Origin of the sequence: Roseibacterium elongatum DSM 19469 (assembly GCF_000590925.1) — a bacterium.
Classification (GTDB): domain Bacteria; phylum Pseudomonadota; class Alphaproteobacteria; order Rhodobacterales; family Rhodobacteraceae; genus Roseibacterium; species Roseibacterium elongatum.
Genome location: NZ_CP004372.1, coordinates 10,001 through 64,660, shown reverse-complemented (window position 1 = coordinate 64,660; position 54,660 = coordinate 10,001). Strand labels below are relative to the sequence as shown.

General features: G+C 66.5%; 56 protein-coding genes and 1 pseudogene (2 of these 57 only partly in view). 41 read left to right on the top strand and 16 right to left on the bottom strand.

Annotated elements, in window-relative coordinates:
* The 3 genes and pseudogenes from dprA to tldD all read right to left on the bottom strand — a co-directional run.
* Positions 1-532 (bottom strand): annotated as a pseudogene (gene dprA, locus ROSELON_RS18915) (DNA-processing protein DprA) (it extends 669 nt beyond the left edge of the window).
* A gap of 34 nt (positions 533-566) precedes the next feature.
* Positions 567-986 (bottom strand): hypothetical protein, encoded by a 420-nt coding sequence (locus tag ROSELON_RS00315; protein ID WP_217520183.1) that lies wholly within the window; start codon positions 984-986, stop codon positions 567-569.
* Between the two features lie 63 nt (positions 987-1,049).
* Complete coding sequence (gene tldD / locus ROSELON_RS00310) at positions 1,050-2,486, bottom strand: metalloprotease TldD (RefSeq protein WP_025310478.1); 1,437 nt, start codon at positions 2,484-2,486, stop codon at positions 1,050-1,052.
* 193 nt (positions 2,487-2,679) lie between these two features.
* Between tldD and coxB the strand changes: the two genes are divergently transcribed.
* The 10 genes from coxB to ROSELON_RS00260 all read left to right on the top strand — a co-directional run bounded on the left by coxB (position 2,680) and on the right by ROSELON_RS00260 (position 11,662).
* Positions 2,680-3,570, top strand: a complete 891-nt coding sequence (gene coxB / locus ROSELON_RS00305; RefSeq protein ID WP_025310477.1) for a cytochrome c oxidase subunit II — start codon at positions 2,680-2,682, stop codon at positions 3,568-3,570.
* A 68-nt stretch (positions 3,571-3,638) separates the two neighbouring features.
* Complete coding sequence (gene cyoE, locus ROSELON_RS00300) at positions 3,639-4,583, top strand: heme o synthase (RefSeq protein ID WP_025310476.1); 945 nt, start codon at positions 3,639-3,641, stop codon at positions 4,581-4,583.
* Between the two features lie 3 nt (positions 4,584-4,586).
* On the top strand, positions 4,587-4,784 hold the full coding sequence (locus ROSELON_RS00295; protein ID WP_025310475.1) for a hypothetical protein: 198 nt from the start codon (positions 4,587-4,589) through the stop codon (positions 4,782-4,784).
* A complete protein-coding gene (locus ROSELON_RS00290) occupies positions 4,781-5,359 on the top strand; it encodes a cytochrome c oxidase assembly protein (RefSeq protein ID WP_025310474.1) in 579 nt (192 codons plus the stop codon). Before ROSELON_RS00295 ends, ROSELON_RS00290 begins: the two co-directional genes overlap by 4 nt.
* Before the next feature lie 28 nt (positions 5,360-5,387).
* Positions 5,388-6,197, top strand: a complete 810-nt coding sequence (locus tag ROSELON_RS00285; RefSeq protein ID WP_025310473.1) for a cytochrome c oxidase subunit 3 — start codon at positions 5,388-5,390, stop codon at positions 6,195-6,197.
* A gap of 87 nt (positions 6,198-6,284) precedes the next feature.
* A complete protein-coding gene (locus ROSELON_RS00280; protein WP_025310472.1) occupies positions 6,285-6,953 on the top strand; it encodes an SURF1 family protein in 669 nt (222 codons plus the stop codon).
* 10 nt (positions 6,954-6,963) lie between these two features.
* Positions 6,964-8,352, top strand: a complete 1,389-nt coding sequence (gene thrC / locus ROSELON_RS00275; protein ID WP_025310471.1) for a threonine synthase — start codon at positions 6,964-6,966, stop codon at positions 8,350-8,352.
* A complete protein-coding gene (locus ROSELON_RS00270; RefSeq protein WP_025310470.1) occupies positions 8,349-9,611 on the top strand; it encodes a M16 family metallopeptidase in 1,263 nt (420 codons plus the stop codon). Before thrC ends, ROSELON_RS00270 begins: the two co-directional genes overlap by 4 nt.
* Positions 9,611-10,195, top strand: coding sequence for a GNAT family N-acetyltransferase (locus ROSELON_RS00265; protein ID WP_025310469.1), 585 nt, complete (start codon positions 9,611-9,613; stop codon positions 10,193-10,195). The genes ROSELON_RS00270 and ROSELON_RS00265 overlap by 1 nt, the downstream gene beginning before the upstream one ends.
* 69 nt (positions 10,196-10,264) lie before the next feature.
* Positions 10,265-11,662 carry an FAD-binding oxidoreductase gene (locus tag ROSELON_RS00260; protein ID WP_025310468.1) on the top strand — a complete coding sequence of 466 codons (1,398 nt, stop codon included), beginning with the start codon at positions 10,265-10,267 and terminating at the stop codon, positions 11,660-11,662.
* Positions 11,663-12,007: 345 nt separating this feature from the next.
* Here ROSELON_RS00260 and metG read toward each other — a convergent pair whose 3' ends face one another.
* The 3 genes from metG to ROSELON_RS00245 all read right to left on the bottom strand — a co-directional run bounded on the left by metG (position 12,008) and on the right by ROSELON_RS00245 (position 15,353).
* The gene (gene metG, locus ROSELON_RS00255; RefSeq protein WP_025310467.1) at positions 12,008-13,717 is read right to left on the bottom strand and encodes a methionine--tRNA ligase; all 1,710 of its coding nucleotides are present in this window, start codon (positions 13,715-13,717) and stop codon (positions 12,008-12,010) included.
* A gap of 93 nt (positions 13,718-13,810) precedes the next feature.
* The gene (locus tag ROSELON_RS00250; protein ID WP_025310466.1) at positions 13,811-14,557 is read right to left on the bottom strand and encodes an SDR family NAD(P)-dependent oxidoreductase; all 747 of its coding nucleotides are present in this window, start codon (positions 14,555-14,557) and stop codon (positions 13,811-13,813) included.
* A 97-nt stretch (positions 14,558-14,654) separates the two neighbouring features.
* Positions 14,655-15,353 (bottom strand): ImuA family protein, encoded by a 699-nt coding sequence (locus ROSELON_RS00245; protein ID WP_025310465.1) that lies wholly within the window; start codon positions 15,351-15,353, stop codon positions 14,655-14,657.
* A gap of 111 nt (positions 15,354-15,464) precedes the next feature.
* Between ROSELON_RS00245 and ROSELON_RS00240 the strand changes: the two genes are divergently transcribed.
* The 4 genes from ROSELON_RS00240 (at position 15,465) to ROSELON_RS00230 (ending at position 18,605) form a co-directional block, all read left to right on the top strand.
* Positions 15,465-16,511 (top strand): aldo/keto reductase, encoded by a 1,047-nt coding sequence (locus tag ROSELON_RS00240; protein ID WP_025310464.1) that lies wholly within the window; start codon positions 15,465-15,467, stop codon positions 16,509-16,511.
* Positions 16,512-16,645: 134 nt separating this feature from the next.
* Positions 16,646-17,131 (top strand): GDSL-type esterase/lipase family protein, encoded by a 486-nt coding sequence (locus ROSELON_RS00235; protein WP_051508324.1) that lies wholly within the window; start codon positions 16,646-16,648, stop codon positions 17,129-17,131.
* Positions 17,128-17,280 (top strand): hypothetical protein, encoded by a 153-nt coding sequence (locus tag ROSELON_RS18325; protein ID WP_198020779.1) that lies wholly within the window; start codon positions 17,128-17,130, stop codon positions 17,278-17,280. The genes ROSELON_RS00235 and ROSELON_RS18325 overlap by 4 nt, the downstream gene beginning before the upstream one ends.
* Positions 17,277-18,605, top strand: a complete 1,329-nt coding sequence (locus ROSELON_RS00230) for a thioesterase family protein (protein WP_025310463.1) — start codon at positions 17,277-17,279, stop codon at positions 18,603-18,605. Before ROSELON_RS18325 ends, ROSELON_RS00230 begins: the two co-directional genes overlap by 4 nt.
* On the opposite strand, the gene ROSELON_RS00225 is transcribed toward ROSELON_RS00230, so the two are convergent.
* Positions 18,602-19,465 carry a helix-turn-helix domain-containing protein gene (locus tag ROSELON_RS00225; RefSeq protein ID WP_025310462.1) on the bottom strand — a complete coding sequence of 288 codons (864 nt, stop codon included), beginning with the start codon at positions 19,463-19,465 and terminating at the stop codon, positions 18,602-18,604. The genes ROSELON_RS00230 and ROSELON_RS00225 overlap by 4 nt on opposite strands.
* A gap of 127 nt (positions 19,466-19,592) precedes the next feature.
* On the opposite strand from ROSELON_RS00225, the gene ROSELON_RS00220 reads away from it, so the two are divergent.
* The 3 genes from ROSELON_RS00220 to ROSELON_RS00210 are packed head-to-tail and all read left to right on the top strand — an operon-like array spanning position 19,593 to position 22,515.
* Positions 19,593-20,480 carry a fatty acid desaturase gene (locus ROSELON_RS00220; protein ID WP_084613848.1) on the top strand — a complete coding sequence of 296 codons (888 nt, stop codon included), beginning with the start codon at positions 19,593-19,595 and terminating at the stop codon, positions 20,478-20,480.
* A gap of 50 nt (positions 20,481-20,530) precedes the next feature.
* Complete coding sequence (locus ROSELON_RS00215; protein WP_025310460.1) at positions 20,531-21,442, top strand: membrane protein; 912 nt, start codon at positions 20,531-20,533, stop codon at positions 21,440-21,442.
* On the top strand, positions 21,442-22,515 hold the full coding sequence (locus ROSELON_RS00210; protein WP_245605383.1) for an AEC family transporter: 1,074 nt from the start codon (positions 21,442-21,444) through the stop codon (positions 22,513-22,515). Before ROSELON_RS00215 ends, ROSELON_RS00210 begins: the two co-directional genes overlap by 1 nt.
* Here ROSELON_RS00210 and ROSELON_RS00205 read toward each other — a convergent pair.
* Positions 22,493-23,188, bottom strand: coding sequence for an NUDIX hydrolase (locus tag ROSELON_RS00205; RefSeq protein ID WP_038649986.1), 696 nt, complete (start codon positions 23,186-23,188; stop codon positions 22,493-22,495). The genes ROSELON_RS00210 and ROSELON_RS00205 overlap by 23 nt on opposite strands.
* Positions 23,161-23,562: a DUF983 domain-containing protein gene (locus ROSELON_RS00200; RefSeq protein ID WP_025310458.1), complete on the bottom strand. Its 402-nt coding sequence runs from the start codon at positions 23,560-23,562 to the stop codon at positions 23,161-23,163. The genes ROSELON_RS00205 and ROSELON_RS00200 overlap by 28 nt, the downstream gene beginning before the upstream one ends.
* Positions 23,563-23,693: 131 nt before the next feature.
* On the opposite strand from ROSELON_RS00200, the gene ROSELON_RS17185 reads away from it, so the two are divergent.
* From ROSELON_RS17185 to ROSELON_RS00180, 4 genes are all read left to right on the top strand, one after another.
* Positions 23,694-24,293, top strand: a complete 600-nt coding sequence (locus tag ROSELON_RS17185) for an EF-hand domain-containing protein (protein WP_156945636.1) — start codon at positions 23,694-23,696, stop codon at positions 24,291-24,293.
* 87 nt (positions 24,294-24,380) lie between these two features.
* Positions 24,381-24,968, top strand: a complete 588-nt coding sequence (locus ROSELON_RS00190; RefSeq protein WP_025310456.1) for an RNA polymerase sigma factor — start codon at positions 24,381-24,383, stop codon at positions 24,966-24,968.
* Complete coding sequence (locus ROSELON_RS00185) at positions 24,958-25,341, top strand: hypothetical protein (protein WP_025310455.1); 384 nt, start codon at positions 24,958-24,960, stop codon at positions 25,339-25,341. The genes ROSELON_RS00190 and ROSELON_RS00185 overlap by 11 nt, the downstream gene beginning before the upstream one ends.
* Positions 25,334-25,876, top strand: a complete 543-nt coding sequence (locus ROSELON_RS00180; RefSeq protein ID WP_025310454.1) for a periplasmic heavy metal sensor — start codon at positions 25,334-25,336, stop codon at positions 25,874-25,876. Before ROSELON_RS00185 ends, ROSELON_RS00180 begins: the two co-directional genes overlap by 8 nt.
* Before the next feature lie 71 nt (positions 25,877-25,947).
* On the opposite strand, the gene ROSELON_RS00175 is transcribed toward ROSELON_RS00180, so the two are convergent.
* Positions 25,948-27,339 (bottom strand): diguanylate cyclase, encoded by a 1,392-nt coding sequence (locus tag ROSELON_RS00175; protein ID WP_038650576.1) that lies wholly within the window; start codon positions 27,337-27,339, stop codon positions 25,948-25,950.
* A 91-nt stretch (positions 27,340-27,430) separates the two neighbouring features.
* On the opposite strand from ROSELON_RS00175, the gene ROSELON_RS00170 reads away from it, so the two are divergent.
* Positions 27,431-27,709, top strand: a complete 279-nt coding sequence (locus ROSELON_RS00170) for a DUF3572 domain-containing protein (protein WP_198020778.1) — start codon at positions 27,431-27,433, stop codon at positions 27,707-27,709.
* A 41-nt stretch (positions 27,710-27,750) separates the two neighbouring features.
* Here ROSELON_RS00170 and ROSELON_RS00165 read toward each other — a convergent pair whose 3' ends face one another.
* Positions 27,751-28,194 (bottom strand): MarR family winged helix-turn-helix transcriptional regulator, encoded by a 444-nt coding sequence (locus tag ROSELON_RS00165; RefSeq protein ID WP_038650573.1) that lies wholly within the window; start codon positions 28,192-28,194, stop codon positions 27,751-27,753.
* 103 nt (positions 28,195-28,297) lie between these two features.
* Between ROSELON_RS00165 and ROSELON_RS00160 the strand changes: the two genes are divergently transcribed.
* From ROSELON_RS00160 to ROSELON_RS00140, 5 genes are all read left to right on the top strand, one after another.
* Positions 28,298-29,050 carry an HAD family hydrolase gene (locus tag ROSELON_RS00160; protein ID WP_025310453.1) on the top strand — a complete coding sequence of 251 codons (753 nt, stop codon included), beginning with the start codon at positions 28,298-28,300 and terminating at the stop codon, positions 29,048-29,050.
* A gap of 73 nt (positions 29,051-29,123) precedes the next feature.
* Positions 29,124-30,683, top strand: coding sequence for a trimethylamine methyltransferase family protein (locus tag ROSELON_RS00155; RefSeq protein WP_025310452.1), 1,560 nt, complete (start codon positions 29,124-29,126; stop codon positions 30,681-30,683).
* Positions 30,684-30,789: 106 nt separating this feature from the next.
* The gene (locus ROSELON_RS00150) at positions 30,790-31,368 is read left to right on the top strand and encodes a heme NO-binding domain-containing protein (RefSeq protein WP_198020777.1); all 579 of its coding nucleotides are present in this window, start codon (positions 30,790-30,792) and stop codon (positions 31,366-31,368) included.
* Complete coding sequence (locus ROSELON_RS00145; RefSeq protein ID WP_025310450.1) at positions 31,365-32,501, top strand: diguanylate cyclase domain-containing protein; 1,137 nt, start codon at positions 31,365-31,367, stop codon at positions 32,499-32,501. The genes ROSELON_RS00150 and ROSELON_RS00145 overlap by 4 nt, the downstream gene beginning before the upstream one ends.
* Positions 32,502-32,535: 34 nt before the next feature.
* Complete coding sequence (locus tag ROSELON_RS00140; RefSeq protein ID WP_025310449.1) at positions 32,536-33,852, top strand: ABC1 kinase family protein; 1,317 nt, start codon at positions 32,536-32,538, stop codon at positions 33,850-33,852.
* Between the two features lie 66 nt (positions 33,853-33,918).
* Here ROSELON_RS00140 and cydX read toward each other — a convergent pair whose 3' ends face one another.
* The 5 genes from cydX to cydD all read right to left on the bottom strand — a co-directional run bounded on the left by cydX (position 33,919) and on the right by cydD (position 40,308).
* Entirely contained in the window at positions 33,919-34,035 is a 117-nt protein-coding gene (gene cydX / locus ROSELON_RS17180) for a cytochrome bd-I oxidase subunit CydX (protein ID WP_051508322.1), read from the bottom strand.
* Positions 34,036-34,049: 14 nt separating this feature from the next.
* Positions 34,050-35,213 (bottom strand): cytochrome d ubiquinol oxidase subunit II, encoded by a 1,164-nt coding sequence (gene cydB, locus ROSELON_RS00135; RefSeq protein ID WP_025310448.1) that lies wholly within the window; start codon positions 35,211-35,213, stop codon positions 34,050-34,052.
* 6 nt (positions 35,214-35,219) lie between these two features.
* Entirely contained in the window at positions 35,220-36,845 is a 1,626-nt protein-coding gene (locus ROSELON_RS00130) for a cytochrome ubiquinol oxidase subunit I (RefSeq protein ID WP_025310447.1), read from the bottom strand.
* Positions 36,846-36,964: 119 nt separating this feature from the next.
* Positions 36,965-38,617: a thiol reductant ABC exporter subunit CydC gene (gene cydC, locus ROSELON_RS00125; protein WP_025310446.1), complete on the bottom strand. Its 1,653-nt coding sequence runs from the start codon at positions 38,615-38,617 to the stop codon at positions 36,965-36,967.
* Positions 38,614-40,308, bottom strand: coding sequence for a thiol reductant ABC exporter subunit CydD (gene cydD / locus ROSELON_RS00120; protein ID WP_025310445.1), 1,695 nt, complete (start codon positions 40,306-40,308; stop codon positions 38,614-38,616). The genes cydC and cydD overlap by 4 nt, the downstream gene beginning before the upstream one ends.
* A 108-nt stretch (positions 40,309-40,416) precedes the next feature.
* Between cydD and ROSELON_RS00115 the strand changes: the two genes are divergently transcribed.
* The 14 genes from ROSELON_RS00115 to ROSELON_RS00050 all read left to right on the top strand — a co-directional run.
* The gene (locus tag ROSELON_RS00115) at positions 40,417-40,860 is read left to right on the top strand and encodes an RrF2 family transcriptional regulator (protein ID WP_038650565.1); all 444 of its coding nucleotides are present in this window, start codon (positions 40,417-40,419) and stop codon (positions 40,858-40,860) included.
* A gap of 272 nt (positions 40,861-41,132) precedes the next feature.
* Positions 41,133-41,546, top strand: a complete 414-nt coding sequence (ndhC, locus tag ROSELON_RS00110) for an NADH-quinone oxidoreductase subunit A (RefSeq protein WP_025310444.1) — start codon at positions 41,133-41,135, stop codon at positions 41,544-41,546.
* Positions 41,543-42,142, top strand: a complete 600-nt coding sequence (locus ROSELON_RS00105; RefSeq protein WP_025310443.1) for an NADH-quinone oxidoreductase subunit B — start codon at positions 41,543-41,545, stop codon at positions 42,140-42,142. Before ndhC ends, ROSELON_RS00105 begins: the two co-directional genes overlap by 4 nt.
* 11 nt (positions 42,143-42,153) lie before the next feature.
* Positions 42,154-43,911 carry an NADH-quinone oxidoreductase subunit C/D gene (gene nuoC, locus ROSELON_RS00100; protein ID WP_407059675.1) on the top strand — a complete coding sequence of 586 codons (1,758 nt, stop codon included), beginning with the start codon at positions 42,154-42,156 and terminating at the stop codon, positions 43,909-43,911.
* Positions 43,908-44,384: an NADH-quinone oxidoreductase subunit NuoE gene (nuoE, locus tag ROSELON_RS00095; RefSeq protein ID WP_025310441.1), complete on the top strand. Its 477-nt coding sequence runs from the start codon at positions 43,908-43,910 to the stop codon at positions 44,382-44,384. The genes nuoC and nuoE overlap by 4 nt, the downstream gene beginning before the upstream one ends.
* On the top strand, positions 44,381-45,691 hold the full coding sequence (locus tag ROSELON_RS00090) for a complex I 51 kDa subunit family protein (RefSeq protein WP_025310440.1): 1,311 nt from the start codon (positions 44,381-44,383) through the stop codon (positions 45,689-45,691). The genes nuoE and ROSELON_RS00090 overlap by 4 nt, the downstream gene beginning before the upstream one ends.
* Positions 45,688-48,294, top strand: coding sequence for an NADH-quinone oxidoreductase subunit NuoG (gene nuoG, locus ROSELON_RS00085; RefSeq protein ID WP_038649977.1), 2,607 nt, complete (start codon positions 45,688-45,690; stop codon positions 48,292-48,294). Before ROSELON_RS00090 ends, nuoG begins: the two co-directional genes overlap by 4 nt.
* Positions 48,291-49,259, top strand: coding sequence for an NADH-quinone oxidoreductase subunit NuoH (gene nuoH, locus ROSELON_RS00080; protein ID WP_025310438.1), 969 nt, complete (start codon positions 48,291-48,293; stop codon positions 49,257-49,259). The genes nuoG and nuoH overlap by 4 nt, the downstream gene beginning before the upstream one ends.
* On the top strand, positions 49,256-49,771 hold the full coding sequence (gene nuoI, locus ROSELON_RS00075) for an NADH-quinone oxidoreductase subunit NuoI (RefSeq protein ID WP_025310437.1): 516 nt from the start codon (positions 49,256-49,258) through the stop codon (positions 49,769-49,771). Before nuoH ends, nuoI begins: the two co-directional genes overlap by 4 nt.
* Entirely contained in the window at positions 49,768-50,286 is a 519-nt protein-coding gene (locus tag ROSELON_RS00070) for an NADH-quinone oxidoreductase subunit J family protein (protein WP_025310436.1), read from the top strand. The genes nuoI and ROSELON_RS00070 overlap by 4 nt, the downstream gene beginning before the upstream one ends.
* Positions 50,283-50,582 carry an NADH-quinone oxidoreductase subunit NuoK gene (locus ROSELON_RS00065; RefSeq protein ID WP_025310435.1) on the top strand — a complete coding sequence of 100 codons (300 nt, stop codon included), beginning with the start codon at positions 50,283-50,285 and terminating at the stop codon, positions 50,580-50,582. The genes ROSELON_RS00070 and ROSELON_RS00065 overlap by 4 nt, the downstream gene beginning before the upstream one ends.
* Before the next feature lie 3 nt (positions 50,583-50,585).
* Positions 50,586-52,538: an NADH-quinone oxidoreductase subunit 5 family protein gene (locus tag ROSELON_RS00060; protein ID WP_025310434.1), complete on the top strand. Its 1,953-nt coding sequence runs from the start codon at positions 50,586-50,588 to the stop codon at positions 52,536-52,538.
* A complete protein-coding gene (locus ROSELON_RS00055) occupies positions 52,529-53,986 on the top strand; it encodes a complex I subunit 4 family protein (RefSeq protein ID WP_025310433.1) in 1,458 nt (485 codons plus the stop codon). Before ROSELON_RS00060 ends, ROSELON_RS00055 begins: the two co-directional genes overlap by 10 nt.
* Positions 53,983-54,660: the 5' end (the start) of an NADH-quinone oxidoreductase subunit N gene (locus ROSELON_RS00050; RefSeq protein ID WP_025310432.1), read on the top strand. The gene runs 684 nt beyond the window's last position; 678 of the gene's 1,362 nt are visible here — the first part of the coding sequence; its start codon is at positions 53,983-53,985; the stop codon falls past the right edge of the window. Before ROSELON_RS00055 ends, ROSELON_RS00050 begins: the two co-directional genes overlap by 4 nt.

Below are 54,660 nucleotides of genomic sequence, written 5' to 3'. Positions count from 1 at the left end.
GCTGGCGTGATGGGCCAGGGCATCGATGCCGCGGGCAAGGCCGGAGACGATGGTGAAACCGGCCGCCCCCACGATCGGCGGACAGTCGGCGTGCCATGCGCGCCCCGAGGGCCGAGGCATTGCGGGTACCCACCATGGCCAGCATTGGGCGCTGTGCCAGCGACAGGTCGCCAAGGGCCCAGAGGATGGGCGGGGCATCCGCGGCCTCGGCCAGGGCTGCAGGGTAGTCGCGATCGCCGAGGCAGAGCATGCGCGCGCCCTGGCGTTCGGCAGCGCGCATCTCGGCCAGGGCGACGGGTTCGGGGCAGGGCGCGTAATCCTCGACCCCGGCGGCGCGGGCCACCTCGGGCAAGGCCGCAAGGGCGGCTGTCGCCCCGCCATGTTCCGCCATCAGGCGAAGGTAGGTTGCGGGGCCCACCCGGCGCGAACGGATCAGGCGCAGCCGGGCCAGCCGGTCACCGGCGTCGCTGGCCGGAGGCGGGACAAAGGCCAGGGCGGCCTCGTGGAATGCGGAATCAGTCCAGGCTGTCATGCCCTGAGGCTAGGATGGGAGGGTTAACGGAACGTTACCTGCCCGACGGCCCGCTCTGCAGGCGCGCCATCCAGCGCAGCCCGGCCAGGTGAAACAGGGCCAGCAAGGGGCCGCATAGCACCGCGAAGAGGCTTTCGAACGGGCCGAGCAACACGGCGCCGATGGCAAGACCGCCGGCCATGGCCGGCAGCCATCCGCCCCATCCGCGCGCCAAGAGCGCATGCAGAATCAGCGCGCCGGGCAGGTGACCGGCCCAACTGAACATGACCGAAAAAGTCAGAACCATGCCCGCCGCGGCGATCGCGCCGCCGGTCGCCTGCGACACCGCTGAAATCGCCACGCCGACGATCCAGACGGCCAGACCCGCGAGGGCGGTTGCGACAAGCGCGATCAGGATGGCCAGCACATGTGTCCTGAGGCCGAGACCGGCCCTGAGGGCGGGGTCCGATCGCAAGGGGTCGCTCCAGTGCGGGGGCGGTGTGCCGGGCGGCGGCGTCATGGCGTCGGCACACTTGCGCTACGGACGGGCCGTGGCCGATCCGCCAACGGTCAGCCCCCCGATCATCAAGGTGGGTTGGCCCACGCCCACGGGCACCCATTGGCCCGCCTTGCCGCAATTGCCCATGCCGGGATCCAGCGCCATGTCGTTGCCGATGGCGCGTATGTTCTGCAGCGCCGTCGCGCCGTCGCCGATAAGGGTCGCACCCTTAACCGGCGCGCCGATCTTGCCATCGCGCACGCGGTAGGCCTCGGTGCAGGAGAACACGAATTTGCCGTTGGTGATGTCGACCTGGCCGCCGCCGAACCCCACGGCGTAGATGCCGTCCTTGAGGTCGGCCACGATATCGCCGGGATCGGCCTCGCCGCCCAGCATGTAGGTGTTCGTCATCCGCGTCATCGGGGCATGGGCATAGCTTTCGCGGCGCCCGTTGCCGGTGGCCTCGGCCTCCATCAGGCGGGCCGATTGCCGGTCCTGCATGTAGCCGACAAGGATGCCATCCTCGATCAGCGTTGTCTTGTGGGCCGGCGTACCCTCGTCATCCACGGTGATCGAGCCGCGGCGATCCGGGATCGTGCCGTCGTCCAGCACGGTGACGCCGGGCGCGGCGACGCGTTGTCCCATCAAGCCGGCAAAGGCCGATTGCTTCTTGCGGTTGAAGTCGCCCTCCAGCCCGTGGCCCACGGCTTCGTGCAGCAGGATGCCGGGCCAGCCGGGGCCGAGGACCACATCCATGATGCCGGCCGGGGCGGGCTCGGCGCGGAGATTGACGAGCGCGATGCGCAGCGCCTCGCGCGCGACACCTTCCCAACGGTCGCGGCTCAACAGGCCCGTGAGCCCGATTCGCCCGCCCCCGCCGGCACTGCCCGATTCGCGGCGGCCGTTTTCTTCGACGATGATCGAGACATTCAGCCGGACCATCGGGCGCACATCGGCCACCCGCAGCCCCTCGGGGCGCAGGATCTCGACCTCTTGCAACGAGGCGGCAAGGCTGGCCGACACCTGGACGACGCGCGGATCGAGATCGCGGGCGAAGGCGTCGATCCCGCGCAAAGTATCCAGTTTCACCCCGAATTCCGCCCCCGCCATCGGGTCGGCATCGGTATAGAGCCGCGCATTGGTGCCCTGGGGCGCCTCGGCCAAGGTGCCGCCGCCATCGCCCACGGCAAGGCGCGCGGTTTCGGCGGCACGGCGCAACGCGGCCTCGGAAATCTCGGTGGAATGGGCGTAGCCGGCCACCTCGCCCTTGACCGCGCGGAGGCCGAATCCCTCGCCGGCGTCGTAGCTGGCATTTCGGACGCGCCCATCGTCGAACACCAGAACCTCGGACCGCCTGCGTTCCAGAAAAAGTTCACCATCATCGGCCCCATCCGTGACTGCACGGAGGATCGAGAGAGCGACATTTTCGTCGATTTGGGTCTCGAAAGGACGGAAAGACGGGGGATTTTGCGGCATCTGAGGCTCCGGTGGGGTGTCAAAAATGATCTATGTCAAATTCTTGCAGGGTGAGACATTTTTGACCAATGTGTTGATACAACCTAAGGGATATGGTCGTGATAGCTCGGAACGCAATGGTATGCCGAAACGGAGGAGCCTCAAGGGACTGGGGCGGGAGAGGCGGCAACCGGGACAGAACAGGACAAAATGCATGGCACCTCGCAGGATGATTGGCGGCTTGGCCGCTGCAATCGGATCAACGTTCACGGCCGCCGCGGTCAGCGCCCAGACCGCCGGTCTGCGCGACGGGTTGGAGATCATTGGCGCACCGGAGCCGGGGGGCGTCAACATGCAGCCGGGGGTGACCAGTGTCGCGGCCGATATCCGCGCGCTCGACACGCTGTTGCTGGTTGTCGTGACGGCCATCGTGATCTTCGTCACGGCGCTGCTGATCTGGACGATGCTGCGCCATAACGCAAAGGCGAACCCGACCCCGTCGTCCTTTACCCACAACACCAAGATCGAAGTCGCCTGGACGGTGGTGCCGCTGCTTATCCTGATCGGGATCGGGTCCTTCTCGCTTCCGGTGCTGTTCCGCCAGCAGACCATCCCCGACGCGGATGTGGTGGTGAAGGCCGTCGGCTATCAGTGGTACTGGGGCTACGAGTATCCCGAGCATGGCATCAACTACCTGTCCATCATGCTCAACGAGAACGAGTTGGCCGAGCATGGTTACAGCCAGGACGAATTCCGGCTGGCCACGGACACGGCGATGGTGGTGCCCACCGGGCAGACGGTCGTCGTGCAGGTCACGGCCGCCGACGTGATCCACAGCTGGGCCGTGCCCGCCTTTGGCGTCAAGCAGGACGGCGTGCCGGGGCGTCTGGCCGAGCTGTGGTTCGAGGTCGAGCCGGGCCAGGAAGGCGTCTATTTCGGCCAGTGTTCGGAACTGTGCGGTGTCAACCACGCTTATATGCCCATTACGGTCTTTGCCGTGACGCCCGAGGAATACGACGCTTGGCTGACCGGCGACGCGCAGGAGTTCGCGTCGCTTGACGGGGTCCGCGCCCCGCAGGTGATCGAACTGGCTTCGGCCGAGTAACGCATCAGATCGGCGGTCCGTCCCCTCGGGCTGGGCCGCCCCACATTCGACCGGGAGGGTCCGGCGCGATGAGCGACGCAACCGTCAATACCCAAGGACAAACCGGCACGCCGGAGGCGCGATTCGGCGATTACGTGCTGCTGTTGAAGCCGCGCGTGATGTCGCTGGTTGTCTTTACGGCCTTGGCGGGGTTGCTTGTCGCGCCGGGTGGCCTGTCGCCCATGGTCGGCTTTGCCGCCATCCTGTTCATCGCGCTGGGTGGCGGGGCCTCGGGCGCGCTGAACATGTGGTACGATGCCGATATCGATCGCATCATGAAGCGCACCCGCGGCCGCCCCGTGCCCGCCGGCAAGGTGACCGGGGGCGAGGCCCTGACACTCGGCTTGTGGCTGAGCGCGCTGTCGGTGGCGATGCTGGGCCTGGCGACGAACTGGGTCGCCGCCGGGCTGCTGGCCTTCACGATCTTTTTCTACGCCGTCATCTATACGATGTGGCTGAAGCGGGCGACGCCGCAGAACATCGTGATCGGGGGGGCGGCGGGCGCCTTTCCCCCGATGATCGGTTGGGCGGCGGTCACCGGCGGTGTGTCCATCGAAGCGATCCTGATGTTCGGCTTGATCTTCATGTGGACCCCGCCGCATTTCTGGGCGTTGGCGCTGTTCATGAAATCCGACTACCACGAGGCCGAGGTGCCGATGCTGACCGTGACCCACGGGCGCAAGGAAACCCGCCGCCAGATCTGGATCTATTCCCTGCTGCTGGCGCCGGTGGCCATCGGCCTCGGGCTGACCTCGATCGGAGGGCCGATCTACCTGTCGGCGGCGATCGTGCTGAACCTGATCTTCGTGATCCGCGCCTTTGTTGTCTGGCGCCGGGACGAGGCCATGGCCGAGGCCGACAGCTATGCCGCGGAAAAGCGGCTGTTCAAATTCTCGCTGAGTTACCTGTTCCTGCATTTCGGCGCCCTGATGGCCGATGCGGCGCTGCGGGCGGCGGGCCTCTGGGGGGGATGACAGATGCCGATTACCGAAACCCATGAATTGCACAAGCGCCGGCTGGGCCGGAATGTCGGCGTGGCGCTCAGCCTTGTGGGCTTTGCCGCCATCGTCTTTGGTCTGACCATCGCCAAAATCCAGGAGGGTGCCTCGATGGAGGCGTTCGACCACCAGCCGCGCGTGTCGATCACGCCCTTGACGGAGGGGGGCGATCAATGAGCGCGCAGACCTCGCATCGCAAGACCGTGCTTGGCCTGCTGGGCGTGATCTCGGTCATGGCGACGCTGGCCTGGGCGGCGGTGCCGCTTTATGACTGGTTCTGCCGCGTGACGGGGTATGGCGGCACGACCAGTGTCGCGGAAACCGCAAGCGACCAGATCCTGGATCAGACGATCCGTGTGCGTTTCGATGCCAGCCGCGCGCGCGACATGCCGTGGGAGTTCCGGCCCATCGCGCCGCATATGGACGTGCGCATCGGCGAAACGGGACTGGCCTTTTACGAGGCCTACAACCCCACCGACCGCCCCATTGCGGGCACCGCCAGCTACAATGTCGCCCCGTTCGATGCGGGCAGCTATTTCGTCAAGATCGCGTGTTTCTGCTTTGAGATGCAGGTGCTGGAACCCGGCGAACGGGTGCAGATGCCAGTCACCTTTTACGTCGATCCCGAGATTGTGGACGACCCCGAAACCCGCGGCACGCCCGCGATTACCCTGTCCTACACGTTTCATGTGACGGACATCCCCGAGGATTACGCCGCGCTCGATGCCGGGACTGCATCGGCGGGCAACTGAGACGACGACCGGGAGGACGGAGACACCCATGGCCCACGCAAAACACGACTATCATATCCTGCCGCCATCCATCTGGCCGCTCATGGCGGCGGGCGGTGCCTTTGCCATGCTGTTCGGCGCCGTGAACTGGATGCATGCAGGCTCGCCCTGGCTGTTCCTGATGGGCCTCGTGGCGGTCATCTACGTCATGTACGGCTGGTGGGCCGATGTGGTGCACGAAAGCAATGACGGCGATCACACGCCGGTGGTGCGCCTTGGCCTGCGCTATGGCTTCATCATGTTCATCATGTCCGAGGCGATGTTCTTCGTCGCGTGGTTCTGGGCCTTCTTCAAGCACGCGCTCTACCCGATGAGCGGGTACGAGGGCTCGCTTTACACGATGCCCGATATCCACACGGTCGATCCGTTCCACCTGCCGCTGATCAACACGCTGGTGCTGCTGTTGTCGGGCTGTGCCGTGACCTGGGCCCACCACGCGCTGGTTCACAACGAAAGCCGCCGGGATGTGGAATGGGGCCTCTTGATCGGCGTCGTGCTGGGCGTGGCCTTCACCGGTCTGCAGGCGTTCGAGTACTGGGAGTTGATCGTCCATGACGATTGGACCTTCGGTGGAGACAAGTTCTTTTCGACCTTCTTTCTGGCCACGGGGTTTCACGGTCTGCATGTGATCATCGGAACGATCTTTCTGTTCATCTGCTATTTGCGGGTGAAAGCGGGGCAATTCACCGCTGAGAAGCATATCGGGTTCGAGGCGGCGGCGTGGTACTGGCATTTCGTTGATGTGGTCTGGCTGTTCCTGTTCCTGGCCGTCTATGTCTGGGGGCAAGGTCAGATCTGATCGGCAGCGCCCCCGACATCGGGCGCAGTTCAACGGATCGTGCAAAGAGCCTGCCTGTGGCGGGCTCTTTCATTTGCAGGAGGTGACATGCGGCGGGTGATCTGGCCCCTTGTGTTCGGCATTGGCGGGGTGGCGATTCTGGTCAGCCTTGGCATCTGGCAGGTCCAGCGCCTGGCGTGGAAAGAGGCCATGCTGGCCGAGATCGAGGCGCAGATCGCGGACGCCCCCGTACCGCTTCCCGAGACGCCCGACGCACAAGCGGATCGTTTCCTGCCGGTCGAGGTGACCGGACGGTTCGGCGACGGCTATGCCCGCGTGCTGGTCAGCCAGCGGGGGGCGGGCGCGGGCTATCGCGTGATTTCCCCCTTCGACACCGGCGCGCGCGTGATCCTTGTCGATCGCGGCATCATGCCGACCGAGGGGGCGGTGCCCGCCCATGAGGGCATGGTGACCGTCACTGGAAACCTGCATTCGCCCAACGAGGTGGACGGCTTTACGCCCGATCCCGACCTTGCGCGCAACATCTGGTATGCGCGCGATGTGGACGCGCTGGCCGACCACCTGGGGGCGGACCCGGTTTTCGTGATCGCACGCGGCCTGTCGGTGGACGATACGCCCATCGCGCCCCTGCCGGTGACGACCGAGGGCATCCCGAACGATCACCTGAGCTACGCGGTCACGTGGTTTTCGCTGGCGGTGCTCTGGTTGGGGATGACACTTTATCTTCTGTGGCGTATCAGGCGGCGAACGGTCTGAAGGACAAGCGATGCGGTATGTATCCACGCGGGGGACCGCCCCCGAGTTGACTTTCGAAGAGGCGATGCTGACAGGTCTGGCCCGCGACGGGGGCCTGTATGTGCCCGCCGAGGTGCCGGTGATGGCGCAGGCCGAGATCGCGGCGCTGGCTGGCCTGTCTTACGAGGAGGTCGCCTTTCGCGTGATGCGCCCCTTCATCGGCGACACGTTCACCGATGACGAATTCGGCGCGCTGATCGAAGCGGCCTATGCGGGCTTTGGCCATGCCGCCCGCGCGCCGCTCAAGCAGTTGCAGCCGAACCATTACCTGCTGGAGCTGTTCCACGGCCCCACGCTGGCCTTCAAGGATTTCGCCATGCAGCTGATCGGTCAGCTGTTTCAGGCCGCGCTGAAGCGCCGGGGCGACCGGGTGACCATCGTCGGCGCGACCTCGGGCGATACGGGCTCGGCCGCGATGGAGGCGTTTCGCGGCCTCGACAACGTGTCGGTCTTCATCCTGTTTCCCCATGGTCGCGTGTCCGACGTGCAGCGCCGGCAGATGACCACCGTGTCCGAGGCCAATGCCCATGCCCTCGCGCTGACCGGCGATTTCGACGATTGTCAGGCGCGCGTGAAAGACATGTTCAACGATTTCGACTTCCGCGACCGGGTGCGGCTGGCGGGGGTGAACTCGATCAACTGGGCGCGGGTGCTGGCGCAGGTCGTCTATTATTTCACCGCCGCGGTGAGCCTCGGCGCGCCGCATCGCAAGGTCAGCTTCTGCGTCCCAACAGGCAATTTCGGCGACATTTTTGCAGGCCATATCGCCAAGCGCATGGGCCTGCCGATCGAGCAGTTGATCGTGGCGACCAACCAGAACGACATCCTGCACCGGGCGCTGTCCTCGGGCGATTACGTGACCCATGGCGTCACGCCCTCGATCAGCCCGTCGATGGACATCCAGGTCAGCTCGAATTTCGAGCGCGCACTTTTCGACGCCTATGGCCGCGACGGGGCCGCCGTGGCGCAACTGATGGATGAGTTGAAATCGGGTGGCGGGTTCCACATCAGCCAGGGCGCTTTGCAGGGCTTGCGCGAAACCTTCGCCTCGGGCCGCGCATCGGAGGAAGAAACCAGCGCCATGATCCAGCGCGCGCAGGCCGAGATGGGCGAATTGCTCTGCCCGCATTCGGCGGTCGGCGTGCATGTCGCGCAAGACTTTCAGGGCATCACGCCACTGGTGACGCTGGCCACCGCGCATCCGGCGAAATTCCCCGATGCGGTCGAGGCCGCGACGGGCATTCGCCCCGCGCTTCCGCCGCGCATGGCCGACCTGTTCGACCGCGAGGAACGCGTGACACGGGTCGAGAATGACCTCTCGGCCATCGAGGCCTTGATCGAGGAGGGCGTGTTCGCGTGACGGTAGAGCTTCATACCCTGTCCAACGGGCTGCGTGTCGTGACCGAACACATGCCCTCGATGAAGTCGGCCGCGGTCGGGCTGTGGGTCAGCGCCGGCGGGCGGCACGAACGGGCGGATCAGAACGGGATCGCCCATTTCCTGGAACACATGGCGTTCAAGGGCACGGCGCGCCGCTCGCCCCAGCAGATCGCCGAAGAGATCGAGGATGTGGGCGGCTACCTCAACGCCTATACCTCGCGCGAGGTGACGGCCTATTACGCCCGCGTGTTGGCCGATGACGTGCCGCTGGCCATTGACCTGATCGCCGATATCACGCTGAACCCCGCCTTCGACCCGCGCGAGATCGAGGTGGAGCGCGGCGTGATCTTGCAAGAGATCGGGCAGGCCGCCGATACCCCCGACGACATCATCTTCGACTGGTTGCAGGAAGAGGCCTATCCCGGCCAGCCGCTGGGGCGCACGATCCTTGGTCCCGCCGAGCGCGTGCGCGGGTTTGCGCGGGGCGATTTCGACAGCTTCGTGGCCGAGCATTACGGGCCGGGGCAGTTGATCCTTTCGGCGGCGGGCGCTGTCGACCATGACCAGATCGTGCGGCTGGCCGAGGCGGCCTTTGGCCACCTGAAACCGGTCAGGGCCGCCACGCCCGAACCCGGCCGCTTCGCCGGTGGTGAAAAGCGCGTCGTCAAGGAGTTGGAACAGGCCCATTTCACCCTTGCGCTCGAGGCGCCCGGCTACCGCTCGGACGATATCCACACCGCGCAGATCTACGCTACGGCGCTTGGCGGCGGCATGTCCTCGCGCCTGTTCCAGGAGATTCGCGAACGCCGGGGCCTGTGCTACACGATCTACAGCTCGGTCGGCGCCTTCGACGATACCGGCCTGCTGACGATCTATGCCGGCACCTCGGGCGCGCAGTTGGGCGACCTTGTCGGCCTGACGCTGGACGAGATCCGCCGCTCGGCCGAGGACATGACGGATGCCGAGCTTGACCGCGCCCGCGCGCAGATCAAGGCGGGGCTCTTGATGGGGCTGGAAAGCCCCTCGGCCCGGGCTGAACGCATGGCGCGGCTGGTCGCGATCTGGGGGCGTGTCCCGCCGCTGGAAGAAAGCGTCGCAAAGATCGATGCCGTTACGCTGGACGGGCTGCGGGCCCATGCCTGCGGGTTGGCGCAATCGGGCCGCGCGGCGATGGCGCTTTACGGCCCGGTGGGCGATGCGCCCGATCTGGCCCATGTGACGGAGCGCCTGGCCGCCTGATGCTGAGCCGCAAGCGGCAGATCCGGATCGAGACCGATCGCCTGACCCTACGCCTGCCGCGCCACGCGGATTTCCGGGCCTGGGTCGCGCTGCGCAGCCAATCCGAAGCGTTTCTCAAACCGTGGGAGCCGGCCTGGGCCGCCGACCACCTGACGCGCAAGGCGTTCACCAATCGCGTCTACTGGGCGCAGCGGGCGCTGTCGCAGGGCAATGCGGTGCCGCTCTTCATCCATCGCCGCGACGACGAGGTCCTGCTCGGGGCCATCACGCTCGACAATATCCGGCGGGGGCCGGCGCAATCGGGCACGCTGGGTTACTGGATCGGCGAGGTTCACGCCCGCCAGGGCTACATGCGCGAGGCGATCGAGGGCGTGGTGCATTACGCCTTCCGCGCGCTCGACCTCAGCCGGCTCGAGGCCGCGTGCCTGCCCGAAAACCTTGCTTCGCGCGGTGTGCTGGAGCGGTCGGGTTTCAAATACGAAGGCGTCGCGCAAAGCTATTTGCAGATCAACGGCCGATGGCGGAACCATGTGCTCTATGCCAATCTGCGTCCCGACCGCCGGGGCCGGACCGACGTGGGCTGACCGCCACCGGCGCGCCCCTTTGCCCGCCGGGGATGGTTTCGCCGGCCCGATCGCACTAGGTGACTTGGCATGACAGGTATCCTCGACACGCTGGCCGATCGCTTGCCCGCCGCCGCATTGCGCCCCATGGAGCCCCGTTATCTCGAGGAGCCGCGGGGCCGGTGGCACGGGCTAGGCGCAGCACTGGTGGCCCCGGCCACGACCGCCGAGGTCGCCGAGACCATCCGTGCCTGTGCCCAGACCGGCACCCCCGTGATCCCCTATGGCGGGGGAACCGGGCTGGTCGGCGGGCAATTGGCGCAAAGCGGGACGCCCCCCGTGATCCTGTCGATGGAACGCATGCGGACCATACGCGATGTGGACGCCGCAGCCGGCACGATGACGGTCGAGGCCGGCGCGATCCTGGCCGAGCTGCATCAGGCCGCCGAGGCGCAGGGGTGGATCTTTCCGCTGACGCTGGCCAGCCAGGGCTCGGCCCGGATCGGCGGTTTGCTGGCGACCAATGCGGGCGGGGTCAATGTGCTTCGGTACGGCAACGCGCGCGATCTTTGCCTCGGGATCGAGGCGGTCTTGCCGGACGGGACGGTGATGAACACCCTGTCGCCGCTGCGCAAGAACAACACCGGCTACGATCTGCGTCACCTTCTGATCGGGGCCGAGGGGACGCTCGGGGTGATCACGGCGGCCACGCTGCGCCTGTTTCCCAAGCCCGAGCGCGACGGCGCGGCCTTGATGGTCGTGCCCGATGCCGACGCCGCGCTTGCATTGCTGCGCATGGCCCAGGCGCGGATCGGCGAGGGGATCTCGGCCTTCGAATTGATCGGACGGATGGGGCTCGATTTCCTGGCCGAGGTCGGGCCCGAGGTGAAACAGCCCTTCCCGGATCATCCCGCATGGACCTGCCTGATCGACCTCGGGCTGTCGGGAGGGGCCGACCCGTCAGTTGCGTTGGAGGCCCTGTTCGCCGAAGCGTTCGATGCCGGGTTGGTCACCGACGGCGTGATCGCGCAGTCCGAGGGGCAGCGGCAGGCCTTCTGGAGCGTGCGCGAGTCGATCCCCCTGGCCAACCGGCGGATCGGGGCGATATCGTCGCACGATATCTCGGTGCCGGTGGCGCGCATCCCGGCCTTCATTGCCAGGGCGCCTGGCAAGCTGGCCGAGATCGGGGACTACCGGATCAACTGCTTTGGCCACTTGGGCGACGGCAACCTGCATTACAACGTCTTCCCGATGCCCGGGCGGACGCGTGCGGACCACGAGAGCGAGCGCGGCGCGATCAAGCGCTGCGTGCATGATATGGTGCATGAGATGGGTGGATCCGTTTCGGCCGAGCACGGGATCGGACGGTTCAAGGTCGATGACCTCGAACGCTATGGTGACCCGGGCAAGCTGGCTGCGATGCGGGCGATCAAGGCGGCGCTCGACCCAAAGGGGATCATGAACCCCGGCGCGGTGCTTCGACCCTGACAGAGGTTTCGCGGCCTTGCGGCCGCGACCAGGCGAGGCGCGCCCTCGGGCCTCCTGCGGGAGGCCGCTCGGACGCGCCTGGTGCCTCCGGCGGGAGTTTTTTTGCCAAGATGAAGGACGACGTAACCCTTTGTTAAGGTTAACGCGGCACGGTGAGCCTGCGCCGTGAGCTGGAGAGCGAAGCGGCGTCCAAGGTGAAGCCCCGTGCCCGGACAACACCGGTAGCCAATCCGCTAAAGCCGGGTGCGGGGTCGACCACAACGCGCGGTCCGTGCCTTCATCTTGGCCGAAAACCTCCGGGGGAGCTCGAAGGGCGGGGGCAGAGCCCCCATTTCCCGGAAACTGTCAGGTACGGATGCCGGAAAAGCGCGCCTGCCAATCCTCGCGGGCCTCGTCGCTGATCTTGGCGAAAAGGACATCGGGCACCGTGAAGGCATGACCGGCCGGAAGGGTACTGATCGCCTGCGCCACGCTTTCGGGCCAGGACAGCTCGGTGCCCATGGCCTTGGCCATCGCCGCAGCCGCATCGGGGATGAACGGGGCGGAGAGGCCCGCGTAGACCGGGATGAGGTTCAAGGCAAACCGTGTGATCGCCGCGGCGCGGTCCGGGTCTTCCTTAAAGGCGCTCCAGGGGGCGGCGGATTGCAAATACTCGTTGCCCGCAGCCCAGATGGCGCGCAGTTCGGCCGCCGCCTTTCGGATCTCGATCGCGTCCATGTGGTGCTGGTAGCCGGCCAGTCGGGTTTCCAGTTCCGCGATCAGGGCCTGTTCCTGCTCGCCCATCTCGCCACCTTCCGGCACGACCTCGCCAAATTTCGAGCGGCAGAACTTGGTGATCCGGCTGACGAAATTGCCCAGGACGTCGGCCAGGTCCTTGTTCACGCCGGCCTGGAAATTCTCCCATGTGAATTCGCTGTCCGAGGTTTCGGGCGCATGCGACAGAAGCCACCAGCGCCAGTAATCGGCGGGCAGGATCTCGAGCGCCTGGTCCATGAAGACGCCACGCCCCTGGCTGGTCGAGAATTGCCCGCCATCGTAGTTCAAGTAATTGAAGGACTTGATGTAATCGACCAGTTTCCACGGCTCGCCCGAGCCGAGGATCGTGGCCGGGAAGCTGAGGGTGTGGAATGGCACATTGTCCTTGCCCATGAATTGCACATAGCGCACGCCATCCGCGCCCTTGTCGGTGCGCCACCAGCGTTCCCAGTCATCCCCCTTGCCGGCATCGACCCATTCGGCGGCGCAGGCGATGTATTCGATGGGGGCATCGAACCAGACGTAGAAGACCTTGCCCTCCATGCCGGGCCAGTCCGCGTCGCCCTTTTTCACCGGGATGCCCCAATCAAGGTCGCGGGTGATGCCACGATCCTGCAGGCCGTCGCCATCGTTCAGCCATTTCTTGGCGATGGAGGTGGTCAGCACGGGCCAGTCGGATTTCGAGTCGATCCATGCCTCAAGCCGGTCGCGCATGGCTGATTGGCGCAGGTAAAGATGCTTGGTTTCGCGCACCTCCAGATCGGTCGAGCCCGAGATCGCGCTGTGCGGCTCGATCAGGTCAGTCGGGTCGAGCTGTTTGGTGCAGTTCTCGCACTGGTCGCCGCGGGCCTTGTCATAGCCGCAGTTGGGGCAGGTGCCCTCGATATAGCGGTCGGGCAGGAACCGCCCGTCGGCCTTGGAATAGACCTGTTTTTCGGTGACTTCGCGGATCAGCCCGGCCTCGGCCAGTTTGCCCGCGAAATGCTGGGTCAGCTTGTGGTTCTGCGGGCTGGAGGAGCGCCCGAAATGGTCGAAGGACAGGCGGAAACCGTCCGCGAGTTTCGCCTGCACCTCCCACATTTCGGCGCAATACTCGGCCACGGGCTTGCCGGCCTTGGCCGCGGCCAGTTCGGCAGGGGTGCCATGCTCGTCCGTGGCGCAGAGAAACAGCACCTCGTTGCCGCGCGCACGCATGTAGCGGGCATAGAGATCGGCCGGCAACTGGCTGCCGATCAGATTGCCCAGATGCTTGATCCCGTTGATGTAGGGGATCGCCGAGGTGATGAGGGTGCGCGCCATCTGTAGCCTCCTGCCTTTCGATACGGCCCCGTGTAGCGCCGTGCCGTCGCAGTTGCCAGAGGCGGTGCGATGGAGCGCACCCGAAAATCGCGCCTATCTGGCCGTGTAGCCGCCATCGACCAGATGATACGAGCCGGTCACGAAGCTGGCCTGATCCGACAGCAGATAACAGGTCAGCGAGGCGACTTCGTCCGAGGTGCCCATGCGGCCGACCGGGTGCATCGCGGCAAGGGCCTCTTGCGTGGCCGGATCGAGATGGGTGTCGATCAGCGGCGTATGGATGAAGCCGGGCCCGACCGCATTGACGCGGATATTGTCGGGCGCGTGTTCTATCGCGGCGGTCCTGGTCAGGCCAAGCAGGGCGTGCTTGGACGCGACGTAGGGCGACGCCGTCGCAAAGCCGACGCTGCCCAGAATGGACGAGATGTTGACGATGGCCCCGCCGCCGCCCGCGATCATGGCCGGAATCGCATAGCGCATGCCGTAAAACACCCCGTGCAGGTTCACGTCGATCACGCGGTGCCAGTCCTCGAGCGGGTAGCTGCCGGTCGGTTCGGCGGGTCCGCCGATCCCGGCATTGTTCACCAACAGATCCAGACGGCCGGTTCGGGCGATGGCCAGTTTCACCATGGCCTCAACCTGTTCGGGCTTGGCCACATCGGTCGAGCAGGAGAGCGCCCCGTGCCCGATCTCCTCGGCTTTTTCGGCGCTGGCCTCGGCGCTGAGGTCGGCCAGCAGCACGGTGGCGCCGCTTTGGGCCAGTTCGCGCGCAATCGCAAAGCCGATGCCCGAGGCCGCGCCGGTGACGATGGCGGTTTTGGTGTCGAAGCGAATGTCCATACAAGGCTCCTCATTTCGAATGAACTGCGGCGTCACGGGTTCCGATCCTACCCGCTGCGCGGACCGACGACTTTGTTTCGGATCAAGGACATGGAATTCAGCCGGGAATTTCTCGGATGGCCGGTGACACGGGGCAAGAGGCGCGCGGCCCGGACATGGGTGGCTGGCTTTGGGCGGGGGCGTCGGTGCCGGCCCGCGATGCGATCTCGGGGGTGGTGTTGGCCCCGCGGCGGATGCGCCATGTGGCCGGTGGCGCATGGCGGGCGCGCAACCGTTTCAGGGACCATTCGGCGTGATCGGGCGTGGTGTGGGCCGGCTCCAGACGCCAGCGTGTCTCGATGCCGGGGGCGCCGCCCTCACCCGGCGTCAGCAGCAGTGCAAGGGGCGCGCGGCCGGTCGCCGCCGCCCCGGCCTCGGCCGCCAGATGCAGCCGCCGCACCGGGGTCAGCGCCGGCGGGTCGGGGAAATCGCCCACAACCAGCGGCACCGCGCCACTGCGCAGCGCCTCTTCCATCGACCACAGCAGATCGGCGGGGCGGGCGGCCTCGACGAACAGCAGGCGGTCGGGGGCGATATCCTGGCTGACGCCGGCCATGTGCAACCGGTCCGGGTGCCAAGCGGGGCGTATCCACATCACCGGGCCGGCCGTGGCCCGTGCGACCCACAGCGCCAGCCGCCGCCGGGCGGGGCCGCACAGCTCATGCGTGCGCCCGGCCAGCAGGGTCAGGCCCCCGCAAAAGGCGATGGTCGGCCGGTCCTGCCGATGGCTGGCGCGGGTCAAACGGGTAAGATCCATGGCCTCCAGAATATATGTTCATGCAATGTTCTCAAGGGGTGACTTGTTCTCGGGCGCTGTCCGGCTAGGGTGCGCAGAACCGCGATCACGAACACAGGACGACACCCGACCATGCGCCGTATTCCCTTGGGACGCACCGACAAGACAATCACCGACTACTGCCTCGGCACGATGACATGGGGCAACCAGACGCCCGAGCAGGATGCACATCGGCAGATGGACATGGCCCTGGATGCCGGGATCGATATCGTCGACACCGCCGAGATGTATCCGGTGAACCCCGTTCGGGCCGAAACCGTGGGCTTGACCGAGACGATCCTCGGGAACTGGAACGCCGCCAATCCGGGGCGTCGCGACTCTTATGTTCTGGCGACCAAGATCACCGGCAAGAACAAGGCTTTCGTGCGCCCAGACCAGGACATCACCGCCGAAACCTTTGCCGAGGCGCTCGATGCCTCCCTGTCGCGGCTGCGCACCGATCACATCGATATCTACCAGTTGCACTGGCCGAACCGGGGCAGCTATCACTTCCGCCAGAACTGGGGCTACGACCCGTCCGCGCAGGACAAATCGGCCACGCTGGCCAACATGGTCGAGGTGCTGCAGGCGGCCAAGGCCGCGCAACAGGCGGGAAAGATCGGTCATTTCGCGCTGTCGAACGAAAGTGCCTGGGGCACGGCGCAATGGCTGCAACTTGCCCAACAGCATGATCTGCCGCGCGTCGAGACCATCCAGAACGAATATTCGTTGCTTTGTCGGTTGTATGACACCGATCTGGCCGAGTTGGCGGTGAACGAGCAGGTGACGCTGCTGGCCTACTCGCCCTTGGCCGCGGGGTTGCTGACCGGCAAGTATCAGGGTGGCGCAGTGCCCATCGGCAGTCGAATGAAGGGCAATGGCGATCTTGGCGGGCGTGCCACCGCGCGTGCCTTTGCGGCGGTCGACGCCTATCTGGAGGTCGCGCAAAAGCACGGGCTGGACCCGGTGCACATGGCTTTGGCGTTCACCGTGCAGCGCCCCTTCGCGGTCTCGACGATTTTCGGGGCAACCACATCGGACCAGTTGCAGCGCATTCTCGACGGGGTGCATGTGACGCTGTCCGAGGATGTCCTGACGGATCTCGATACCACGCACCGAGCGCATCCGATGCCTTATTGATCGCCTGTGTGTCAAAATGTGGATAGCTTGGGGATAGGTGGCAGAAGTATAATTCAAAGGCTGAATGTTGAGAGGTATTTGCAGATTTTGGCGGGGTTTTGGTGAGGTGTCCCGCCCGTGTTTGGAGGAAACGCATGACAACAGTCCTGTGCTACGGGGACAGCAACACCCATGGGACCGTGCCGATCGAGGCGATCGGACAGCGGCGGCGGTACCCGCGCGGCACACGCTGGCCCGACGCCATGGGGGCGGCTCTCGGGCCGCGATACGAGGTGCTTGCCGAGGGGTTGCCGGGGCGCACGACCGTGCACGATGATCCCATCGAAGGGGGCAAGCGTTCGGGGCTGGAGGTGCTGCCCGCCATCCTGCTCAGCCACGAGCCGGTCGATCTGCTGATCCTGATGCTGGGGACCAATGATCTCAAACCGCGGTTTTCCGTGACATCCCATGAAATCGCCCGGTCGATCGAACGCTTGATCGTCACCGCCCGTCAGATCCTGCCGGACCTGTCCTTCTGGCCGTTGCGCCGCCCCCGGTGCGCGCCCTCGGGGCGCTGTCCGAGGTGTTCGCAGGGGCGGAAGAGCGCCAGATCGGCTTGCCCACCTTTCTGCGCGACGTGACCGAACGACAGGGCTGCGGTTTTCTCGACGCGGGCCTGAGCGTGGATGTGTCGCCCGTCGATGGCGTCCATTGGGAGGCCGAGGCCCATCGCGATTTCGCTGCCGTCATGGCGCGGGCTGTCCAGGGCATGCGGGATGACCCGGCATGACAGGGCAGGTTGGCATCATCGGGGCGGGGCCTATCGGGGCGGGTTGGGCCGCGCGGTTCGCGCTGATGGGCTGGACCGTGCGCGTGTTCGACCCTGCCCAAGACTGCAAACCAAGTGTTTTGGCGACGCTCGAGCGCGCCCGCGCCAGTCTTCCGGCCCTCTACGACATGCCTTTGCCGCCAGAGGGGCCGGTGAGCCATCATGCGGATCTGGCGGATGTCATACGCAACGCCGATTGGATCCAGCTTGGCCCGTCTGAAGAGTCATCTGAAATTGATCATATTCTTCAGAAGGTTCTGGAGCATCGCTCACCTGATATGATCGTAGCGTCCTCGACCGCTGTACCTTCTTCAAGTGGTCTCGCCTCCGGTCAGATCCTCGTCGCGCAACCGCGCGACCCGGTCTACCTGATCCCCTTGGTCGAACTGACCGTGTCATCTCAAACCCCGGCACTGCACCTCGCCCGCGCCGAAAAAACCCTTCGCGCGCTCGGGATGGCGCCTGTGGTCACGGCCACCGAACGCCCCGGACAGGTCGCCGACAGACTGCAAGCCGCGCTTGTGCAGGAGGCGCAGCAGCTTGTCGCGGAGGGGGGCGCAACATCCCGGCAGATCGAAGATGCGATCCGTCTTGGCCTAGGGCTGCGCTGGATGCAGGCGGGGCTGGAGGATGACGGGGCCCACGCGCCCGACACTGACGCAAGTACCCGCGCCCCGGCGGGCGTGGACGTGGACCCCGAGGGCCATCGCAATGACGTGCTTTTGTCCCTTCTGCGCGTCCTGAAGGATCGTGGGGACGGGGCCGGCGCCGTCCTGCGCGATCACGAGGCCACCCTGGGGCTGACGGTGCCCGATCCGGGATGTTCCGACATGCCAGTGACATTGGACCGGCAGGTTCCCATCACCTGGGTCGATTATAACGGACACATGAACGAGGCGCGGTTTCTGCAAGCGTTTTCAAATGCCTGCGACCAGCTTTTGGAGTGGGCCGGCATGACACCCGAGGCCATCGCGGCCGGCCACAGCGTGTTTACCGTCGAGACGCATCTGCGCCATCTCGACGAGGTGCAGATCGGCGATCGTATTCGCGTCACCGCCCGCGTGCTTGAGGGGGGCGGCAAGAAATTCCATATCTGGCAGGAGTTGCGGGTAGGGGAAAACCTGTGCTCGACCTGTGAGCAACTCTTGCTGCATGTCGATCTGAAAACACGGCGATCCGCCCCCCCGCCCGAGGCCATCGCGACATGGCTGCGCAGGGCCATGGAGGCCCAGGCCGAGATGCCGGTGCCGCAAGGGCTGGGGCGCGCGGTCGCTCAGAGATCCTAGACCACCGATCTGCGCAGCTGTTCGAGATGGCCGGGGATCTCTCGGGCGGATACGCTGGCTTCGCGGACCAGCCAGTCGAAATGCCGGGTGATCGTGCGCACCCGGTCGCGATCCCGAAAGGCGATGTAGTGCCGGCCCATGTAGATCACGGCCATCTTGGGGCCAAAGACGGTCACGGGCGCCGAGTAGACCCAGCGCGCGTCGAACAGAAAGATGCGCAGCCCCGGATAGAACCGGTCGTATACCTCGCGCAACCAGTCCAGCTGCGCCGCGCGGATGTCGGCGCCAAGACCCGCATAATACCCTTCGCCTCGGGCGAAGCTGTCCAATTCGTGCAGGGCAAGCGCCATTTCATGGTCGCTTTCGCTCAGGCGCATCCAATCCAGCCGTTGCGCGGCGGCGTTGATCGCTTCGGTCGGGCGGCGATCCGTCAACGGGGCGTATTCCCACTGCAGGACGGCATCCGTTTTCAACATGTCAGGCAGCGTCGCCGGAACGTGCCGGATCTTGTAGCCTTCGGCCTCCTTGTGCCAGGCAAAGATCTGGTCATCGAGGCCGGTTGCCCGCCCGGTCTCCGAGATCGACAGCGACGAGTCGAGCAGCGCCCCCGCCGGCTCGGGGCGGTCGGACAGCCCCAGCAACCAGTCGGCGGACACGTCCAGGGCCTGTGCGGCGGAGGCCACGACATGGCCGCCCGGCATGCGCAGGTCGTCCTCTGCCAGCATCTGCGTGATCGTCGAGCGATCGACGCCGATCGTCCGGGCCAGCGCCGCGCGGCTTGACCCCGAGCTCTGCAAAGCCGTTGCGAGGCGCTCGCGAAAGACCCGGACACGGTCCGATTTGTTGAGAATAGGAGGCATTGTTTGATTTTCCCTGCAATGTTGATGAAGTCTAGAGAAAATCCGATCTCCCGCACAAGACCGTCCACCCTTATGCCCGGTGGCAGGCGCCATCCTTTGTGGCGCCACGATAAAACCCGGAGAGATGATGCGGATCGAATGGCCCACTCTGGCCCTTATCGCGGCTTGTTATGCGGTTTGGGGCGCGGCGCTCTTTTGGTTGGTGCCGATCGCCCCGCCAATCGCCCTGGCCTGCGTCGCCGTGGCGATCGCGTTCCAAAGCTCGTTGCAGCACGAGGTTCTGCATGGCCACCCCTTTGCGGCGCGGCGCTGGGGCGAGCCGCTGGTGTTTGCCTCGTTGAACCTGGCTGTGCCCTATCTGCGCTTTCGCGACACGCATCTGGCCCATCACATGGATGCCTGTCTGACCGATCCCTATGACGACCCTGAATCGAACTACCTCGATCCGGCCCTCTGGGCACGGTTGCCGCGCTGGCAGCGGGCCGTTCTGCAGGCCAACAACACGCTGTTGGGGCGCATGACGCTTGGCCCGATGATCGGACAGGTCGCATTCATGGTGGCCGATTGGCGCCGCCTGCGCGCGGGTGCCCCCGGCGTTCTCGCGGGGTGGCTCTGGCATCTGCCGTCCACGGCCGGGGTTTTGTGGATCGTCGCCGCATCCCCCATGTCGGTGCCTGCCTATCTGTTGGCCTGCTACGTCGGCCTTGGTTTGCTGAAGATCCGCACCTTTCTCGAACATCAGGCCCATGAACATGCGCGGGGGCGCACCGTCATCATCGAGGACCGGGGGCCATTGGCCTTTCTGTTCCTGAACAACAACCTGCACGTCGTTCACCACATGCACCCGAAACTGCCGTGGTACCGGTTGCCGCGCATCTACGCCGAGAACCGCGACCGCTATCTGAAACGGAATGACGGATACCGCTACGACAGCTACGCCCAGGTTTTCCGGCGCCACCTTCTCGCCGCCAAGGACCCGGTGCCGCACCCGCTTTTTCCTGGGCGGCATCGCTGAAAACGGTCGAAAACGCTTGAGGTTGCGCAGGATGGACGCGACACACCGGCATGGCGCTATGGATCCCGATTACCATCTTCGCGGCTTTCATGCAGAACCTGCGGTTTCTGCTGCAACGCCATCTCAAGGTGACAACGCTGTCCACGGCCGGGGCGACTTGGGCACGGTTCGCCTATTCCGCGCCGCTCGTGGCGGTTCTCGTCGTGGTCTATCTGGGGCTAAGCGGTCAGGCGCTGCCCCGCCCTGACCTGCGATTTTGGGCGTTTCTCGTGCCCGGAGCGCTGGCGCAGATTCTGGCGACGATGTGTGTGGTGGCGCTGTTCGCGTTTCGCAATTTCCCCGTCGGGATCACGCTCAAGAAATCCGAGGTGATGCTGTCGGCCCTGATCGGCTTTATTCTGCTGGGCGAAGGGCTCTCGGGGGTGTTGATCGTCGCCATCGTGGTGGGCTTTGTCGGCGTCGTCCTGCTCTCCGATCCGCCGCGGCCCGACGCTGCGCTGCCGATCTGGCGGCGGGTGGTCAACCGGGCCTCCGGCTTTGGCCTGGCCTCCGGCGTGTTGTTCGGCGTTTCGGCGGTGGGCTATCGCGGGGCCTCGCTCGCGCTGCCCGACGGCGATGTGTTCCTGCGCGCCAGCCTGACGCTGGCTGCGGCGACGGCCGTGCAGACCCTGGCGCTGGGCGCCTGGCTGGCCCTGCGCGAGCGCGGCGAGATCGCCCGCGTTGCGGCCAGTTGGCGGGTCTCGGCCCCCATGGGGGTGGCCTCGATGCTCGGCAGCCTCGGCTGGTTCACCGCCTTCACGCTGCAGACCGCCGCGCTGGTCAAGGCGCTGGGGCAGATCGAGCTGCTGTTCACCTTCCTGTTTTCCGTGTTCTGGCTCGGCGAACGCTCCTCCGCCAAGGAACTGACCGGCGTGGCGTTTCTTTTGGCCTCAATCGGGCTGATTTTCCTGGGAAGTCTCTGATGCTGTCCATCGCGCTGGCCATCGCGCCCATCTTCCTCCTGATCGTGACGGGCTATGTGCTGCGCCGTGGCGGGATCCCCAGCATGGAATTCTGGAACCTCAATGACCGGCTCGTCTATTTCGTACTGATGCCGGCGCTGTTTTTCGTGCGCATCTCCGAGGCCGACCTCTCCGATCCTGTTCTGGTCCCCTTTGCGCTGACGCTCTACGGCGGGTTCTTCGCGGCCGTCGCCTTCGGCAGTCTCGCCGCCTGGTGGCTGGGGCGCGGGGGGGCGGTCGGGACCTCGGTGATGCAGGGGGCCGGGCGGTTCAACACCTTCATCGCGCTTGCCGTCGCCGAGGCGCTGCATGGCATGCCCGGTCTGCAACTGGCCGTTCTGGGGGCCGCGGTCCTGGTACCCGTGGTCAACCTGACCGTGGTCTCCGCCTTTGCCGTCATGTTGCCGCGCCCCGGGGGGCGGGTGGTGCGCGGCGCGCTCGTCAGCCTCGGGACGAACCCGCTGATCCTGTCCATTCTCGCAGCGATCGCCTTCAACGCCCTGGGTTGGGCCCCGATCCCGGTGATCTCCGACACCCTCTCGGTCCTGGGGCAGGCGGCGCTGCCGATCATGCTGCTTTGTGTGGGGGCCAACCTGAAGATCCGTGGCCTTAGCGCCGATTGCAAACCGATGGCCCTGTCGGCGATCGGCAAGCTGGTCGTGTTCCCGCTGGTCATTCTCGGGGTCGCGCTGCTTGTCGGGCTGGATCCGTTGGCCGGTCAGGTGGCGCTGATCTATGGCGCCTTGCCTACGGGGGGCCGCCTACACGCTGGCGCGGCAGTTGGGGGGCGATGCGCCCCTGATGGCCGCGATGATCACGGTTCAGACGGCGCTCGCCTTTGCGGTAATGCCGCTCTGGCTGTCTCTCGCGGCGCGGCTTTTCGCTGGCTGAGCCGCTGCCCCCTTCATCTTGGCAAGAAAACTCCCGCCGGAGCCACAAGCGGCGCCGAGGGGCTTCATGCCCCGAGGCGCCGCTTCGCGGGTCGCGGCCGCAAGGCCGTGAAAGCCCTGCTCAGAGGCGGCGAAACCGGCTGATCTCGGTCGAGTTGTCGAAAAAGGGCACACCGGGGTGGGCCGTGCCGGTCAGGCGGGCGGACAATTCGGCCAACACCACCTCAGTGATGAAGGGCATGTCATAGGTCCGCACCTCGTCCAAGGGCACCCATTGCAGATGGCTCAACTCGTCCTCAGCCCGGCTGAAATCATCGGGGTCATTGGCCAGGGTCTCGGCCTCCGCCAGCAGGAACCGCGCATCGAACCGGCGCGGCCGCCCCGGCGGGGTGATGGCGCGGAAGACGAATTCGAGCGCGCCGCCATCGGGCAGATGCCCGGTGGCGAGGTAACCGCGCCAGCCTTTTGGCGCCTCGATCGTGCCGGCGCGCGGATCGGGCGCGCCCAGCAACAGCCCGGTTTCTTCCCACAACTCGCGGGTTGCGGCGGCCAGTACGGCGGCGGCGGGGGTGTCCGTTTCCAGCGCCAGCCGGCTCGTGCAGGCCTCGGACGGGGGCCGCGCCCAGGGGATCGTGGCATCCACGCTGTCCACAGCGCCGCCGGGAAACACGAATTTCGACGGCATGAAGGCCGCCCCCTTGCCCCGTTGCCCCATCAAAACGCGTGGGCGCGTGGCCCGGTCGCGCAGCACGATGATGGTCGCCGCGTCGCGGATCGCCGTCTTGTCCATCAGAACCCGTGCATCCTCTTGGCCCATTGGATGCCCAGGATCATGCCCTTGAACCTGGGCAGCAGGTACAGCGCCATGGCCACAACACCGATGGAAAAGGTCACGGCCAGCACGGCGGCGGGCGGCTGCCAGGTTTCATAGGTCAACAGCATCAGCGTGCCCATCACCTTGGCCGTCACGAGAATCGACAGATAGGCCGGCCCGTCATCGGCGCGCGCATGGCTCAGGTCCTCGCCGCAGGAGGGGCAGCTTGGCGTCAGCTTCAGATAACTGTCGTAGATCGCCCCCTCGCCACAGCTGGGGCAGCGCCCGCGCATGGCCTTGGCGATGGCGGGCCATGCCGGGCGTTCCGGCGGGGCGGGGGCGAATTCGGGGCGCAGGGCCGGGTCGTCATGGGTCATGCCGGGCAAGATGATGCGTCGCGCGGCCTGCGTCCAGTCGGCTGTTGGGGCGGGCAGAAAGAAATTGCGACGGAAATTCCCGGCCGCCGCGTGAGACAGGTCAGACAGCCAATGAACAAAGGAGACTTCGCATGTCGATTTGGAAAGCAGCCCTCTTGAGCGCCCTGATCCCCGTGGCGGCCCTTCCGGCCCTTGCGCAGGACGCGGAGGTGATCGCCCCGACCGAGCAACCGCGGGCCGAGCGCCTGTTTCAGATGTTCGATTTCGACGGCGACGGCACCGTGACCCGCGCCGAGGTCGAGAATGCGCCCGAATTGCGGTTCCAGGCGGCCGATGCCGATGGCAATGGCGTTCTGGATCGCGCCGAACTGGTCGCGCAGGGCACCGCGCGGGCCGAGGCCCGTATCGCGGCCCGCGTCGAGGCCGGGGTGGATCAGATGATCGACCGCGCGGATGCGGATGGGGACGGCGTGCTCGGCGCCGAGGAAATGGCGAATGCGCGCCCCGACCGGGGGGATGTCGGCCCGCGCGGGATGCGCGGCGCTTGGGGTGATCGCGCCGAGCGTGGCCAGGTCGCGGGGCGGGGCGGCATGCCCGATCCCGCGCGGCTCTTTGACATGGTCGACGCCGATGACGACGGTGTCGTCTCCGAGGCGGAATTCACCGCCGCGATGGAGCAGATGATGCAACGTCGCGACGGTGGGCGTCGCGGCTGGGGGCACCGCGGCTGATCTGCCGGGGATCTGATCCTGCCATGGGCGCGGTGCGAAATCTGCCGCGCCCATGGCGCAATGCCCCGTCCGGGGCTATGGGGTTGCATGGCTTTGCGCGACGCGGAACTGCAAGAATTGGGCGATGGCGCGCTCATGGTCCTGTTTGCGCGGGGCGACCACGGGGCGGCGCGGCTGTTGACCGACCGCCTGTTGCCACGGGCCTGGCGCCACGCTGCGCGGGTGCTGGGCGATCCGGCCGAGGCCGAGGACGTGGCGCAAGAGGCGATGCTGCGCCTGTGGCGTGCCGCGCCCGACTGGCGGCAGGACGGGGCCGCGCAGCCGGCGACATGGCTGCACCGGGTCGTGGCGAATCTGGCCGTGGATCGGTTGCGCCGCGCGGGCCGGTCCACCGGGCTGGACCCCGAGGCCGATCCGCCCGACGATGCACCCGGTCCCGAGGCCCGGATGATCGATGCCGGTCGCCGCTCGGCGCTCGATGCGGCCTTGGCGACATTGCCCGAGCGGCAGAGACAGGCGGTTGTCCTGCGCCATATCGAAGGGATGTCGAACCCCGAGATCGCCGAGATCCTCGGCATCGGCGTCGAAGCGGTCGAAAGCCTGACCGCGCGGGGCAAACGGGCGCTGAGGAAGGCGCTGGAAGGACAGAAGGAGGCGTTGGGCTATGGTGATTAAGGCAGATCGAGACGACCGACTGGACCGGATTCTGGCCCAGGCCCGCGGAACGACGCCGTCGGACGATCTGGTCGCGCGCGTGCTGGCCGATGCCGCCCGCGTTCAGGAGGACGCGGCCGCACAGGTGCAGCCATCCGCTGCCCCGACGGCGCCCCGCGGCCGCCGGTTCCGCCCGGCCTGGGTGTCGGCGATCGGCGGCTGGGGCGGGGTGTCGGGCGTGACCCTTGCGGGGGTTGTCGGCCTTGTGATCGGCTTTGCGATGCCCGACACGATTGATGTGCTCAGCGGCGGACAGATCTGGTCGCTATCGGGGGGCGGAGGCGTCACGCCCGATCTGAGCAGTCTGGCATGGGAGGAGGGCGGCGATGTCTGATCCGAACACGCCCCAGACCCCGACACCGCCCGACGCTGCGCCGCGGCGCAAGACCGGCCCGGTGGTCAAACTGGTGCTGGCTGTGTCGCTGGCGTTGAATGTGCTGATCATGGGCTTGGTGGCCGGGGCGGTCACGGGCCGCATCGGGCCATCCGGCCCCGATGAGCTGCCTGCGCTGCGGGCGCTTGGCCTCGGCCCCTTTGCCGTGGCGCTTGACCGGGATGGCCGCGCGGCCGTGCGCGATGCCCTGGGTGAACGTCGGGCGGCCCTGAGGGCCGAACGGCGCATCATCGGCGACAGCCTGCGTGCCGTGCAAATGGCCCTGCGCGCCGATCCGTTCGATCGGGCCGGGGCCTCCGCGGCCATGGTGCGGTCGCGGGCCGCGGCCGAGGCGCTGCAACGCCACGGACAAGAGGCGTTGCTGGATCATCTGCAATCGCTTCCGTTGGAACGGCGCATCGCCCTGGCCGACGATCTGGGCCGGGCCATGCGCCGTTTCGACGGGCGCGCCCCTGATCGCGCGCCGGATCGGTGACGCGATCCGGCGCGTGGTTGCACCGAGAGGCGGCACGGAGGCGTCGTCCGGCGGTGGCCGACGGCCTGCGGTCACGCGGCGGGGCGATTGGCCAGCGTGACCTGATCACGGCCATGGGTCTTTGCGCCGTAGAGCGCCCGGTCTGCCCGATCGATGGCACTTTGCGGGGTTTCGCAGCTGGGCTCGCCCGACACCAGCGCCAGCCCCACGCTCAGGGTGACCCTGAGCGGCGCAGGTGCGGCATCGATCTCGAAGGTGGTGTGCCCGATGGTGTGGCGCAGGCGTTCGGCGCAATCCATGGCGGCCTTCAGGTCGCAAAAGGGCAGGGCGACCAGAAATTCCTCGCCCCCGATACGCGCCAGCAGATCCCTGTTGCGCAACTGGGCGCGCAGGCGTCGCGCGACCAGCGCAAGGACCTGATCGCCGACCCGATGCCCATGGCGGTCGTTGATCGCCTTGAAATAATCGAGATCCAGCATCATCACCGCAACGCCCCGACCGGGGCGCGCCATCATCTGCTCCAGCCGGTAGAGCGCGTAGCGGCGATTGTGCAGCCCGGTGAGGCTATCCGTCATGGCCAGCTCGAGCCCCGCTTTCACGGAGGCCCGCAGGGTGTCCGCCTGCCGTTTGCGCGCCAGTTGGGCGCGGATGCGGATGGCCAGTTCCTGCGGGTCGAACGGGTCGAACAGGATATCCGACGCCCCCAGATCGAGGGCGCTTGCGGCGCGCTCGCTGTCGCCCTCGGGCAGGATCATGATCGCGGCCGCGTGGCGCGTATGCTGACGCGAACGCAGGTCGGACAAAAGGCGCATGCCGTCGTTGCGGGCCCCGAGGTCGGCGGCGATGACGAAGACATCCGGCACCTCTTGTGCGGCGTTGCCGGCCTGGGACAGGGCCGCTTCGCGCGGCAGTACGACGACCTCGTCGCACAGGCGCATGTCCAGGGCGTTTTTCCAGATCACCGCACCGCGCGCGCCCGGCGCCACAAGCGCGATTCGGGCCGGACGATCCTGCGCCGAGAAGCCGCCCATCGCCTCGGCAAAGCCCAGATGCGCGCTGCAGGCATCGCGCGCCTGCAGGTCCTGCACCGCGTCTCGGGCACGTAGCAGCGACCGGACCCGCGCCAGCAGGGTCACCTCGTCGACCGGCTTGGTCAGGAAATCGTCGGCCCCGGCCTCCAACCCGGCCATTTTCGAGGCATGATCGGCCACGGCCGTGACCAGGATGACCGGGATGCCGGCGGTGGCCGGGTCCGCCTTCAGGCGTCTGCATGCCTCGAGCCCGGACATGTCCGGCAGGCTCAGGTCAAGCAGGATCAGATCCGGTGCGTTGCGGCGCGCCGCCGACAGCGCATTGGCCGCCGTGTCGGCTTGGTCGACGTCATAGCACGCAGCGGCCAGTTTGACCTTCATGACGATGCGATTCGTCGCTACATCGTCAACGATCAAGATGCGCCCCGTCATGCGTTCCTCGCCCACTGGTGTGATCCAGATATGGTCAAGGTGTCGCGGACAATGGTTAATAAATACTTTAACCGGAAGGTCAGAATTGGGAATGAAGCAGGAAATCGCCGAAACCCGCGCGTTGCAGGTTCTGGGGTGGTTGGCGGGAAAGGACGATCTGCTGCCCGTGTTCATGGGCGCCACCGGTGTGGCCGAGGCAGATCTGCGCCGCCGCGCCGCCGAGCCCGAGTTCCTGGCCTCGGTCCTCGACTTTGTCCTTATGGACGATGCCTGGGTGATCGGGTGCGCCGATGCGCAGGGATGGCCGCCCACCGATATCGTTACGATCCGGGCGGCTCTGCCCGGTGGGCAGGTGCCAAGCTGGACCTGACGGGCGCCACGGCGTCCGCGCTTTGCAATGAAATTCGAGGGTTAGCTGTCTTCGCCGGCGGTGAGGCGCTTCAGCAGGGTCTTGAGCGTCGCCTCTTCTTCGGTCGTCAGCTTGGACGAGAAGTGCGACATGTTCTCGGAGCACAGCGGCATTGCCTTGAGCATCCGCGCCCGGCCTTCATCGGTCAGGGTCACCTCGGTCGTGCGCCGGTCCTCGACCCCCATGGCACGGCTGATCAACCCCTCGGCCTCGAGCTGGCGCAATGCGCGCGAGGTAGCCGTGCGGTCGATGCCGACAAAGTTCGCAATCTCTGACGGGTTTCTCTGACCGTCTTCTTCCACGGCCAGCAGAATGCACCAGCCCACGCGCGTCAGGCCATGTTTGCGCAACGATTCTTCAACCCGCCGCTCGACGATCCGGGCCGAGCGGGAGATGTGGTGGCCGATGCTGTCGTGCAGGCCGTATTTTGGTGTACTTCCATCCATCGTAAGCACGGCCTATACCTTCGGTGGGAGGCGAAGTCACGCGGAAATGGTTCACATTGTCGCTGGCTCCCGGTTCCGTGACCGAAGGAGGCCATCGCAGATCATGCCCATTCGCGGGATCCTGTTCGACAAGGACGGTACGCTTTTCGATTTCGAGGCCAGCTGGAGCGAGTGGGCCGCCGGCCTGTTCCTCGATCTGGCGGCCGGTGACCCCGGCCTGGCCGAGGCCCTCGCCGATCGTGCGGGCTATGACATGACGCGGCGCCGTTTCCTGCCGGGCAGCCCCGTCATTGCGGGCACGCTCGAGGAACTGGCCATGCGGCTCGATCCGCTGTTGTCCGCGCCCGGCATTGCGGTGCTGGTCGATCGCATGAACGCCGCCGCTGCCGAGGCGCCCATGGTTCCGGTGGCCCCGCTGGCCCCGCTCTTGCGCGCGTTGCGCGCCGAGGGGATGAAACTGGGGGTCGCCACCAATGCCGCCGAGGTCGAGGCGCGCGCACATCTGACCGCCGCCGGCGTCTCGGCCGATTTCGATTTCGTGGCCGGCTTCGATACCGGCTACGGGGCCAAACCCGACCCCGGCATGTGCCATGGATTCGCCGATACGATGGGCCTCGATGCGGCCGAGGTCCTCATGGTGGGCGACAGTTTGCATGACCTCAGGGCCGGACGCGCCGCCGGCATGCAGGTCGTCGGCGTTCTGACCGGGCTTGCGCCTGCCGACGAACTCGCTCCCCATGCCGATGCCGTCTTGCCCGATATCGCGCATCTGCCCGTCTTGCTGCGCGAGATGGGCGATCACGGCGCGGAAACCGCAGGATCCGGACCAAAAGCGACCCGATCCGTCGCTATCTGAAAACACATGCGACTGCCCGACAGGTGACCCTTGCACGACGGGAGGCGCTGCGTCCCGATCTGGAGAGGTTGCCATGAACGACGCCACGCCTGCCCGCCGCCGCCGCCACGGAGGCCGCCGTACAGGAACCAGCCGGGCGGCCGGCCCCGCGATCGCGCAGACGCCGTGGCGCATCCCGCTCAATACCGATCGCCCGACCGAACCGTTGGACGAGGCCGGCATCGCGGCCTTGCATTCCGGTGCGATGCGCATCCTGTCGGAGATCGGGATCGAGTTCCTGAATGACGAGGCCTTGGGGCACCTGCGCGCCGCCGGCTGCCGGATCGAGGGGCAGACCGCCCGCTTTGACCCCGATTTCGTGATGGACATGGTCGGCAAGGCGCCGGCGCAGTTCACCATCACGCCGCGCAACCCGGATCGGTCGGTCACGATCGGCGGCCGCCACATGACCTTTGTCAACGTCTCGTCCCCGCCGAATGCATGGGATCTCGAACGCGGCAAACGCCCCGGTGATTTCGCGACCTTCCGCGAATTCATGAAGCTGACGCAGTATTTCAACTGCATCCACATCGCCGGCGGCTATCCGGTGGAACCCATTGACGTGCATGCCAGCGTGCGGCATCTCGATTGCCTGTTTGAAAAGCTGACCCTGACCGACAAGGTCGCCCATGCCTATTCGCTGGGGCCCGAACGGGTCGAGGACGTGATGGAAATGGTGCGCATCGCGGGCGGCCTGACCCATGACGAGTTCGACGCTGCCCCGCGCATGTATACGAACATCAATTCGGTCAGTCCGCTGAAACATGATTGGCCGATGCTGGACGGGGCCATGCGGCTGGCGCGGCGCGGGCAACCCGTGGTGGTGACGCCCTTCACTCTGGCGGGGGCCATGGCGCCGGTGACGTTGGCCGGGGCCGTCGCGCTCAGCCTGGCCGAGGGGCTGGCCGCCATCGCGCTTCTGCAATGGATCGCGCCGGGCTGCCCGGTGGCCATCGGCACGTTCACCTCGAATGTCGACATGAAGTCGGGCGCGCCCGCCTTCGGCACGCCGGAATACATGCGGGCGACCCAGATGACGGGCCAGATGGCGCGCCATTACGGGTTGCCCATGCGCGCCTCGGGCGTCTGTGCGGCCAATGTGCCGGATGGTCAGGCGATGTGGGAAACCGGAAACTCGCTTTGGGCCGCGGTGCAATCGGGGGCCAACATGGTCTATCATGCGGCGGGGTGGCTTGAGGGCGGTCTGATCGCCAGCCCCGAGAAATTCGTCATGGATTGCGAGCTGTTGCAGCAGATCCAGCGCTATTTCGAACCGGCGCTGACAGCCACGGCCGAGGACGATCTGGCTATCGACGCCATCGCCGAGGTGGGCCCCGGCGGGCATTTTTTTGGCTGTGCGCACACGCAGGCCCGCTACCAGAATGCCTTTTACCAGCCTTTCGCGTCGGATTGGCGGAATTTCGAGGCCTGGGCCGGCGATGGCGGCGTCTGGACCGTCGAACGCGCGCATCGCATCTACAAACGCATCCTTGCGGAGTTCGAGGCCCCGCCAATGGACGCCGAGATCCGCGACGAGCTGGCCGATTTCGTCGCGCGGCGCAAGGCCCAGGGCGGCGCGCCTACGGATTTCTGAACGGCGTCAACTGTTTCTTTACGGATTTGGTCTAGCGTCGTGGAGGTCGGGGCCGTGCCGTGTGCGCCCCGCACATCACGCAGCACAAGGCCTCCACATGCATGGCATGATCAATCGCGCCCTCCAGGGGTTTCTCACGGCCCATTACGGCAGTCGGCTGTGGCACGAAATCCGCGACATGGCGGGCATCCCGCCCGAGGGGTTCGAAGCGATGCTCACCTACGACCATCGCCAGACCACGGCCTGTTTCGAGGCGGCGTGCCTTGTCCTGCACAAACACCCCAACGCGCTGCTTGAGGATCTGGGGACCTATCTGGTGACCGACCCGGCGCTCGAGCCGTTGCGGCGCCTGCTGCGATTTGGCGGCGCCACCTTTCTGGACTTTCTTCTGTCGCTCGAGGAATTGCGTGAACGTGGTCGCCTCGCCATTCCCGATCTCGAACTGCCGGAAATCTTCGTCACCTGCCTCGATCCGTCCTCGTATCACCTCCGGGCCAGTTGGGATCTGCCGGGGATCGCGCCCATCCTTCTGGGCGGCTTGCGGGCCATGGCCGATGATTACGGCGCGCTCGTCCTGCTCAGTCTCGACGGCTTCGATTCCGGGCAGGAATGCCTGCATGTCCAACTCCTGGATGCGCAATATGCCGAGGGCCGCCAATTCGTGCTGGGGGGCACGACGCCATGACCCTGGGCTTCACCAGACCACGCACCACGTCTCAGCCCGGCGAGGGCGCGCGCATCGCGCTTGCCCCGCGCGATCTGGACCGTCTGATGCCGATGCATCTGTGGCTGGCCGAAGACGGGCGTGTCGCCCATGCTGGGCCGACGATCGCCAAGATGCTCGGCGATCACCCACTCGAAGGAATGCCCCTGCTGACCATTCTCGAGATCCGGCGCCCGGCCTCGGTCACCTGTTTCGACGATCTGTTGCAGCAGGAGGGGCAACGCCTCGCCCTGGCGCTGCATGCCGCGCCGCACCTGCCGATGCGGGGGGTGCTCAGCCGATTGCCCGAGCGCTCGGGCGCCCTTCTGGACATGTCCCTGGGGCTGAGCTTCATGCGAGGGGTGGCCGAGTTCGATCTCAGCCAGGCCGATTTCTCGCCCTGCGACCAGACGCTGGAATTGCTCTATCTGCACGAGGCGAACGCCTCGATTGCGCGGCTGTCGCGGCAACTGACCGAACGATTGCGCGCCGCCCGCCTCGCGGCCGAGGCGCAGGCCCTGACCGACGATCTGACCGGTCTGGCCAACCGGCGTGCGATGGATATCGAGTTGGCGCGATCTCTGGCCGACGCTTCGGCCGATTTCGCCTTGCTGCACCTGGATCTGGACCTGTTCAAACAGGTGAACGACACCCACGGCCACGCCGCCGGCGACCGGGTGTTGCAGCAGGTCGGCCGCATTCTGCGCGACGAGTTGCGGCGCGGCGACATCGCAGCCCGGGTCGGGGGTGACGAATTTCTGGTCATCCTGCGCGACTGCACTGACCCGGATGCGATCGACGAGGTGGCCAGCCGCCTGATCGCAAGGGTCGAGGAACCGATCCCCTTTGATGGGGTGACATGCCATGTGTCGGCCTCGATCGGCATGGCCTCTACGGCGCAATATGCGCGGCGCCCTAGCCCGGATCAGTTGCAGATGGACACGGACATGGCGCTCTATCGCGCGAAACATGCCGGTCGGGGCCGCCATGCCCGGCACGACGACGGGGGCCTGCCCAGCCCGGACCGCCGCGCATCGGCACCTGCCGAGGATCGGGCTGGCGGGGGGCGACACGCCGCAGCCACCGACCCTCGCATCAAGCCGGCGGCGACTTAAATAACGGAGACAAGTGGTTACGATTGGATCTGCAATGTCTTCGGAAAAAGCTGTGTCGCGCTCGCGCGCCGTGCCGTCCTCGCGTCTGGCGCGTATGGGACGCATGGGGGGATTGGCAACGGGGTTGGCGGGCGGCGTCGCCGTCGGCGGGGCCCGCGCCCTTGTGCGGGGCGAACGCCCGCGTCTGGACAAGCTGTTGCTGACGCCCGGCAACCTGACACGCGTCGCGGACAAACTGGCCGATATGCGCGGCGCGGCCATGAAGATGGGGCAGCTTTTGTCGATGGAAACCGGCGACATGCTGCCGCCGGAATTGGCCGATATTCTCGCGCGGCTGCGCCAGGATGCGCATTTCATGCCGCCCAAGCAGCTCAAGACCGTTCTCGAAACTGCCTATGGCGCCCAGTTCCGGCGCAAGTTTCGGGGGTTCGACACCACGCCCCTGGCCGCGGCCTCGATCGGGCAGGTCCACCGCGCCACCGCCGCCGATGGGCAATCGCTGGCGATCAAGTTGCAATACCCCGGCGTGCGCGATGCCATCGACAGCGACCTGGACAATGTCGCGGCGCTGATCCGATGGTCCGGCCTGATGCCGGAGGGGTTGGATATGGGCCCGCTGCTGGCCGAGGCACGGCGCCAGTTGCACGAGGAGGCCGATTACGATCGCGAGGGGTATTACCTCGCGCGGTTCCGGGCGCTGCTGACCGATGATGATCGCTTCGCGGTACCCGCGCATCGCCCCGACCTGTCGGGGCCCGATGCATTGGCGATGTCCTTCGAGGCGGCCGAGCCGATCGAAACCCTCGCCCATGCGCCCAAGCCGATGCGCGATCACGTCATCTCGGCCCTGATCGAGCTGACCTTGCGGGAGCTTTTCGAGTTCCGCCTGATGCAGACCGATCCCAATTTCGCCAATTACCGTTGGCGCCCCGAGACCGGGCAGGTGGTGCTGCTGGATTTCGGCGCCAGCCGCGAGATCTCGGCCGAGGTGGCCGAGGGCCACCGCGATCTGATGATCGCGGGTGTCCATCGTGATCGTAACGCGACGATGACGGCGCTGGAGCGGTTGAACTTCATCAAGCCCGATCTCGCGGATCACCATCGGGACACCATTCTCGACATGGCCGAGATCGGGTTCGACTCGATGTCGGCTCCGTTCGAGTTCGAGGGCAACGACCTGGCCGACAAGATGCGCCGCCGCGGCATGGAGATCGGGACCGAGCGCGAGTTGTGGCACATCCCGCCGGCGGAAACGCTGTTTCTGCAACGCAAGATGGGCGGCCTCTACCTGTTGGGCACGCGCATCGGCGCGCGCGTCGACCTGCCGGCCTTGATGTCCCGCTACATGTAGAAAAAAGGGCCGCGACCCTTTCGGGTGCGGCCCAGTCCGACTTCGAAGGGACTCGAAGCTGTCGTGTCAGAGGTCGTTCTCTTCGGCGAGAACCTGATCCTCTTTCATCTCCAGCCACATCGCGTTGACCACGGCGATGAGGGCGGCGAGGGGAAGGCCGAGAAGCCAGGCAAAATACCACATCTCTTGTGTCTCCTTCAGTAAACGGTGTCGCTGTTGGCGGTGACATCGGCCTCGGTGACCTTGCCCCACAGCACTTTGTAGACCCAGGACGTGTAGGCCAGGATCAGCGGCATGAAGATCAGGGTCACGATCAGCATGATGAACAGCGTGAGGTGGCTGGACGAGCTGTCCCAGACCGTCAGCGACGAGTTCGGATCGACCGTCGAGGGCAGGATAAAGGGGAACATTGTCAGACCCACGGTCGAGATCATGCCGAAGATGCCCAGTTTCGACCATAGCAGCGTGCCGACCTCGGAGCCTGCGCGCAGCCCGCGCACGGCCAGCGCGGTGCCGAGGAAGCCGAAGATCGGGGCGATGATGATCCACGGACGCTCCGAATAGGCCGACAGCCAGCTGTTGGTGCGCACCACTTCGCTGTGCAGCGGGTTCGAGGGGCCGTTGGCGACAACCTCGGAGGCCAGCGCATACCCTTGGATGCCCATGGCCAGCCAGACACCCGAGAGCGCAAAGCCCGCCAGCGTGATCAGGCCGGTGACGAAACCGATGTTGCGGGCGCGCTGGGCGACGTTGCCTTCGGATTTCAGGACCAGCCAGGCCGCCCCATGGGTCAGCAACATCGCCAGCGAGACGACCCCGACCAGCAGGGCGAACGGGTTCAGCAGCCCAAGGAACTTGGAATAGAACGCGCCGTCATACATCGGATACAGCGTCTCGGTCAGGTGGAAGGGCGCGCCTTGCAGCACGTTGCCGACCGCTACGCCGAAGATCAGCGCGGGCACGGCGCCCCCGGCGAACAGCGCCCAGTCCCAGGTGTTGCGCCAGGTCTGCGAGGCGCGCTTGGAGCGGTACTTGAACGCCACGGGCCGCACGATAAAGGCCGCAAGCACGACGAACATCGCAAGGTAGAAGCCCGAGAAACTGACCGCGTAGAGCGGCGGCCATGCGGCGAAGATGGCGCCGCCGCCCAGGATGAACCAGACCTGGTTGCCTTCCCAGACGGGCCCCACGGTGTTGATCGCCATGCGGCGCTCGGTGTCGGTTTTCCCGACAAAGGGGAGGAGCGCGCCCACCCCCATGTCGAAACCGTCTGTCAGCGCGAAGCCGATCAGGAGGACGCCAAGCAGCGCCCACCAGATGACCCGCAGCACATCATAGCTGATGAGTTCATGAAGGATCATTGTCTTTTACTCCGCGGGGGTTGCAGCAGGGCCGGTGACACCGGGAACCTTGCCGTCATGGGTGCGCAGGCGATGCTCGTGACGGGCCATCCAGGCATCCGTTTCCTCGACGTCGAGGTAGGGACCCTTGCGGATGTATTTCACCATCAGCCCGACCTCGACCACGAACAGGATCGAGTAGAACAGCATGAACCCGGCCAGCGTGATCAGCAATTCGGTCGCGCCCAGGTGGCTGACCGACATCGCGGTCGGCAGAATGCCGTCCACCGTCCAGGGCTGGCGTCCGTATTCGGCCACGAACCAGCCCATTTCCGCCGCGATCCACGGGGTCGGGATGACGACGACCGCCCCCCACAGGGCCCAACGCGGGAATTGCATGCCCCTGAAGGACGCGCGGTAGAAGAAATAGGCCATCATGCCGATGAAGGCGAAGCCAAGCCCGACCATGATCCGGAAGGCCCAGAACAGGGGCAGGACGCCGGGAATGGTGTCTTCGGCGGCCATCGCGATCTGTTCGTCCGTCGCATCGCGCGGGTTCTCGACGTAGCGCAGCAGCAGGAAGGCAAAGCCCAGATCGGCCGAGTGTTCCTCGAACGTTGCCATCACCGCGGGATCGACGTTTTCGCGATCGGCACGGATCGTTTCCAGCGCATCATAGGCGATGATGCCCGAGCGGATGCGATCGTTGGCGCGCGCCTCCAGCTCGTCGATGCCCGGGATCTCGTCATCGAGCGACCGGGTGCCGATCAACCCCATGGCCCAGGGAATATGGACGGCGAAGTGGGTCTCGCGCTCGTCCTGGTCGGGAATGCCGACAAGGGTGAAATGCGCGGGCGCTTCCTCGGTGTGCCACATGGCCTCGATCGCGGCGAGTTTCATCTGCTGCGAATGCGTGGCCGAATAGCCCGACTCGTCGCCCAGAACCACGACCGACAGGGCCGAGGCCAGACCGAAGGACGAGGCCACCGCGATCGAGCGGCGCGCGAGGTCCAGGTGACGCCCCTTGAGCATGTACCAGGACGACACACCGATCACGAAGACGGCGGCGGTGACGTAGCCGGCGGAAACGGTGTGCACGAACTTGGCCTGGGCCACCTCGTTGAACAGCACCTCGAAGAACGAGGTCATCTCCATCCGCATGGTGATCGGGTTGAACTCGGCCCCGACGGGGTTCTGCATCCAGCCATTGGCGATCAGGATCCACAGCGCCGACAGGTTCGAGCCGATGGCGACCAGCCAGGTGACAACCAGGTGGCTGACCTTGCTGAGCTTGTCCCAGCCAAAGAACATCAGACCGACGAACGTGGCCTCCATGAAGAAGGCCATCAGGCCCTCGATGGCCAGCGGCGCGCCGAAGATGTCACCGACGTAATGCGAGTAGTAGGACCAGTTCATGCCGAACTGGAATTCCATCGTGATGCCGGTGGCCACGCCCAATACGAAGTTGATGCCGAACAGCGTGCCCCAGAACTTCGTCATTTGCCGCCAGATGGGGCGGTTGGTCATCACATAGACCGTCTCCATGATCGCCACGATGATCGACAGACCAAGCGTGAGCGGCACGAAGAGGAAGTGATACATTGCTGTCATCGCGAATTGCAGCCGCGACAACTCGACAACATCGAGCTCCATGTCTCCGTCTCCTCAGACTCGCGCGAGAGGAGAATCCCTCCGCGTTCCGAGGGTGGTTCTTGCGCGGTATGCGATGGTCCACTTTGATGCAGATCAAAAAAGTATAGAATGGATATAGTTTAAATCGACAACGATTTGTCGCAGGCTTGAATATCAGCCTGTCGGTGCGTTGCGATAAGGATAGCGGCGCTTGGCAATTGATGTCTGATCGCGGCCAGAACCCAGGCCGACATGCCCGCCTCGAGGCCTTCGGTCGGCTCATCCAGAAGAAGAACATCCGGGCGGCGCAGCGCCACGCGGGCGAGCGTCAGGCGACGGGTCTCACCGCCGGACAGGCCGCTGCCCGCCTCGCCCAGGCGCATGTCCAACCCACCGTCACGCGCCACGACCGGCCAGAGGCCAAGCGCCTCGAGAAGGGCGGTCATGTCGTCATCCGATGCCGCCGGGGCTGCCAGGGCCAGGTTTTCGCGGATCGTGCCGGAAATCAGGGCGCTGCGTTGCGGAAGGTAGCCCAGCTTGCGGCGCAACTCGGTTTCGTCATGCCTGTCTATGGGCTGCCCGGACAGCAGGATGTCGCCCGAAAGCGGGCGCGACAGACCCGACAAGGCCGCCAGCAAGGTCGATTTCCCGCGCCCCGACCGCCCCGTCAGCGCGACGGTTTCACCGGCGGCGACGCTGAACGTTAGGGGCGGCAGCAGCGCGATCTGACTGCCCGGTGGGGCGACGGTCAGGTCATGGGCCTGCAGGGCGGGGCCAGGCTCGCTTTGCCGTGCGGCCTGCGCGGGCGACGGGGCGCGCGGATCCTGCTCCAGGAGCGGCATGACGCGCCCGGCCGCATCGCGCATCCGCCCGATCTCGGCCACGCCGCGTTGCAGGGGGGCCAGAACCTCGGTCAGGGCGAGGGCGGCAAAGACGCCGATCGCCGCGACGGCCGGGGTGATGGTGCCGGCCAGGGCCAGGGCCCCGCCAATGGCCATGGCGCCAGCCGCCGCGGTCAACCCTGCCGAGGACGCCACCGCCTCGGCCCGGCGATCGAGCCGTGCAAGATGGCGCTCGGCCTGTCGCACGTCGACCTCGGAGCGCAACGCTGCCGCGCGCGAGACGGGCAAGGCACCGGCAAAGGCCAGCGCCGTGCGGCCCCGCAAATGGTCGATGGTCCGGCTGCGAAAGGCCTGCCGCGCCGCTTCGGCGCGCGCGGCCGGCGCGATCCCGGCCCGGCCCGTCAGCAGCAGAACGGCCGCCGCCCCCAGCGCAAGCGGTGCCGTGACGAGCGTGGCGACCAGCGGGGTCACAAGCCAGGCGAGCATCGCAAAGGCCAGGGACAGCGTGACCGCCCCGGCCGCGATGGGAAAAGCAAGGCGGATCGCGATGCCATCGAGGGCATCGACATCGGCGGTCAGACGGTTCAACGCCTCGGAACTGCGCAGGCTGGACAGGATCTGTGCATCGCGCCCCGACAGCCGGTCCAGCAGACGAACGCGCAGCCGCGCCAGCGCCCGCAGGGTCGCGTCATGGGTCAAAAGGCGCTCACCATAGCGCGCGGCGGTGCGCCCGAGCGCAAGAAACCGGACCCCGGCCGAGGGTCGGAACACGTCGAATGCGATGCCGATCCCCGCGATCCCGGCTGCGCCGGCGGCCACGATGAACCAGCCCGACAGGCCCAGCAAGGCCCCGCCCGCCACCAGAACGGCCACGGACAAAAGCAGCCCCCGCGACAGGGCCGCGCGCTCTTCCCGCCAGAGCAGCAGGAACAGTTTGATCAACGGGTTCATGCAGCACTCTCCGCCAGATCGGGGGCCAGGGCGATGTGGCGCGTCATTGCCGCGGCGAGGGTCGGGTCATGGGTGGCCACGATCACGGTCGCCCCGCCCGCGGACAGGCTGCACAGTGCCGTGATGATCTCGGACGCGGTGTCGCGATCGAGGTCGGCCGTCGGTTCATCGGCCAGGATGACCGGCCTGCCGGACAGGGCGGCGCGGGCGATCATCAGGCGCCGCGCCTCACCGCCGGAAACGCCCGTTCCGCTTTCGCCCAGGGGGGTGTCCAGACCTTGCGGCAACCGCGCGACGATGTCGCTGGCCGAGGCGAGGGCGAGGCCCCGCGCGATGGCATCGGCATCCGTGTCGGGCAGCCCGAGGGTCAGCGTATCGCGCAGCGGTCCGGGGTGGAAATGCGGGGCCTGCGGCACCCAGGCGACTTGAGCGCGCCATGCATCGGCGCTGGATGCGTCAAGCTCGATGTCCCCGATCCGGATGCGCCCGGCGTCAGGCGCGACAAGCCCACCGATCAGGGCGATCAGCGTCGATTTTCCGCTGCCCGACGGGCCAGTGAAGGCGACGGACTGCCCGGGGGCGATCTCGAGGTCCGGGAAGCGCATGGTCCCGAGCGCAAGGCCGTCGATGCGGATCGCGGCGCCGGGCAGCGCATCGGCGGGGGCGCCCGCACCGAGGATTTCGGCCTCGTCGCCGGCCTCGATCTCGGTCAGGTCACGGGCAACGGCCAGGGCCGCGGCCTTGTCATGCCATGCGGCGGCCAGGTCTCGCAGGGGCTGGAAGAACTCGGGCGCCAGCATCAGCAGGAATACCCCCTGGCTCAGGGTCAGCGGTGTCGCGCCCGCGCCAAAGCCGATTTCACCCAACAGTGCGAACCCCACGAAGACGGCCACCATCGCCACGCCGAGCGCCGAGAAAAGTTCGAGCACGGTCGAGGACAGAAAAGCCACGCGCAGCACCGCCATGGTGCGCGCCCGCAACCCTTCGGCGCGCTCTTCGAAATCCGACAGCATCTGGCTGCGGGCGTCGAGCAGCCGGATATCCAGAAGCGCGCCCAGACGTTCCGACAGCAGCGCCGAGAGCGAGCCGATCTCGTCCATCTGGCGTTCGCTGGCTTCGCGGGCCGCCAGACCCACAAGCGCCATGAAGACCGGGATGAGCGGGCCGGCGATCAGAAAGATCAATGCGACCGCCCATGACAGCGGCAGGGCGAGGATCAGCAAGGCCAGGGGCACCACCGCCGCCCGCATGGCCGCCGGCCGCGCGCGCATGATGTGGGGGCGCAGGTGGGGCAGCTTGTCCACCAGCAGCGCGGCCACGGCGGCGGAATTGGTGCGCCCCCCGGCCCGGGGCGACAAGCGCTCTTGCCGCGCCAGGAGCGCCGCACGCTCGGTCGCCAGGACCGCATCGGCCGCGTGATCCAGCATCGCCGCCGCGCGCCAGGACAGCCCCATGCGCAGGACGCCGACGGCGACGAAGACAGCCGTCGCGGACAGGATTGTGGCCAGGGTCGCCGTGCCCGCGACCAATGCGCCAAAGGCCAGCGCCACGGCGGCCGCCATCACCGGCCAGAGCAGGGCGGCAACGGTCGTCAGCCGCGCGGCATTGGTGATGCGACGCGCTTGCGGGGCCAAGGCCTGGGTCAGGCGTCGGCTGGCGGGGTCGGGGGTGGGTCGTTTCAAAAGGCGCATTTCAACTGTGCTTTATAAACTGTTGTGTCGGGCAAATGTGATCTGGATCAATGTCGCAGATCATTTTTGTATGCGATGGGGCACAAACCCAGCGGGAAAGGGGGCGGCATGCGCCTGACGACAAAAACCAATCTGGCCATGCGTGTTTTGATGGCCTGCGCCGTCAATCCGGGCCGGACCTTGCGCAAGCAGGACATTGCCGAGGTCGCCCACGCGTCCGAGGCCCATGTCGCCGTTGTGATCAACCAACTTGGAAAGCTGGGCTTCCTCACCACCACGCGCGGGCGCAGCGGCGGTTTCTCGCTGCGTCTCGCCCCGTCCGAGATCTCGGTGGGCCGCGTCTTTCGCCTGTTGGAGAGCGGGGTGCCGTTTGCGGAATGCTTCGATCGCACGGCCAATACCTGTCCGATCTCGTCGTGCTGTCGTCTGAACGGGGCGATCTCGGTCGCGTTGGAGGCCTTTTACGCGACGTTGGACGGTGTGACCCTGGCCGATTTGATCGACGACAATCCCGCCCTTGGCCGCATCCTTGCGCTCAACGAGCCGGTCTGAACGTGCCGTGCGAGGTGGGCGAACCGGACCGATCCCGGGGTCGCGCACGCGATCTGGCACGGTCTTCGCAAGGCGTGATGGGCCTGTATACAAATTTTGACAAGCTATATCAAGCGTATACCTTTGTGTACAAATATCGTGATAAAAGAATGATTTAGATTTGATCTGGCTCAAAGTGGCGCGCGCCGCGGGGTGTCAAGTACAGTTGACACTCTGGCCGGATGGACGGATACTTTCCCACCGGTCCCCAATAATCAGTCAAGGAGCGCAAGGTGACAGAGGCTTGGTTCGGTCTCGATCCGCGGGCATCGCTTGCGATTCATGTGGTCGCCGCGATGCTGACGGTGGCGGCGGTGCTCGGTGTGGCCAAGATTTTGCGCACGCCCGGCGTGCCCAAGGATCGCTGGGGCATCTATGAATCGGGCGCGCCCGCAGACGCGGCGGCCAATGCGCCGGTGCCCACCGCCTATTTCCAGATCGCCGCGTTCTTCGTGATCTTCGATTTCGAGGCGGCGGTTCTCTACACCTGGGCTCTGACGGCCGCGCAGGCCGGGGCAGGGGGCCTGATGGCGGCGGGTGTGTTCATCATCGTGCTGTTGGTGGCGCTGGCCTATCTCTGGCTCGATGGCGCGCTCGATGTCGGCGCCCGTCCGGCGGGCGGGGCAAAACGGGGGCAGCAGCCATGACCGAAGGTTCCAGCCTGCCGCCCGGCGTCGCCATGGCCCAGGGTCAGCTTTTCGCCAAGCTCGACGATCTTGTGTCGTGGTCGCGCAAGAACAGCCTGTGGCCCTTCAACTTCGGCCTGTCCTGTTGCTACGTGGAAATGGCGACCGCTCTGACGCCGGTTTATGACCAGGCGCGGTTCGGGGCCGAGGTCATTCGCGCCACCCCGCGTCAGGCCGATCTGTTGATCGTCTCGGGCACGGTCTTTACCAAGATGGCGGCACCGCTCAAACGCCTGTACGAGCAGATGCGAGAGCCGCGCTGGGTCATCTCGATGGGGGCCTGCGCCAATTCGGGCGGCATGTACGACATCTATTCCGTGGTGCAGGGCGTCGACAGTTTCCTGCCCGTCGATGTCTACATCCCCGGCTGTCCGCCGCGGCCCGAGCAATTGCTCGATGCCATGATCCTGCTGCAGCAAAAGGCGGGGCAATCGCGCCGCCCTCTGGGCATCACCATGGGCGATGCGCCGGCCGCCTTCAATCCGGCCCCGCGCAAGGATCTGCACCATCACGACCGCGTGTCCATCACCCGCCTCGACGATCCGGAGGCGCCATGACCACCGAGACGTTGCAGCACGGGCAAGCCGCGCTTGACCCGGTGGCCGACCTTCGCACGCGCTTCGGCGATGCTATCCTCGCCGAACAGTCGACCGCCGACGCCTTTCCGGTCTTGTGGATCGCCCCGGCGCAGTGGGTCGCGGTTCATGATTACCTGCGCAACGGCGTCGAGCGGCCCTTTACACTGATGGCCGAGCTATACGGCATCGACGAAACCGCGCGCCGTCATCGGACCGGGCAGCCGGCGTCGGGGATCACGCTGGTCAGTCACCTGATCTCGCCCGAGCGCAACGCCGATATCCGTCTGAAATGCGCCTGCGACGCCGAGGTGCCGCGCGCCCCCACGCTGACCGGGGTCTATCCGGGCGTCGACTGGTACGAGCGCGAAGCGTTCGACATGTATGGCGTTCGCTTCGACGGGCGCGACAGTCACCGCCGTATCCTGATGCCGCCCGATTGGAAGGGGCATCCGCTGCGCAAGACGCATCACGCCCGCGCCACCGAGGTACCGCCCTTTCGCATGACGCCTGAAAGCTTCGCCGCGACCGAGGCCGCGAACGAGATCGACCCCAAGGATCTGGGCCTGCCAACCGAACGCGACGGCGTCGAATTGATGGTGCTGAACTTTGGCCCGCATCACCCCTCGACCCACGGGGTGTTCCGCATCATGCTGGGCCTCGATGGCGAGGAAATCGTCTGGGCCTACCCCGATATCGGCTATCACCACCGCGGCGCGGAAAAGATGGCCGAACGCCAGACATGGCATGGCTTCATCCCCTATACCGACCGGATCGACTATCTGGGCGGCGTCATCTCGGAAATGCCGTATCTGATGGCCGTCGAGAAGCTCTGCGGGATCGAGGTTCCGGCGCGGGCGCAATGCATCCGCGTGATGCTGTCCGAGTTCTTCCGCATCACCTCGCACCTGTTGTTCTACGGCACCCTGGCGCAGGATACGGGCGCGATGTCGCCGGTCTTCTACATGTTCGTTGACCGCGAGAAAGCCTACAAGGTCATCGAAACCATCACCGGCGCACGGATGCACCCTGCGTTTTTCCGCATCGGCGGCGTGGCGATGGATCTGCCCACCGGGTGGGACGCGCTGGTGCGCGAGTTCCTCGACTGGATGCCCGCGCGTCTGGATGATTACGAGCGGCAGGCGATGAATTCCGAGCTGTTCAGGATCCGCACGCAGGGCGTGGCCGCCTATGATGTCGAGACCTGCCTGAAATACTCGGTCACCGGCCCGCATATCCGCGCCGCCGGCCTGCCGTGGGACATGCGCAAGCTGCGCCCCTATTCGGGTTACGAGAACTACGAGTTCGACGTGCCGACCGCGACCGAGGGCGATTGCTACGCGCGCACCTGGGTCCGAGCGCAGGAGATGCGCGAAAGCCTCAAGATCATCCGTCAATGCCTTGATTTCATGCCCGAAGGGCCGATCAAGGCCGATCATCCGCTGGCCTTTCCGCCGCCGCGTGCCAAGACGCTGCATGATATCGAGACGCTGATCCACCATTTCAGCGGCACGGCCTATGGCACCCCCGTACCTGTGGGCGAGGCGACGGGCCAGATCGAGTCCGCCCGCGGCTTTACCCAATATTCCATCGTCGCCGATGGCGAGGGCGGCAGCTACCGCACGCGCATACGCACGCCCAGTTTCGCCAACCTGCAAGCCATCCCCGAGGTCGCGCCCGGCATGACCGTGGCCGATTTCGTCATCTACCTCGCGTCGATCGATCACGTCATGTCGGATGTGGATAAATGAGCCTTTCCAAGAAATTGCGGTCCGCCATCACCGAGGCGATGGAGCACCATGGCGGCCCCCGTGCCGCGATGCTGGAGAGTCTGCGCATGATCCAGCAAGAGCATGGCTGGGTCTGCGATGCCCATCTCGAGGAGGCGGCGGCGCTCCTGGGTGTCACCACCGCCGAGATGGAGGATGTCGCCACCTTCTACAGCCTGATCTTCCGTCAGCCGGTGGGCGAAAAGGTGATCCTGCTGTGCGATGGGGCGTCGTGCTACCTGAACGGGGCCGAGGACGTCCGCGACGCGGTGATGAAGCGGCTGGGCATCGGCTTCGGCCAGACCACGCCGGACGGGAAATACACCCTGATCAACATCTGTTGCGTCGGCGGCTGCGATCATGCGCCGGCCGGTGTGATCGGGCGCAACCGCAAGCTGGTCGGCCCGCTGACGCCCGACACCATCGACCAGATCCTGGGGGAGGACGCGAAATGAGCGCAGAGCAACCCCTGACGGGACGCGCGCGCCCCGATCGCCGCCCCCACACGCTGAAGGAATGGCGCAAGCTGGGCGGCTACGACGCGGTCGAACGCGGCCTCAAGACGATGACCCCAGAAGAGGTGCTGGACACCGTCGCGGCGGCCAACCTGAACGGGCGCGGCGGCGCGGGCTTTCCGGCGGCGACCAAATGGCGTTTCATGCCCAAACCGGGCGACGCGCCGGGCGACGGCCCGTCCTATTTCATCGTCAATGGCGACGAGATGGAGCCGGGCGCCTTCAAGGATCGCATCCTTCTGGAGGCCGTGCCGCACCAGTTGATCGAGGGCGCGATCCTGGCGGCCTATGCCACCTATTCCTCCGAGATCATCGTGTTGATCCGCGACGCCTATCGCGACGCCATCGCCAACATGACCCGCGCCATCGCCGAGGCCGAGAAGGCGGGGTATCTGGGCAAGAACGTGCTCGGCTCGGGCTTTGACGTGAAGATGTGGGTCCACCCCTCGGCGGGGCGCTACATCGTGGGCGAGGAAACCGCCCTGATCGAGGCGCTGGAGGGCAAGCGCGCCGTGCCGCGCAAGCGCCCGCCGTTTCCCGCGCAATCGGGGCTTTGGGGGCGTCCGACGACGGTGAACAACGTCGAAACCGTGTCCTGCGTCTCGCATATCGTGGGCAATGGCGCGCAATGGTTCCGCGCGCTGTCGCGCACCGAAGAGGGCGGCACCAAGGTGTTCGGCGTCTCGGGGCGAGTGAACAAGCCACAAATCATCGAGGCGCCCATGGGCACCACCGCGGCCGAGTTGATCGAGCGCGCCGGCGGGGTCTCGGGCACCGGAGTGCTGCGCTGTTTTCAGCCCGGGGGCGGGGCCAGCGGCTTTCTGGAGCCGGCCGAGGCCGATATCCCGCTCGATTTCGGGCATGTGGCCAAGGCGGGGTCGATGTTCGGCACCGGCACGATGATCGTGCTGGACGAAAGCGCCTGCCCGGTGGGCGTGATCGCGCGGCACATTGCGTTCTATGCGCGCGAAAGCTGTGGCTGGTGTACGCCGTGCCGCGATGGCCTGCCCTGGGTGGCGCAGATCATGGCGCGTCTGGAACGCGGCGAGGGTCGGATGGAAGACCTTCAGGTTCTGCGCGACACGGTCGAGATCGCGGGCCCGCGCGGGCGCACCTTCTGCGATCTGATGGGCGGCGCGATGAGCCCGCTCGGCACCGGCCTTGCGCGTTTCGGCGACCTGTTCGAGGCACATGTCCGCGAGGGCTGTTGCCCCATCGCCCGCGATTACGGGAGGGCCGTTGCATGAGCCGCATCCGCATCGAAGTGAACGGGGAAATCCGCGAGGTCGAGGACGGCCAGGACATCCTGTCGGCCTGCACCCATCAGGGTGTCGAGATTCCGCATTTCTGCTGGCATGACGCGCTGGGGTCGGTCGGGGCGTGCCGTCTGTGTGCGGTGCGTCTTCACACCAGCCCCGAGGATGCCGAGGGCACCATCGAGATGGCCTGCATGACGCCCGTGGCCGATGGGCAGCGCATCGAGGTGGCCGACGCGGAAGCCGAGGAAATGCGCGCCCATGTGATCGAGTGGCTCATGCGCAGCCACCCGCATGATTGTGCCGTCTGCGAAGAGGGTGGGGCCTGTCACCTGCAGGACATGACCGTGGCCACCGGCCACCATGCGCGGCGCTATGACGGACCCAAGCGCACCCATGAGAACCAGGATCTCGGGCCGTTGCTGACCCACGAGATGAACCGCTGCATCGCGTGCTATCGCTGCACGCGGTTCTATCGCCAATATGCGGGTGGGCGGGACCTCGACGTGATGGGCGCGCATGACCGCGTCTATTTCGGCCGCTACGAGGATGGCCCGCTTGACAGCCCCTTTGCCGGCAACCTGTCCGAGGTCTGCCCGACCGGCGTGTTCAACGACAAGGGCTGGTCGCGGGATTACGCGCGGAAATGGGACATGTCCGCGACGCCATCGGTCTGTTCGCAATGCGCGGTGGGGTGCAACATCTTCGCCGCCGAACGCGGCGGCCGCCTGCGGCGTCTGCAAAACCGCTACAATGGTGCGGTGAACGGCCATTTCCTGTGCGACCGGGGCCGGTTCGGGGCCCTGCACCTGCCCGAGGGCACGCGCCTGCGCAACCCCACCATCGCCGGGGCCGAGGCCACGCCCGAGGCCGCGATCGAGGCGGCGCGGGCGGCGCTGGGCCGGGGGGCCGTGGCCATCGCGTCGCCCCGCGCCACGTTGGAAACCAACTTTGCCCTGCGCCAGCTTGTCGGCCCGGATCACGTCTTTGCCGGCGTGTCGCGGATCGAGGTGCAGAGCGTGGCGCGCATGGCCGGGCTACTGGTGGAATACGGCGCGCCATCGCTGACATCGCTCGAAAACTGCGACGCCGCGCTGGTCCTGGGCGAGGACCTGACCGGCACGGCCCCGCGCGCGGCCCTGTCCCTGCGGCAGACGGCCCGCAACGCCGCCGACGCGCTGGCCGCGGAAAAGGGCGTGCCCAAATGGCTGGACAACGCCGCGCGCGTCGCGGGCGAGGGTCGCAGATCGCCCATCGCGGTGGTCACGACGCTGCCTGATGCCCTGGACGAGATCGCCGCCTGGCCGCTGCGCCGCGCCCCCGACGAGGTCGCCGTCTTCGGCCATGCCATCGCAACGGCCCTGCGGGGCGAGGCCGCCGCGCCCGAGGCCGAGGCCGTCGCCACCGCCTTGCGGCAGGCCAAGGCGCCGGCATTGATCGCCGGGCTCGGCACGGGGCGTCCCGAGGTCCTGGACGCGCTGGCCGCGATCGCCGAAGCGCTGGAGGGATCGGCGCAGCTGTTCCTGTTTCCGCCCGAGGTGAACTCGATGGGTGTGGCGCTGATGGGGGTCGACGGGCTCGAAGGCGCGGTCGAGACGCTCGAGGCCGGCAAGGCCGAGACCCTCGTGATCGCCGAGGTCGACCTGTTCGAACGGGTCGACGGGCCATTGGTCGAGCGGGCGCTGGCCGCCGCGACCGAGGTTGTGGTGCTGGACAGCCATGTCACCGCGATGACCGGGCGGGCCACCATCGCCATGCCGGTGGCCGATTGGGCCGAAACGGCCGGTACCGTCGTCAACCACGAGGGGCGCGCACAGCGCCGTTTCGCGGCCTATGCCGGCGCGCCGCAGGCGGCCTGGCGCGTTCTGGCCAGCCTGTCCGATACGCTGTCGGGTTGGCGCACCCTCGATGATGTTCTGGCCGAACTGGCCGCAGCCCTGCCGCATCTTGCCCCCGCGCGCGACGCCGCACCCAACGCCATTCTGCGCACGCCCCTGGGCAAGATCGCGCGGGCCGGCTGGCGGATTTCAGGTCGCACGGCGCATGATCAGGCCGGCGGCATCGTCCGCAACGCCCCGCAGGATGATCCCGACAGCGCGCTGGCCTTTTCGATGGAGGGTGCGCACGGGGCCGACGCCCCGTCCGCGCTGCGCACGGGCTATGACGTGCCGGGATTGCATTCGGCCTCGGCGGCCCCCTACCTGACCGACGCCAATGGCGGGTCGCTGGACGATGGCGACCCGGGCGTTTCGGTTCTGGCCGGGTTCGTCGGCCCCGAGGCCGCGCCGCAATGCGCCTTTCCCGACAAGGCCATGATCCCGGTGCCGCTGCACGACCCCTTCACCGGGGACGAGGTCGGACGCAAGGCCGAGTATCTCTCGCAACGCTGCCCGCAGGCGCGGGTGGTGCTGAACCCCGACGATGCCAAACGCCTGCATCTGGGCGAGGGCACGGCCGTCAGTCTGGATGGGGTGCATGTCGATGCGGTGGTCGCGATCTCGGATGACATGCCGCGCCACCATGTCGGCCTGCCCGTCGGGCGTGTCGCGCCCCGCGCACTGGCACGGTCGGTCAAGATCGGGAGGCAGGGATGAACACCGGTCTCACGATCCTTTTTTCCCTGGCGCTGATCATGGCGCTGCTGGTCGCGGCGGGCGTCTTTACCTGGGTCGAACGGCGGGGCCTTGGCTTTTTCCAGGAACGTCTGGGGCCGAACCGGGTCGGACCCTTTGGATTCCTGCAATGGGTGGCCGACACGGTCAAACTGCTGACCAAGGAAGACGAGGTGCCGCCGGGTGGCGACGCGGTGACCTTCCGCCTTGCCCCGGCGCTGGCGGCGATCCCGGTCCTGGCGGGTTTTGCCGTGGTGGCCGCCGGCCCTGGCCTGACCCTCTCGGCGCTGGATATGGGCGTGATCTTTGCCCTCGCCATGCTGGCGCTGACCGTTTACGCGATGGTCCTTGGGGCCTGGGCGTCGCACAACCGATACGCGCTTCTGGGCGGGCTCAGGGCGGCGGCGCAAATGCTGTCTTACGAGGCGTTTTTCGGCCTGTCCCTGATGGGTGTGGTGATGCTGGCCGGGTCGCTGAACCTGGGCGAGATCGTCGCGGCGCAGCAGGGCGTCTGGTTCGTGGTCACCCAGCCCTTGGGTTGCATCCTGTTCCTTCTGGCCGGCATCGCGGCGGCGCACCGTCTGCCCTTTGACCTGCAGGAATCCGAACAGGACCTCGTGGCCGGGTTCATGACCGAATATTCCGGGATGAGTTTCGCGCTGTTCTTCCTCGGGGAATACCTGGCGATCATCCTTGTGTCCGCCTTGGCCGTGACGCTGTTTTTCGGTGGCTGGCTGGGGCCGATCCTGCCGGGGCCGATCTGGTTCGGGATCAAGGTTGGTCTGCTGGCGCTCGCCTTCATCTGGATCCGCGCGATCCTGCCGCGCCCGCGCTATGACCAACTGGTCGGGTTCGCGTGGAAATGGGCGCTGCCCCTGGCCCTGGTGAACCTGCTTCTGACCGGGGCGATCGTGGCGCTAACCGGCGTGGGGGGAGGTGCGGCATGAAGGGTATACTCGACAGTCTGGTCAATGTCGGGCGCAAGCTCGTCACCAAGAAATACACCCGCCAGTATCCCGAGGAAAAACCGGACCTGCCGGCGCGGTATCGTGCGCGCATTGTCCTGACCCGCGATCCCGATGGGCAGGAACGCTGCGTAGCCTGCAACCTGTGCGCCGTGGCCTGCCCGGTCGATTGCATCGATGTCGTCAAGGCCGAGACCGAGGATGGGCGCTGGTATCCCGAAACCTTCCGGATCAATTTCGCGCGCTGCATCTTCTGCGGCTATTGCGAAGAGGCCTGTCCGACGCAGGCCATTCAACTGACCCCCGATTTCGAAACCGCCGACTACACACGCGCGGGGCTGATCCACGACAAGGAGGATCTGCTGATCGCGGGGCAGGGCAAGCAAGAGGGCTATCGCTACTGGTCGGTGGCCGGCAAGGCCATCGACGGCAAGCCGAAAGGCGCGGCCGAGACCGAGGCCGCGCCGATCAACCTGAAGGATCTGACACCATGAGCTGGGGCGTCGCCATCTGGGCCGCAACCGTGGCCTTCGGGGCCGCCATTCTTGCGGTGACACGCCCCTCGGCGGTGCATGCGCTGCTGCTGTTGCTGGCCGCGCTGATCTCGCTGGGGGTGGGGTTCTTTGCCATGGGGGCCAATTTCGCCGGTGCGATCCAGCTGTTGATCTATGCCGGGGCCGTTGTGGCCGTGTTCGTCTTTGTCGTGATGACGGTCGATGCCGGGGACAAGGCCATGGCGGTCGAGCGCGAAATGCTGCGCCATGCCTGGCGCTGGCCCGCCTTCATCGTCAGCCTGTCGGTGGTGCCGATCCTGTTCGGCATCGGCGGCGGGCAGATGGGCGATGGGGCCCCGGCCCCGGTGCGGACCGAAGACCTTGGGCTTTTGTTGTTTGGCGAGTGGAGCGCGGTCACCGAGTTGATCACGTTGCTGCTCATCGCGGGGATGCTGGGCGTCCGCCACCTTGGCCGCGCCCTCGGCCCCCGCCTGCGTGAAAGGGAGCCGGAATGAGCGCGCTCAATATCCTGTTGGTGCTGGCCACGGGCATTTTCCTCGCGGGGCTGTTCGGGGTGGCCGCGCGGCGCACCATCCTGATGCAGCTGATCTCGCTGGAGGTGATGCTGGCCGGACCGGCGCTGGCCTTTGTCGCGGCGGGCGCGCATCACGGCTCGATCGAGGGCAGTGCGATGTTCATCCTCGTGCTGGGCTTGGCCGCTGCCGAGGTGGCGTTGGGCCTTGCGATCTACCTGCACATGCGGCGCGCCACCGGTGGCGACAGCGATGCCGCGACACGGCTGCGGGGGTAGACGATGCTGGCCTATCTCCTCCTTCTCGTGCCGCTGCCGCCGCTGGGCGGTTTCCTGCTGCTGGCGCTCGATCCCTACCGGATGGACAGGCGCCCGGTGCTGGCGCTGTCGCTGGCGGCGGGCATCGCGCCGCTGTTTCTGTTCCTGCCGCTGGCCATTGCCTATTTCAACGGGGCGGTGGGCGACATGATCGCACCGGCCTTCACGCTGAATTTCGGCCAATACGAGGTCGCGCTGGCCATGCAGCTCGACCCGCTCAGCGCAATCGGCGCGACCACCGTGACGGTCGTGGCGAGTTGCGTGATGGTCTATGCCGCCGATTACATGTCGGGCGCGCGCGTCGCGGATTTGCGCCGTTTCTTCGCGCTGATGAACCTGTTCCAGGCCGGGATGCTGTCGATGGTTCTGGCGGCAGACAGCATCGTCTTCTTCCTCGGGTGGGAGTTGATGGGCCTCTGCTCGTTCTTCCTGATCTCCTACAACATGACCTCGCCGCGCGCCTTCGCCGCCGGTCAGAAAGCCTTCGTCATGACACGCATCGCGGATGCGGCGCTCTTGGCGGGGCTTCTGCTGCTGTTTCTCGAGGCGACCTCGGTGCGCATGGATGAACTGATCCCGGCCGGTCTGGCCGCCGACGAGAGCCGCGCGGCCATCATCGCGGTGCTGTTGCTGGTGGGCGCGCTGGGCAAATCGGCACAGCTGCCGTTCCAGACCTGGCTGCCGACCGCCATGGCCGGGCCGACGCCCGTGTCGGCGCTGTTGCACTCGGCCACGATGGTGGCGGCGGGCGCGGTGTTGCTGGCCCGCTTCGCCCCGCTGATCGAGGCGACACCGGGGGTTGCGGCCGCGACCGCCATCGCGGGCGTCGCCACGGCCCTGTTCGGCGCGTTCTGCGCGATCGCGCAGACCGATATCAAACGCCTGCTTGCCTATTCCTCGATCAGCCAGATCGGCTACATGCTGGTGGCGGTCGGCATGGGCGCGCCGGGTGTGGCGATGGCGCATTTCGTCGTCCACGCCCTGTTCAAATCGCTGCTGTTCATGGCGGCGGGCGTGCTGTCGCATGCCGGCGGCGGCTCGACCGCGATCGAGAAGCTGCGCGGCACCGCCTATGTCGCCCCGATTTCCTTTGTGACCTACACGATCGGGGCCATGGCGCTGGCGGGCTTTCCGATCATATCGGCGGGCTGGTGGTCGAAAGAGGCGATCCTCGGGGCCGCGATCGAGGCCGGCCCCTTCGGTCAGTTCCTGTGGCTTGTCGGCCTGGGCGGGGCCGCGCTGACAGGTGTCTATGCCTATCGCCCGGTGCTCTGCGCGCTGCGCAAACCGCTGCATGAGACGCCGAAGGGTCACGAAAGCTGGCTTGCCGTGGCGCCTCTGATCTTCCTGGCGGTGCTGTCGGTGCTGGGCGGGTTCCTTGTGGAGCCGATCGTTCACCTGATGGGCGGGCACAAGCCGCATCCCGGTCTCGGGATCGAGGTGATGGGGGCCGTCGCGGCGCTGGTCGGCCTGCTGGGGTCGGTGGCCGTCACCTTCATCCCGTCCTGGAACGCGCGCATCAAGCGGGCCCGCCGCCTGCGGGCGGGCATGCAGGTGGACGCGATCTACTACGCCTTTCTGGTGCGGCCCTATCGCCGTGTCGTGCGGATTCTCTCGGGCCGTGACGGCAAACTGGCCAAGCATATCGGCGAGGGTCCCGAAGCGCGCGAGGGCGGCATGGGCGACCCCGTGGGCACCGCCACCGTCGTCTTCGGCCTGTGGCTGGCGCGGGTCGTGACCGCGCCCTTCACGCCGGATCGGTTCGACACGGTGATCATGCGCGGCGCGCGCGAGGCGCGGCGTGCGGGACTTTGGACGCGGCGGCTGCAAAGCGGCCGCCTGCGTGACTATGCGCTCGCCTTCGCGATGGGGCTGGGTGTTCTGGTAATCTTGGGATGGGGAATGACATGGGGTTGAGCTTACAGATTCTTCTGCCCTTTTTCGGTGGGTTGGCCGTGCTCTTCGCGCCCCGGTTCGGACGGGACATGGAACGCTGGGGCACCATCGCCGTGATGGCGGTGACCCTGCTGATACTGATCTTCATCTCGCTGAACGGCGATAGCGGGCGCTGGCTGCAGATGGTGCAGGCCGACTGGGCGCCGTCCTTCGGCATTCAGGTCTTGCTGGCAATGGACGGGCTGACGGCGGCGATGCTGGCGATCTCGGCAGGCCTGGGGATCGTGTGTGTCTTCATCTCGTGGGAGGTGACGCACCGCTCGCCATTGTATCACGCGGTGATCTGCTGGACCGTTGCCGCGGCGAACGGGGTTTTCCTGTCTTTCGACCTGCTGGTCTTTGCCTTCTTCTGGGAACTGATGATCATCCCCGCCTTCCTGCTGATCGGCCTTTGGGGCTATGGCAATCGGGAAAGCGCCGCGATGAAGTTCCTCGTCTTCAATGCGGTGGCGGGCCTTGGCCTTTTGGCAGCCGTGTTCTGGATGGGGGCGACCGCGCCCGAGATCACCTTCGACGCCTTCGAACTGGCCGAGGCCGGCTACTCGACGCCGGTGCAGGTCATCCTGCTGCTGGGTTTTGCGCTGGCCTTCATGGTCAAGCTGCCTGTGCCGCCCTTTCACGCGTGGCTGCCGGATGCGCATACGCAGGCGCCCACGGCGGGTTCGATCCTGCTGGCGGGGCTGTTGCTGAAAACCGGGGCCTACGGTCTGTTCCGTTTCCCGCCGCTCTTGTTTCCCGACGGGTTGATGGCCGTGGCCCCCTACGGCATGGCATTGGGTGCATTCGGGGTGGTGTACGGCGCAATCCTGGCCTGCGGACAATTCGATGCCAAGCGGCTGATCGCCTACACCTCGATTGCGCATATGAGCATCGTGCTGATGGGGGTGTGCGGCGGCGTGCATTTCGCCCTTGCCGGGGCAGGCGTCGAGATGATCGCCCACGCGTTTTCCTCGTCGGCGCTGTTCCTGCTGATCGGGGCGTTGCAGCATCGCACCGGCACCCGTGACCTGCGCGAACTGGGCGGCCTGCAGAAAACGGCGCCGGCCTTCGCGACCTCGTTCGCGGTGTTCTTCGCCGCGGCGCTGGCCATGCCCGGCACCGCCAACTTCCTTGGCGAGGCGCTGGTCATCACCGGCATGTTCCAGGTCAACTGGGCCTTCGCCGCCATCGCGCTGGTGTCGCTGGTCGTCTCGGTCGTCTATGCCACCCGCCTGATCGGGGCCATCGTCTTTGGCAAACCCAAGGCAGAGACAGCCGTGTTCGATGACCTCAAACCCTACGAGCTTTGGCCGATCATCGCGCTGGGTGCAGGGACGATCGTCTTCGGCCTGTTCCCGCAGGTCCTGATCGGCTGGCTGCGCCCGGCCATTGACGCGGCGCTCTTGCCGCTGGGGGTAGGTGCGCCATGACAGACGGCTCCATCTGGTCGGTCGCACCGCTGGTCCTGCTGGGGTTTGCCGCCATCCTTGCGATGGTGCTTGCCCCGGTCCAGCCGACACCGCGCGTGCGCCTTGCAGCGGCGGTCCCGATGGCGCTGGCCGTTTTGATCCTGCTGTTTCGCCTCGATGCCCCCGAGGCGCCGCTGAGCGTTCTGCTGGCGGATGACGGCATGGCGCGGCTGGGCGCATTGCTGGCCGCGGCGGCCGGTCTGGGCACCCTCAGCTTCACGCGGACGATCTGCACCGGCCGCGAGGGTCCGGCCCTGGTCGCGATTGCCGCAACCGGCGGGGTGGCACTGGCCTCGGCCAATCACGGGGCGACCCTGTTCCTGGGGTTGGAGCTGACGACCTTGCCGATGGTCGCACTGGCGCTCATGCCGCGCACCGAGGCTGCGGTCGAAGCCGGCTACAAGCTGTTTCTGATCGCCGGTATCGGGGCGGGGGCGGTGCTGATGGGGCTGGCCTTTGGCTTTGGCGCGTCGGGCAGCCTGAGACTGGATGCCTGGTCGGTCGAGGGGCCCATCGCCGCCATCGGTCTGGCGTTCCTGCTGGTGGGGCTGTCGGTCAAGTTTGCGCTGGTGCCGTTTCACATGTGGTCGCCGGATCTGTTTGCGGGGGCGCCGGCGCCCGTCGGGGCGCTTGCC

What these genes read in the sequence shown, in the direction of transcription:
- cydC (WP_025310446.1), bottom strand. Translation starts at nt 38,617, where the DNA reads ATGAACCCGTTGATCAAACTGTTCCTGCTGCTCTGGCGGGAAGAGCGC.
- ROSELON_RS00180 (WP_025310454.1), top strand. Translation starts at nt 25,334, where the DNA reads ATGTCTGATCCGAACACGCCCCAGACCCCGACACCGCCCGACGCTGCG.
- cyoE (WP_025310476.1), top strand. Translation starts at nt 3,639, where the DNA reads ATGAGCGACGCAACCGTCAATACCCAAGGACAAACCGGCACGCCGGAG.
- ROSELON_RS00145 (WP_025310450.1), top strand. Translation starts at nt 31,365, where the DNA reads ATGACCCTGGGCTTCACCAGACCACGCACCACGTCTCAGCCCGGCGAG.
- ROSELON_RS00215 (WP_025310460.1), top strand. Translation starts at nt 20,531, where the DNA reads ATGGCGCTATGGATCCCGATTACCATCTTCGCGGCTTTCATGCAGAAC.
- ROSELON_RS00115 (WP_038650565.1), top strand. Translation starts at nt 40,417, where the DNA reads ATGCGCCTGACGACAAAAACCAATCTGGCCATGCGTGTTTTGATGGCC.
- ROSELON_RS00235 (WP_051508324.1), top strand. Translation starts at nt 16,646, where the DNA reads ATGACAACAGTCCTGTGCTACGGGGACAGCAACACCCATGGGACCGTG.
- ROSELON_RS00200 (WP_025310458.1), bottom strand. Translation starts at nt 23,562, where the DNA reads ATGACCCATGACGACCCGGCCCTGCGCCCCGAATTCGCCCCCGCCCCG.
- ROSELON_RS00295 (WP_025310475.1), top strand. Translation starts at nt 4,587, where the DNA reads ATGCCGATTACCGAAACCCATGAATTGCACAAGCGCCGGCTGGGCCGG.
- ROSELON_RS00175 (WP_038650576.1), bottom strand. Translation starts at nt 27,339, where the DNA reads ATGACGGGGCGCATCTTGATCGTTGACGATGTAGCGACGAATCGCATC.
- ROSELON_RS00165 (WP_038650573.1), bottom strand. Translation starts at nt 28,194, where the DNA reads ATGGATGGAAGTACACCAAAATACGGCCTGCACGACAGCATCGGCCAC.
- ROSELON_RS00065 (WP_025310435.1), top strand. Translation starts at nt 50,283, where the DNA reads ATGAGCGCGCTCAATATCCTGTTGGTGCTGGCCACGGGCATTTTCCTC.
- cydB (WP_025310448.1), bottom strand. Translation starts at nt 35,213, where the DNA reads ATGATCCTTCATGAACTCATCAGCTATGATGTGCTGCGGGTCATCTGG.
- ROSELON_RS17185 (WP_156945636.1), top strand. Translation starts at nt 23,694, where the DNA reads ATGTCGATTTGGAAAGCAGCCCTCTTGAGCGCCCTGATCCCCGTGGCG.
- cydX (WP_051508322.1), bottom strand. Translation starts at nt 34,035, where the DNA reads ATGTGGTATTTTGCCTGGCTTCTCGGCCTTCCCCTCGCCGCCCTCATC.
- ROSELON_RS00130 (WP_025310447.1), bottom strand. Translation starts at nt 36,845, where the DNA reads ATGGAGCTCGATGTTGTCGAGTTGTCGCGGCTGCAATTCGCGATGACA.
- ROSELON_RS00105 (WP_025310443.1), top strand. Translation starts at nt 41,543, where the DNA reads ATGACCGAAGGTTCCAGCCTGCCGCCCGGCGTCGCCATGGCCCAGGGT.
- ROSELON_RS00205 (WP_038649986.1), bottom strand. Translation starts at nt 23,188, where the DNA reads ATGGGCCAAGAGGATGCACGGGTTCTGATGGACAAGACGGCGATCCGC.
- ROSELON_RS00160 (WP_025310453.1), top strand. Translation starts at nt 28,298, where the DNA reads ATGCCCATTCGCGGGATCCTGTTCGACAAGGACGGTACGCTTTTCGAT.
- ROSELON_RS00140 (WP_025310449.1), top strand. Translation starts at nt 32,536, where the DNA reads ATGTCTTCGGAAAAAGCTGTGTCGCGCTCGCGCGCCGTGCCGTCCTCG.
- ROSELON_RS00210 (WP_245605383.1), top strand. Translation starts at nt 21,442, where the DNA reads ATGCTGTCCATCGCGCTGGCCATCGCGCCCATCTTCCTCCTGATCGTG.
- ROSELON_RS00055 (WP_025310433.1), top strand. Translation starts at nt 52,529, where the DNA reads ATGGGGTTGAGCTTACAGATTCTTCTGCCCTTTTTCGGTGGGTTGGCC.
- tldD (WP_025310478.1), bottom strand. Translation starts at nt 2,486, where the DNA reads ATGCCGCAAAATCCCCCGTCTTTCCGTCCTTTCGAGACCCAAATCGAC.
- ROSELON_RS00245 (WP_025310465.1), bottom strand. Translation starts at nt 15,353, where the DNA reads ATGGATCTTACCCGTTTGACCCGCGCCAGCCATCGGCAGGACCGGCCG.
- nuoI (WP_025310437.1), top strand. Translation starts at nt 49,256, where the DNA reads ATGAAGGGTATACTCGACAGTCTGGTCAATGTCGGGCGCAAGCTCGTC.
- nuoH (WP_025310438.1), top strand. Translation starts at nt 48,291, where the DNA reads ATGAACACCGGTCTCACGATCCTTTTTTCCCTGGCGCTGATCATGGCG.
- ROSELON_RS00265 (WP_025310469.1), top strand. Translation starts at nt 9,611, where the DNA reads ATGCTGAGCCGCAAGCGGCAGATCCGGATCGAGACCGATCGCCTGACC.
- ROSELON_RS00185 (WP_025310455.1), top strand. Translation starts at nt 24,958, where the DNA reads ATGGTGATTAAGGCAGATCGAGACGACCGACTGGACCGGATTCTGGCC.
- thrC (WP_025310471.1), top strand. Translation starts at nt 6,964, where the DNA reads ATGCGGTATGTATCCACGCGGGGGACCGCCCCCGAGTTGACTTTCGAA.
- ROSELON_RS00225 (WP_025310462.1), bottom strand. Translation starts at nt 19,465, where the DNA reads ATGCCTCCTATTCTCAACAAATCGGACCGTGTCCGGGTCTTTCGCGAG.
- metG (WP_025310467.1), bottom strand. Translation starts at nt 13,717, where the DNA reads ATGGCGCGCACCCTCATCACCTCGGCGATCCCCTACATCAACGGGATC.
- ROSELON_RS00090 (WP_025310440.1), top strand. Translation starts at nt 44,381, where the DNA reads ATGAGCGCAGAGCAACCCCTGACGGGACGCGCGCGCCCCGATCGCCGC.
- ROSELON_RS00240 (WP_025310464.1), top strand. Translation starts at nt 15,465, where the DNA reads ATGCGCCGTATTCCCTTGGGACGCACCGACAAGACAATCACCGACTAC.
- ROSELON_RS00170 (WP_198020778.1), top strand. Translation starts at nt 27,431, where the DNA reads ATGAAGCAGGAAATCGCCGAAACCCGCGCGTTGCAGGTTCTGGGGTGG.
- ROSELON_RS00150 (WP_198020777.1), top strand. Translation starts at nt 30,790, where the DNA reads ATGATCAATCGCGCCCTCCAGGGGTTTCTCACGGCCCATTACGGCAGT.
- nuoE (WP_025310441.1), top strand. Translation starts at nt 43,908, where the DNA reads ATGAGCCTTTCCAAGAAATTGCGGTCCGCCATCACCGAGGCGATGGAG.
- ROSELON_RS00070 (WP_025310436.1), top strand. Translation starts at nt 49,768, where the DNA reads ATGAGCTGGGGCGTCGCCATCTGGGCCGCAACCGTGGCCTTCGGGGCC.
- ROSELON_RS00230 (WP_025310463.1), top strand. Translation starts at nt 17,277, where the DNA reads ATGACAGGGCAGGTTGGCATCATCGGGGCGGGGCCTATCGGGGCGGGT.
- ROSELON_RS00285 (WP_025310473.1), top strand. Translation starts at nt 5,388, where the DNA reads ATGGCCCACGCAAAACACGACTATCATATCCTGCCGCCATCCATCTGG.
- ROSELON_RS00260 (WP_025310468.1), top strand. Translation starts at nt 10,265, where the DNA reads ATGACAGGTATCCTCGACACGCTGGCCGATCGCTTGCCCGCCGCCGCA.
- ROSELON_RS00250 (WP_025310466.1), bottom strand. Translation starts at nt 14,557, where the DNA reads ATGGACATTCGCTTCGACACCAAAACCGCCATCGTCACCGGCGCGGCC.
- coxB (WP_025310477.1), top strand. Translation starts at nt 2,680, where the DNA reads ATGGCACCTCGCAGGATGATTGGCGGCTTGGCCGCTGCAATCGGATCA.
- ROSELON_RS00190 (WP_025310456.1), top strand. Translation starts at nt 24,381, where the DNA reads ATGGCTTTGCGCGACGCGGAACTGCAAGAATTGGGCGATGGCGCGCTC.
- ROSELON_RS00060 (WP_025310434.1), top strand. Translation starts at nt 50,586, where the DNA reads ATGCTGGCCTATCTCCTCCTTCTCGTGCCGCTGCCGCCGCTGGGCGGT.
- cydD (WP_025310445.1), bottom strand. Translation starts at nt 40,308, where the DNA reads ATGCGCCTTTTGAAACGACCCACCCCCGACCCCGCCAGCCGACGCCTG.
- nuoG (WP_038649977.1), top strand. Translation starts at nt 45,688, where the DNA reads ATGAGCCGCATCCGCATCGAAGTGAACGGGGAAATCCGCGAGGTCGAG.
- ROSELON_RS00155 (WP_025310452.1), top strand. Translation starts at nt 29,124, where the DNA reads ATGAACGACGCCACGCCTGCCCGCCGCCGCCGCCACGGAGGCCGCCGT.
- ROSELON_RS00280 (WP_025310472.1), top strand. Translation starts at nt 6,285, where the DNA reads ATGCGGCGGGTGATCTGGCCCCTTGTGTTCGGCATTGGCGGGGTGGCG.
- ROSELON_RS00290 (WP_025310474.1), top strand. Translation starts at nt 4,781, where the DNA reads ATGAGCGCGCAGACCTCGCATCGCAAGACCGTGCTTGGCCTGCTGGGC.
- ROSELON_RS00220 (WP_084613848.1), top strand. Translation starts at nt 19,593, where the DNA reads ATGCGGATCGAATGGCCCACTCTGGCCCTTATCGCGGCTTGTTATGCG.